49 protein-coding genes (2 of these 49 cut by a window edge) are annotated in these 57,671 nt (G+C 51.4%); 24 read left to right on the forward strand and 25 right to left on the reverse strand.

Annotation, left to right across the window (positions count from 1 at the left end; genetic code table 11):
• The 4 genes from potH to rlmC all read left to right on the forward strand — a co-directional run.
• Window positions 1-86: the end of a putrescine ABC transporter permease PotH gene (potH, locus tag I2D83_RS09330; protein WP_180777000.1), read on the forward strand. It extends 880 nt beyond the left edge of the window; only the last 86 of its 966 coding nucleotides appear in the window; its start codon lies off the left edge, out of view; it ends in the stop codon at window positions 84-86.
• The gene (gene potI, locus I2D83_RS09335) at window positions 83-928 is read left to right on the forward strand and encodes a putrescine ABC transporter permease PotI (protein WP_010277277.1); all 846 of its coding nucleotides are present in this window, start codon (window positions 83-85) and stop codon (window positions 926-928) included. Before potH ends, potI begins: the two co-directional genes overlap by 4 nt.
• Window positions 929-1,119: 191 nt before the next feature.
• Entirely contained in the window at window positions 1,120-1,572 is a 453-nt protein-coding gene (locus I2D83_RS09340; RefSeq protein WP_015839952.1) for a YbjO family protein, read from the forward strand.
• A 127-nt stretch (window positions 1,573-1,699) separates the two neighbouring features.
• Window positions 1,700-2,827: a 23S rRNA (uracil(747)-C(5))-methyltransferase RlmC gene (gene rlmC / locus I2D83_RS09345; protein ID WP_205947984.1), complete on the forward strand. Its 1,128-nt coding sequence runs from the start codon at window positions 1,700-1,702 to the stop codon at window positions 2,825-2,827.
• Between the two features lie 291 nt (window positions 2,828-3,118).
• On the opposite strand, the gene artJ (I2D83_RS09350) is transcribed toward rlmC, so the two are convergent.
• From artJ (I2D83_RS09350) to artP, 5 genes are all read right to left on the reverse strand, one after another.
• A complete protein-coding gene (gene artJ / locus I2D83_RS09350) occupies window positions 3,119-3,850 on the reverse strand; it encodes an arginine ABC transporter substrate-binding protein (RefSeq protein ID WP_181846582.1) in 732 nt (243 codons plus the stop codon).
• Window positions 3,851-4,082: 232 nt separating this feature from the next.
• Window positions 4,083-4,751 (reverse strand): arginine ABC transporter permease ArtM, encoded by a 669-nt coding sequence (artM, locus tag I2D83_RS09355; RefSeq protein WP_015839955.1) that lies wholly within the window; start codon window positions 4,749-4,751, stop codon window positions 4,083-4,085.
• Entirely contained in the window at window positions 4,751-5,467 is a 717-nt protein-coding gene (gene artQ / locus I2D83_RS09360; RefSeq protein WP_205947985.1) for an arginine ABC transporter permease ArtQ, read from the reverse strand. Before artQ ends, artM begins: the two co-directional genes overlap by 1 nt.
• A gap of 11 nt (window positions 5,468-5,478) precedes the next feature.
• Entirely contained in the window at window positions 5,479-6,210 is a 732-nt protein-coding gene (gene artJ / locus I2D83_RS09365) for an arginine ABC transporter substrate-binding protein (protein WP_180776995.1), read from the reverse strand.
• A 20-nt stretch (window positions 6,211-6,230) separates the two neighbouring features.
• Window positions 6,231-6,959 (reverse strand): arginine ABC transporter ATP-binding protein ArtP, encoded by a 729-nt coding sequence (gene artP, locus I2D83_RS09370; protein ID WP_180776994.1) that lies wholly within the window; start codon window positions 6,957-6,959, stop codon window positions 6,231-6,233.
• A 206-nt stretch (window positions 6,960-7,165) separates the two neighbouring features.
• On the opposite strand from artP, the gene I2D83_RS09375 reads away from it, so the two are divergent.
• Entirely contained in the window at window positions 7,166-7,489 is a 324-nt protein-coding gene (locus tag I2D83_RS09375) for a heavy metal-binding domain-containing protein (RefSeq protein WP_205947986.1), read from the forward strand.
• Between the two features lie 68 nt (window positions 7,490-7,557).
• The gene (locus I2D83_RS09380; RefSeq protein ID WP_205947987.1) at window positions 7,558-8,385 is read left to right on the forward strand and encodes an N-acetylmuramoyl-L-alanine amidase; all 828 of its coding nucleotides are present in this window, start codon (window positions 7,558-7,560) and stop codon (window positions 8,383-8,385) included.
• Here the strand turns inward: I2D83_RS09380 and I2D83_RS09385 are convergent.
• From I2D83_RS09385 to I2D83_RS09400, 4 genes are all read right to left on the reverse strand, one after another.
• Window positions 8,382-9,818 carry a DUF2867 domain-containing protein gene (locus I2D83_RS09385; RefSeq protein WP_205947988.1) on the reverse strand — a complete coding sequence of 479 codons (1,437 nt, stop codon included), beginning with the start codon at window positions 9,816-9,818 and terminating at the stop codon, window positions 8,382-8,384. The two genes, I2D83_RS09380 and I2D83_RS09385, sit on opposite strands and share 4 nt — an antisense overlap.
• 172 nt (window positions 9,819-9,990) lie before the next feature.
• Complete coding sequence (hcr, locus tag I2D83_RS09390; protein ID WP_181844295.1) at window positions 9,991-11,034, reverse strand: NADH oxidoreductase; 1,044 nt, start codon at window positions 11,032-11,034, stop codon at window positions 9,991-9,993.
• Window positions 11,035-11,170: 136 nt separating this feature from the next.
• Window positions 11,171-12,823, reverse strand: a complete 1,653-nt coding sequence (hcp, locus tag I2D83_RS09395; protein WP_015839963.1) for a hydroxylamine reductase — start codon at window positions 12,821-12,823, stop codon at window positions 11,171-11,173.
• 189 nt (window positions 12,824-13,012) lie between these two features.
• Complete coding sequence (locus tag I2D83_RS09400) at window positions 13,013-13,912, reverse strand: LysO family transporter (RefSeq protein ID WP_181844610.1); 900 nt, start codon at window positions 13,910-13,912, stop codon at window positions 13,013-13,015.
• Window positions 13,913-14,224: 312 nt separating this feature from the next.
• Here I2D83_RS09400 and I2D83_RS09405 point away from each other — a divergent pair, with 312 nt between their 5' ends.
• On the forward strand, window positions 14,225-15,889 hold the full coding sequence (locus I2D83_RS09405; RefSeq protein WP_205948169.1) for an ATP-dependent endonuclease: 1,665 nt from the start codon (window positions 14,225-14,227) through the stop codon (window positions 15,887-15,889).
• 113 nt (window positions 15,890-16,002) lie between these two features.
• Here the strand turns inward: I2D83_RS09405 and cspD are convergent, their stop codons facing one another.
• Window positions 16,003-16,224 carry a cold shock-like protein CspD gene (cspD, locus tag I2D83_RS09410; protein ID WP_010277240.1) on the reverse strand — a complete coding sequence of 74 codons (222 nt, stop codon included), beginning with the start codon at window positions 16,222-16,224 and terminating at the stop codon, window positions 16,003-16,005.
• Window positions 16,225-16,645: 421 nt separating this feature from the next.
• Between cspD and clpS the strand changes: the two genes are divergently transcribed.
• Together clpS and clpA are read left to right on the forward strand one after the other, a co-directional pair.
• Window positions 16,646-16,966 (forward strand): ATP-dependent Clp protease adapter ClpS, encoded by a 321-nt coding sequence (clpS, locus tag I2D83_RS09415; protein WP_005967385.1) that lies wholly within the window; start codon window positions 16,646-16,648, stop codon window positions 16,964-16,966.
• Between the two features lie 29 nt (window positions 16,967-16,995).
• A complete protein-coding gene (clpA, locus tag I2D83_RS09420; RefSeq protein WP_015839967.1) occupies window positions 16,996-19,269 on the forward strand; it encodes an ATP-dependent Clp protease ATP-binding subunit ClpA in 2,274 nt (757 codons plus the stop codon).
• A 159-nt stretch (window positions 19,270-19,428) separates the two neighbouring features.
• Here clpA and infA read toward each other — a convergent pair whose 3' ends face one another.
• The 5 genes from infA to trxB form a co-directional block, all read right to left on the reverse strand.
• A complete protein-coding gene (gene infA, locus I2D83_RS09425; RefSeq protein ID WP_002211347.1) occupies window positions 19,429-19,647 on the reverse strand; it encodes a translation initiation factor IF-1 in 219 nt (72 codons plus the stop codon).
• A gap of 113 nt (window positions 19,648-19,760) precedes the next feature.
• The gene (gene aat, locus I2D83_RS09430) at window positions 19,761-20,465 is read right to left on the reverse strand and encodes a leucyl/phenylalanyl-tRNA--protein transferase (protein WP_205947989.1); all 705 of its coding nucleotides are present in this window, start codon (window positions 20,463-20,465) and stop codon (window positions 19,761-19,763) included.
• Between the two features lie 34 nt (window positions 20,466-20,499).
• Window positions 20,500-22,221 (reverse strand): heme ABC transporter ATP-binding protein/permease CydC, encoded by a 1,722-nt coding sequence (cydC, locus tag I2D83_RS09435; protein WP_370464017.1) that lies wholly within the window; start codon window positions 22,219-22,221, stop codon window positions 20,500-20,502.
• Between the two features lie 17 nt (window positions 22,222-22,238).
• Complete coding sequence (gene cydD / locus I2D83_RS09440) at window positions 22,239-24,005, reverse strand: heme ABC transporter permease/ATP-binding protein CydD (protein WP_205947991.1); 1,767 nt, start codon at window positions 24,003-24,005, stop codon at window positions 22,239-22,241.
• A 236-nt stretch (window positions 24,006-24,241) separates the two neighbouring features.
• Window positions 24,242-25,204: a thioredoxin-disulfide reductase gene (trxB, locus tag I2D83_RS09445; RefSeq protein ID WP_015839971.1), complete on the reverse strand. Its 963-nt coding sequence runs from the start codon at window positions 25,202-25,204 to the stop codon at window positions 24,242-24,244.
• Window positions 25,205-25,755: 551 nt separating this feature from the next.
• On the opposite strand from trxB, the gene lrp reads away from it, so the two are divergent.
• From lrp to I2D83_RS09475, 6 genes are all read left to right on the forward strand, one after another.
• Window positions 25,756-26,250, forward strand: coding sequence for a leucine-responsive transcriptional regulator Lrp (lrp, locus tag I2D83_RS09450; protein WP_010277211.1), 495 nt, complete (start codon window positions 25,756-25,758; stop codon window positions 26,248-26,250).
• 114 nt (window positions 26,251-26,364) lie between these two features.
• A complete protein-coding gene (locus tag I2D83_RS09455) occupies window positions 26,365-29,835 on the forward strand; it encodes a DNA translocase FtsK 4TM domain-containing protein (protein WP_205947992.1) in 3,471 nt (1,156 codons plus the stop codon).
• Between the two features lie 263 nt (window positions 29,836-30,098).
• Window positions 30,099-30,710, forward strand: coding sequence for an outer membrane lipoprotein periplasmic chaperone LolA (gene lolA, locus I2D83_RS09460; RefSeq protein WP_015839973.1), 612 nt, complete (start codon window positions 30,099-30,101; stop codon window positions 30,708-30,710).
• A gap of 7 nt (window positions 30,711-30,717) precedes the next feature.
• Complete coding sequence (locus I2D83_RS09465; protein ID WP_180776984.1) at window positions 30,718-32,061, forward strand: replication-associated recombination protein A; 1,344 nt, start codon at window positions 30,718-30,720, stop codon at window positions 32,059-32,061.
• A 103-nt stretch (window positions 32,062-32,164) separates the two neighbouring features.
• Window positions 32,165-33,460: a serine--tRNA ligase gene (gene serS, locus I2D83_RS09470; RefSeq protein WP_180776983.1), complete on the forward strand. Its 1,296-nt coding sequence runs from the start codon at window positions 32,165-32,167 to the stop codon at window positions 33,458-33,460.
• Between the two features lie 316 nt (window positions 33,461-33,776).
• Window positions 33,777-34,931: an MFS transporter gene (locus I2D83_RS09475; RefSeq protein WP_015839976.1), complete on the forward strand. Its 1,155-nt coding sequence runs from the start codon at window positions 33,777-33,779 to the stop codon at window positions 34,929-34,931.
• Here the strand turns inward: I2D83_RS09475 and I2D83_RS09480 are convergent.
• On the reverse strand, window positions 34,917-35,858 hold the full coding sequence (locus tag I2D83_RS09480; protein ID WP_015839977.1) for a LysR family transcriptional regulator: 942 nt from the start codon (window positions 35,856-35,858) through the stop codon (window positions 34,917-34,919). The two genes, I2D83_RS09475 and I2D83_RS09480, sit on opposite strands and share 15 nt — an antisense overlap.
• 275 nt (window positions 35,859-36,133) lie before the next feature.
• Here I2D83_RS09480 and I2D83_RS09485 point away from each other — a divergent pair, with 275 nt between their 5' ends.
• The 3 genes from I2D83_RS09485 to I2D83_RS09495 are packed head-to-tail and all read left to right on the forward strand — an operon-like array spanning window position 36,134 to window position 40,164.
• Window positions 36,134-37,438 carry a cytosine permease gene (locus I2D83_RS09485; RefSeq protein ID WP_181844288.1) on the forward strand — a complete coding sequence of 435 codons (1,305 nt, stop codon included), beginning with the start codon at window positions 36,134-36,136 and terminating at the stop codon, window positions 37,436-37,438.
• A 37-nt stretch (window positions 37,439-37,475) separates the two neighbouring features.
• A complete protein-coding gene (locus tag I2D83_RS09490; RefSeq protein ID WP_205947993.1) occupies window positions 37,476-38,585 on the forward strand; it encodes a DUF917 domain-containing protein in 1,110 nt (369 codons plus the stop codon).
• 10 nt (window positions 38,586-38,595) lie between these two features.
• The gene (locus I2D83_RS09495; protein WP_205947994.1) at window positions 38,596-40,164 is read left to right on the forward strand and encodes a hydantoinase/oxoprolinase N-terminal domain-containing protein; all 1,569 of its coding nucleotides are present in this window, start codon (window positions 38,596-38,598) and stop codon (window positions 40,162-40,164) included.
• A gap of 88 nt (window positions 40,165-40,252) precedes the next feature.
• Here the strand turns inward: I2D83_RS09495 and pflA are convergent, their stop codons facing one another.
• From pflA to ycaO, 4 genes are all read right to left on the reverse strand, one after another.
• Entirely contained in the window at window positions 40,253-40,993 is a 741-nt protein-coding gene (gene pflA, locus I2D83_RS09500; RefSeq protein WP_015839981.1) for a pyruvate formate lyase 1-activating protein, read from the reverse strand.
• Between the two features lie 269 nt (window positions 40,994-41,262).
• Entirely contained in the window at window positions 41,263-43,545 is a 2,283-nt protein-coding gene (pflB, locus tag I2D83_RS09505; protein ID WP_015839982.1) for a formate C-acetyltransferase, read from the reverse strand.
• Between the two features lie 57 nt (window positions 43,546-43,602).
• The gene (gene focA / locus I2D83_RS09510; RefSeq protein ID WP_015839983.1) at window positions 43,603-44,463 is read right to left on the reverse strand and encodes a formate transporter FocA; all 861 of its coding nucleotides are present in this window, start codon (window positions 44,461-44,463) and stop codon (window positions 43,603-43,605) included.
• A gap of 452 nt (window positions 44,464-44,915) precedes the next feature.
• Window positions 44,916-46,679 (reverse strand): 30S ribosomal protein S12 methylthiotransferase accessory factor YcaO, encoded by a 1,764-nt coding sequence (gene ycaO, locus I2D83_RS09515; protein ID WP_205947995.1) that lies wholly within the window; start codon window positions 46,677-46,679, stop codon window positions 44,916-44,918.
• A 328-nt stretch (window positions 46,680-47,007) separates the two neighbouring features.
• On the opposite strand from ycaO, the gene serC reads away from it, so the two are divergent.
• The 6 genes from serC to I2D83_RS09545 all read left to right on the forward strand — a co-directional run bounded on the left by serC (window position 47,008) and on the right by I2D83_RS09545 (window position 54,813).
• Window positions 47,008-48,093 (forward strand): 3-phosphoserine/phosphohydroxythreonine transaminase, encoded by a 1,086-nt coding sequence (gene serC, locus I2D83_RS09520; protein ID WP_181828396.1) that lies wholly within the window; start codon window positions 47,008-47,010, stop codon window positions 48,091-48,093.
• 206 nt (window positions 48,094-48,299) lie between these two features.
• Complete coding sequence (aroA, locus tag I2D83_RS09525; protein WP_205947996.1) at window positions 48,300-49,589, forward strand: 3-phosphoshikimate 1-carboxyvinyltransferase; 1,290 nt, start codon at window positions 48,300-48,302, stop codon at window positions 49,587-49,589.
• A 221-nt stretch (window positions 49,590-49,810) separates the two neighbouring features.
• Window positions 49,811-50,488 carry a (d)CMP kinase gene (gene cmk, locus I2D83_RS09530; protein WP_015839987.1) on the forward strand — a complete coding sequence of 226 codons (678 nt, stop codon included), beginning with the start codon at window positions 49,811-49,813 and terminating at the stop codon, window positions 50,486-50,488.
• A 115-nt stretch (window positions 50,489-50,603) separates the two neighbouring features.
• A complete protein-coding gene (rpsA, locus tag I2D83_RS09535; RefSeq protein WP_015839988.1) occupies window positions 50,604-52,277 on the forward strand; it encodes a 30S ribosomal protein S1 in 1,674 nt (557 codons plus the stop codon).
• A gap of 91 nt (window positions 52,278-52,368) precedes the next feature.
• On the forward strand, window positions 52,369-52,653 hold the full coding sequence (gene ihfB / locus I2D83_RS09540) for an integration host factor subunit beta (protein WP_005967571.1): 285 nt from the start codon (window positions 52,369-52,371) through the stop codon (window positions 52,651-52,653).
• Between the two features lie 303 nt (window positions 52,654-52,956).
• Window positions 52,957-54,813: an amidohydrolase gene (locus I2D83_RS09545; RefSeq protein WP_205947997.1), complete on the forward strand. Its 1,857-nt coding sequence runs from the start codon at window positions 52,957-52,959 to the stop codon at window positions 54,811-54,813.
• Between the two features lie 55 nt (window positions 54,814-54,868).
• Here I2D83_RS09545 and hisIE read toward each other — a convergent pair whose 3' ends face one another.
• From hisIE to hisB, 5 genes are all read right to left on the reverse strand, one after another.
• A complete protein-coding gene (gene hisIE, locus I2D83_RS09550) occupies window positions 54,869-55,432 on the reverse strand; it encodes a bifunctional phosphoribosyl-AMP cyclohydrolase/phosphoribosyl-ATP diphosphatase HisIE (RefSeq protein WP_219607029.1) in 564 nt (187 codons plus the stop codon).
• A 62-nt stretch (window positions 55,433-55,494) separates the two neighbouring features.
• Complete coding sequence (gene hisF / locus I2D83_RS09555) at window positions 55,495-56,271, reverse strand: imidazole glycerol phosphate synthase subunit HisF (RefSeq protein ID WP_015839991.1); 777 nt, start codon at window positions 56,269-56,271, stop codon at window positions 55,495-55,497.
• Complete coding sequence (gene hisA, locus I2D83_RS09560) at window positions 56,253-56,990, reverse strand: 1-(5-phosphoribosyl)-5-[(5-phosphoribosylamino)methylideneamino]imidazole-4-carboxamide isomerase (protein ID WP_005967577.1); 738 nt, start codon at window positions 56,988-56,990, stop codon at window positions 56,253-56,255. The genes hisF and hisA overlap by 19 nt, the downstream gene beginning before the upstream one ends.
• Before the next feature lie 6 nt (window positions 56,991-56,996).
• Window positions 56,997-57,587 carry an imidazole glycerol phosphate synthase subunit HisH gene (gene hisH / locus I2D83_RS09565; RefSeq protein WP_015839992.1) on the reverse strand — a complete coding sequence of 197 codons (591 nt, stop codon included), beginning with the start codon at window positions 57,585-57,587 and terminating at the stop codon, window positions 56,997-56,999.
• On the reverse strand, window positions 57,587-57,671 hold the end of the coding sequence (hisB, locus tag I2D83_RS09570) for a bifunctional histidinol-phosphatase/imidazoleglycerol-phosphate dehydratase HisB (RefSeq protein WP_180776973.1). 983 nt of this gene lie beyond the right edge of the window; the window shows 85 of its 1,068 coding nt (coding positions 984-1,068); the start codon falls outside the window, past its right edge — the gene reads right to left on this strand; the stop codon is at window positions 57,587-57,589. The genes hisH and hisB overlap by 1 nt, the downstream gene beginning before the upstream one ends.

The following is a 57,671-nucleotide window of genomic DNA, read 5'->3' on the forward strand; positions in this document are numbered from 1 at the left end:
TTGCCGTCGTTATGTTGCTGCTATTGATTATGCCGATTATCTGGTTCCACAAACATCAGAGCAAAAGTGCGGAGGGTGAGGCGTGAATAATTTACCTGTTGTTCGCTCACCGTGGCGTATTGTGATTTTGGTGCTGTGCTTTACGTTCCTCTATGCGCCGATGCTGATGCTGGTGATCTATTCATTCAACAGCTCCAAGCTGGTTACCGTCTGGGCGGGCTGGTCGGCGCGCTGGTACGTTGAGCTATTCCACAATACGGCGATGATCAGCGCGGTGCTCCTGAGTCTGACGATTGCCGCAGCCTCGGCCACGATGGCCGTGATTCTTGGAACAATCGCCGCCGTGGTGATGGTGCGCTTTGGCCGTTTTCGTGGCTCCAATGGGTTTGCATTCATGCTGACAGCACCGCTGGTTATGCCAGATGTGATTACCGGCCTGTCACTGCTGTTGCTCTTTGTGGCCTTAGGACATGCGATTGGGTGGCCAGCGGAAAGAGGGATGTTAACTATCTGGCTGGCACACGTCACGTTTTGTACCGCGTATGTCACCGTGGTTATTAGTGCTCGTCTGCGTGAGCTTGACCGTTCTATTGAAGAAGCAGCAATGGATCTGGGGGCGAATCCGCTCAAGGTGTTCTTCATTATCACGGTGCCGATGATTGCGCCTGCGCTGCTTTCCGGCTGGCTGCTGGCGTTTACGCTGTCGCTGGACGATCTGGTTATCGCCAGCTTCGTGGCTGGGCCTGGTTCGACGACGTTGCCAATGCTGGTGTTCTCCAGCGTCAGAATGGGCGTTAATCCACAAATTAACGCATTGGCTTCCCTGATATTGTTAGTCGTTGGTATTATTGGTTTTATCGCCTGGTGGTTTATGGCGAGAGCAGAGAAGCAGCGCTATCGCGATATGCAAAAAGCGAGACGCGGCTGATTCGATTTCTCACTGTAATTTGTTAGCCTAGCGAAGATTTCCAGCAACGCCGCCAGAGTATGGGGGCGTTGTTGTTTTATATTCGCGTTAGGTTTTATATCAGCATCCTATTTTATGTGGGTGTTGTATTTGGGGGCGGATAAATGGCCGCATGAAGGGAGAGCGTTGAAATTCTGTACACAAAGAAGGAAATGACACAACGCAAAGTTTATGCCCCGGTACCAGTCATGGTGGCGGGGATTGCGATTATTGCTACTCGTTTTTTGGGGATTTTGCTGCTGGTGTGGGAGCTAGGGCTCAGCGATTTTAGCGGCTGGATTGGCAGCAACGCGGAAGCCTGGGATTCGACGCTGGTGTTACTGTTATCACTTGTTGTCGTTGGCGTTGAGATTCGCTGCGGCTTTGCCGTTTTGGCTGGTGTGAACTGGGGGCGCTGGGGCTATGTGGCCTGTCAGGCCGCGGTGGTGTGTTATCTGTTGCTGGCGTCGTTCAGTGAGTTTATGCCCGCGATATTCCATATTTCAGGAGAGAACAACGCCGCCGTGTTGCATCAGCTCCTGCTGCAAAAGATCCCAGATCTTCTGGTGATTGTTTTACTGTTTCTGCCACGACGCAGTAAGCGTTTTTTTCTGCGCCAGAAATAGACATTTATCGCTCTTGAATCAGTCTGGCTGCTGGCGTTGCCCATGAACAAGCGGAAAGATCGCAGGGTGACGCCATCAGGGTGGTATAATCCTCTCATTCCGTATTATTTTTAATAGTTAGATTTTTATGCATTGTGCCCGCTACAGCACGGGAACCTGTCGTTCCTGCCAATGGCTGGAAAAAGCCTACCCACAGCAACTATCCGATAAGCAACAGCACCTTGAAGGCTTGCTACAGCCACACGCCGTGCAGCGTTGGTTACCGGTGCAGCCTTCTGCGCAGTCTGCGTTTCGTAATAAAGCCAAAATGGTGGTGAGCGGCAGCGTGGAGCGCCCGCTACTGGGGATGCTGCATCGTGATGGAACGGCGGTGGATCTTTGCGACTGCCCGCTTTATCCGTCCAGCTTCGCACCGATTTTCAACGTGCTTAAAGTCTTCATCGCTCGAGCGGGGCTGACGCCTTATAACGTGGCCCGACGCCGTGGGGAGCTGAAATATCTGCTGCTGACGGAAAGTACGCAGCGTGGCACGTTTATGCTGCGTTTTGTTTTACGTTCGGAAACTAAACTGGCGCAGTTGCGTGCCGCATTTCCTTGGCTACAGCAGCAGTTACCACAGCTTGAGGTGATATCCGCCAATATCCAGCCGGTCCATCAGGCGATAATGGAAGGGAAAACGGAAATCATCCTGAGTGAGGCTGCCGCGTTGGCCGAACAGTTCAATCAGGTGCCGCTGTATATCCGCCCGCAAAGTTTTTTCCAGACGAACCCGCAGGTGGCTGCCGCGCTGTATGCGACAGCACGCGACTGGGTTGCAGAGCTGAATATCACCAGCATGTGGGATCTGTTTTGCGGAGTAGGGGGATTTGGTCTGCATTGTGCGTCACCCGAGATGCGTTTGACAGGGATTGAAATCAGCGCAGAGGCGATAGCCTGCGCACGCCGCTCTGCGGAACAGCTTGGGCTGAAACAGGTGGAGTTTCAGGCCTTGGATTCTACACAGTTCGCGACAGGTAAAGCGGAAATGCCCGAGCTGGTGCTAGTCAACCCGCCACGCCGCGGTATCGGCAGCGAACTATGCGCTTACCTGAGCCGTATGGCACCGGACTATATTCTCTATTCCAGCTGTAACGCTGAAAGCATGGCGAAAGACATGACAGAGCTGACGAATTACCGTGCGCTGCGCGTACAACTGTTCGACATGTTCCCGCATACGGCGCACTATGAAGTGCTAACGTTACTGAAACGTGCTTGATAAGCGATGACTGTAATAGAAAATATCTTGGTGGCAATTTACTACGTTATTGTATCCATGTTCGACAGTATGAAAGTTTCGGGCGTGTCAATTCTGGTGCTTTCTATGATTTCATCACACGCCCGACAAGGAGCGCTCAATTGCCGCAGCTCCTTGACCACTGTCTTTCGCGGCGTCCTGCCGCTCACTCGACGGTAACGATCACCTCAGCGCAATTTTTTACGCCTGGACGACAAAAAAGCGGCGTTATATGCATGATTTCATAAGATATCGCACCGCGCAGATGGAACCTTATTGCGGGAACCACTTGTCGTTGATGGCTTTGTACGTGCCGTCCGCTTTGATGGCGTCCAGTGCGTTATTCAGTTTCTCCAGCAGTACTTTGTCATCGGGACGAACGGCGATGCCCAATCCGGTGCCGAAGTATTCCGCGTCAGTCACGTGTTCACCAACCGTCGCCAGTTCAGGGTTCGTCTTAATCCATTCGTTGACGACAGCGGTATCACCGAATACACCGTCGATACGGCCGTTTTTCAGATCCAGTACCGCGTTCTGATAACTGTCATAAGAGACGGTTTGTACTTCCGGGTGCTTGTCGTGCATATATTTCTGGTGCGTCGTACCGTTTTCCATACCAATACGTTTGCCTTTCATCGCCGCAAAATCGCTGAATTTCCCTTTTTGCGCGATAACGACAGCAGAGTTGGCATAGTAAGGCTGCGTGAACGTGACCTGCTTGCTGCGTTCTGGCGTGATGTCCATACCGGAAATCACCGCATCATAGCGACGGAATTTCAGCGCAGGGATCAGGCTGTCAAATGCCTGATTGGTGAACGTACAGGTTGCCTGCATTTGTTTGCACAACGCTTTCGCTAGATCCATATCGAAACCGACGATTTCGTTGTTGGCATCCAGTGATTCAAAGGGCGGGTAGGTGGCTGATGAGGCAAAACGGATGGTGTCTGCCGCGGTGGCGCTGAAGGCGATTCCTGCCAGTAAGGTGGCGAGCACTAATTTTTTCATTACCTACTCCTGTCTGTTTTTCTTATAAAATAGTTACGCGGAAACATTCCAACGTCATGGCGATTACCATGCCATTGATTGAATTTATATGCAATTAAAATGATTAATAAGTCGGTTTGTTGCATGTTTTTACATCAGCAGGCAACGGACTAAGGGGACGGGCAGAGATGGCACGCCATAAAAAAAGCAGGCTGGTAAAGCCTGCTTTCTAAACGGATAAGTGTGATAAGGATTAATTACGGCGTTCAAACACCAGCGCACGACGTTCAACCCAGCGCATCAGTAGCGTCAGTAACCCGTTGACACACAGGTAGATAATCCCGGCGGCACCAAACACCATCACGTCATACGTCCGGCCGTACATCAATTGGCTGTAGCCCATGACTTCCATCAGCGTAATGGTGTAAGCCAGTGACGTACTCTTAAACACCAGCACCACTTCATTTGAATAAGAAGACAGCGCACGCTTAAACGCGAACGGCAGCAAAATGCGTAATGTTTGCCGCTGATTCATCCCCAGTGCCGCACAGGATTGCCACTGTCCGGCAGGAATCGCTTTGACTGCGCCATAGAACAGCTGCGTGGTATAAGCTGCACTATTGAGCGCCAGCGCCACCATCGCACACAGCCACGGTTGCGAAAGCAGGTTCCATAGCCAGGGGATTTGCTGGATAGAAGTAAATTGCCCTGGGCCATAGTAAATCAGGAAGATTTGCACCAGCAGCGGCGTGCCGGTAAACAGCGTAATGTAGCCTTTTGCCAGCATCGAGATGACAGGCGTTTTGAGCGTCAGTACGACGGTCAGCAGCAGCGACAACACCAGCGCCACGACGATAGAGACGGCGGTTAAGGTCAGGCTGGTATGCAGGCCTTTTAATAGCTCAGGTAAATAAGCGAGCATCAGGAAGGTCTCCGCTCAAAACGCGTGGTGCGCAGTTCAATGCGTTTCAGCACATACTGACTTAACAGCGTGATAATCAAATAGATCGCCGCCGCGACAACGTACCAGGTAAAGGGCTCTTGCGTTCGTGTCGCAATGCTTTTGGTTTGCAGCATCAAATCATTAACGCTAATCAGCGAGACCAGCGCGGTATCTTTCAGCAATACCAGCCACTGATTGCCTAATCCTGGCAACGCATGGCGCCACATCTGCGGCATGATCAGACGGAAAAAGATCGCAGATTTACTGAGTCCCAGCGCCTGACCCGATTCCCACTGTCCTTGCGGTACGGCTTTTAGCGCACCGCGCAGCGTTTGGGAAGCATAAGCGGCATACAGCAATGCCAGCGCAATCACGCCACACAGGAAGGGGCTGATTTCAAACATGCCGATATCCAGTTTGACTGGGATCTGCACAATGAAGAGATTCAGGGGGAAACCATCCGCCAGCAGCATCAGCAACTGGGACGATCCGAAATAGATAAACAGCACGACCAGAATTTCTGGCAGGCCGCGCAGCAGCGTCACGACCGCCGTTCCCGTCCAGCTAACGGCTTTCCAGCGAACGGTTTCCCAAACGGCAAACAGCATCGCCAGCACGAGGCCGAGCACCAGTGCACAAACGGCAAGGCCGACGGTCATCCCGGCGGCGCTTGCAAGAGGTTGGAATTCAATCATTGAGCGTCAGATTACTGCTGGAACCATTTTTTGTAGATGGTCTCGTAAGTGCCATCCTGCTTGATTTTGTTGAGCGCATCGTCGAATTTTTTCAGCAGCTCATCGTTGTTCTGGCGCACGGCGATGCCCAGACCGATACCGAAGTAACCTTTATCTGTTACGTTTTGACCAACGGTCGTCAGCGTATCGTTCTGTTTCAGCCATTCGTTAACCACGGCGGTATCACCGAACACGGCATCCAGACGGCCATTTTTCAGATCCAGCACGGCATTCTGGTAGCTGTCGTAAGGCACAGTTTTGATATCGCTATGCTTTTCCATCAGGTATTTCTGATGGGTCGTACCATTCTGTACGCCAACGCGTTTGCCTGTCAGCGCAGCAACATCGGCCACTTTCCCTTTCTGGGCAATAAACTGAGCGGAGTTATCATAGTAAGGCTGAGTGAATGACACCTGTTGCTGACGCTCTGGAGTAATATCCATTCCCGCGATGACGGCTTCGAAGCGACGGAATTTCAGGCCGGGGATCAGGCTGTCGAAAGCCTGATTGCTGAACGTGCAGTTTGCCTGCATTTCTTTGCACAGGGCATTAGCCAGATCGATATCAAAACCCTGAATCTGGTTATTGGCATCGACAAATTCGAACGGAGGGTAGGAGGCTTCGGTCGCGAAACGGATGGTATCCGCGGCGTTAGCAGAGGCGGCGCCTACTGCGAATAAGGCTGCAACAATCAATTTTTTCATTATCATTTTCCTGATAGTAATCAATGTGACAAATAACCAGCGAATTCAGGCGTCTGCGGCTGGGTAAAGTGCGTCGCATCCCCCTGTTCAACGATGCGGCCGTTTTCCATATACACTACCCGGCTGGCCGTTTTACGGGCAAATTCGACTTCGTGGGTCACAATCACCTGCGTGATACCGGTTTGCGCCAATTCACGGATGATGTTGACGACCTGAGCGGTAATTTCTGGATCCAGTGCGGCGGTGGGCTCATCAAATAACAGCACCTGAGGTTCCATCATCAGCGCACGCGCAATCGCAACACGCTGTTGCTGCCCGCCAGACAGATGAAGGGGAAAGCGATCGGCAAAGTCATTGAGGCGCAGACGCGTCAGCAGTTTATCTGCCCGTGCTTTAGCTTCTTCTTTACTCAGTCCCAGCACGCGGCAGGGCGCTTCAATCAGGTTTTGCGCGACGGTCAGATGCGGCCATAAATTGTATTGCTGGAATACCATCCCGACGTTCTGACGCAACTCACGGATCGCGCTATCGGATGGCGTGCGCTGAAAATCAAACTGATTACCGGCGATGGAAAGCGTGCCAGAGCGCGGCATTTCCAACAGATTAAGAACGCGTATCAGCGAGCTCTTTCCTGCTCCGCTGGGGCCAAGAAGAACCAGCGTTTCACCCGCAGGACAATCGAGGGTGATATCAAATAGCGCCTGGTATGTGCCGTAGAAACAGTTAATGCCGTTTAGTTGAATACTCATGCGTAAGAATTGAATAGACATTGATGCGGCGAATGTTAACGTCGGCAGAATAGTTATGCAATCACCGTGGGTTAAAATTTGCCAATAAGCGATTTGTTGGTTAAATAATAGCACAAAATAGTGACTTACGGCTGAGCACGTGCTTTCTCATCGCGATGCCAGCAGAGCCGCGCCCTATATAGCCAATAGCAGTGAAAGGAGACGACATGCAATTATCCACTACGCCGAATCTGGAAGGTTTCACCATTACTGAATATTGTGGCGTCGTGACCGGCGAAGCCATTCTGGGTGCGAACATCTTCCGTGATTTTTTTGCCAGCATTCGCGATGTCGTTGGCGGTCGTTCTGGTGCCTATGAGAAAGAGCTGCGTAAGGCGCGCCAGATCGCGTTCAAAGAGCTACAGGAACAGGCCGCTGATTTAGGGGCGAATGCCGTGGTAGGCATCGATCTTGACTATGAAACTGTCGGGAAGGATGGCAGCATGCTGATGGTGACCGTCAGCGGTACCGCAGTAAAGGTTCGCCGCTAGTGGCTGAAATAGCCGATTAGTGCAGGCAAGAAACGCTGCGGAAAAGATACCTATATAGTGGAATAACGATGTTGAAATGGATGGTCTGCATAGTGCTGGGGTTGTTGACGGGGTGTCAATCGACTTCCTCGTTGCAGGAACAGAATAATTATGTGCTGGAGACGGGATTGCAGTCGCGGGCACAGGAGTCCCGTATTCGCTTTCTGGTGATCCACTACACCGCGGAAGATTTTGCCACCTCGCTGAATATTCTGACGGATGAGCATGTCAGCGCGCATTATCTTGTTCCGGCGCATCCGCCTTTGCAGCGCGGCAAGCCGCTTGCCTGGCAACTGGTACCGGAATCTCAGGCTGCCTGGCATGCGGGTGCCAGTAGTTGGCGCGGGTTCAGTCGGCTAAATAATTCCTCGATTGGTATTGAGATTGAAAACGCGGGCTATCAGCGCACGCTAACGGGCTATACGTGGGAGCCGTTCACCGCCGCGCAGATTCAACTGGTAACTGCGCTTGCCCGTGACATTGTCGCTCGCTACCAGATTGCGCCGCAGAATGTGGTCGCACACAGCGATATTGCCCCGCAGCGGAAACAAGATCCAGGGCCGCTGTTCCCCTGGCAGGCGCTGGCGCAAGCGGGCGTGGGTGCCTGGCCGGACGCGCAGCGGGTGGCGTTTTATTTGCAAGGACGACCAACGACGCAGCCGGTGGATGAAGCGGTTCTGCTGGAAAAGCTAGGGCGCTATGGCTATTCGGTGCAGGATACGATGACGGTGCGTGAGAAGCGGCAGGTGATTGCCGCTTTCCAGATGCATTTCCGACCAACGAACTATCAAGGTCAGCCAGATGCGCAGAGTGAAGCGATTGTCGACGCACTGCTGGAGAAATACGGCAGCCGCTAAACCACTTCCCTCTCTGCCAGTTTCGCAATGCGCGCCGCCATGCCACGGAAGATAAACAGGTGAGCAGGCATCATCAGAAACCAGTAAACCAGCCCGTTGAACCCGGAAGGGTGCCAGCGGGCGCGGACATCCACGGTTCGGTGAGTGCCTTTGTCCGTGATAGTAAAATTGAGTTTACCCAGCCCCGGTGCTTTCATGCCGAATAGCAGTACCAGCTGACGCTGTGGCTTGATCGAGATAACCTTCCAGCCGTCGATTTTGTCGCCCACTTCCAGCGTCGGGCGCTCGGGGCGTCCATAAGTGACGCCGTTACCGCAAAGGTCGTCCAGTCGGGCACGGATGTTCCACAGCGTATTCGCGTAAAAATAGCCTTCTTTGCCACCGACCTGCTGAATGACCTGCCAGAGCGCCTGACTGGAGGCTGTTGTCTCCATCGTATGCCCCGCCTGTTTGGGGTAAAAACCGTAATTTGGTTTCCAGCGCGCGCGAACCTCGGTGTCATCGCCCCAGTCGGCCTGCTGTACGCTCTCCATTTCGCTTTGTAGCGTGAGGCGTACGGCGTCATCAAAGCTCATCAGCGTTTGTGGAATCAACGCCTGTAGCTCATGGCCATCGGCCTGTAAATCGTGTTTTAACCCCTGAATCAAGGCTCGGGCGATGGATGGGGGAACCGATGTCACCAGATGCAAGAACCAGACGGACACCAGATGCGTCGGCATCGGAACGGGAATCAGCACTCTGCGTTTGCCGCTAATCTGAATGAAACGCTCGAACATCGTCTGGTAGCTGATGTATTCAGGGCCTGCGGCATCCATGATGCGATGTTCTGTCGCGGGGTGCTGCACGATGTCGATCAGATAAACCAGCAGGTTTTCCAGCGCAATGGGCGACGATTTAGAACGCACCCAGCGCGGTGGCGTTAGCACTGGCAGGTTATAGACCATATCTCGCATGATCTCGAACGCCGCCGAACCCGCGCCAATAATAATGCCCGCACGCAGTTCCGTGACGGGGATGCCGCTGCTGCGCAGAATATCACCGGTAATCTGGCGTGCCTGCATATGCGGTGAGGTGTCATCCTTCGCCTGAAGCGACCCCAGATAGATAATCTGTTTCACGCGGCTGGAGGCCAGTGCCAGCAGCAGATTCATGGCTGCCATGCGTTCCCTTGCCACGAAGTCAGCGCCGTCGCCCATGCTGTGCACCAGATAATAGAGCGTTTCCGCGCCCCACAGGCCATCAGGCAGGCTTTCTGGCTTGGCGAGGTCAATTTGTTGGCAATCGACGCCCGGCCAATGCCGTGACGCGAGGGACTCGGTATTACGACCGGCAGCGATGATCTGCTTGCCCTGTTTGCTCAATCGTTCGGTTAAATGGCGGCCAATGTAGCCAGTTGCGCCCAGAATCAGGATCGGGGCTGAGGGGGATGTCATGTGCCAGCGGCTCCGCAGCAAAATATAACCATGGCTTACTATAACGGGGAAAAGGCAAAAAGTGAGGAAAAGAGTGGCATTGATACTCGTCTGAAAGCAACGCGTATTTAACATGACCTACCTGCCCGATAGCTCACGCTAGCAGGCAGAAGGGGGTAAAGCGAGGAGCGTATCAGGCCAGAACAGCGTCGCCTTGCAACTGGCAACTACAGGCCAAAACATAGCCCTGTTCAATCTCGGCGGGGGTAAGCGTCATGGTACTGGTCGTGGTGTACTGGCCAGACAGCACGCGGGTTTTACAGCTTCCGCAAACACCGGCGCGGCAGGCAGCGACAACGGGCACCTTATTGGCTTCCAGTGCAGCCAGCAGGCTGATCCCCACCGGAACGCGCAGATTTTTCAGCGGACGGCTGATGGTCAACGTGAGTTGATCGGCATCCTCGTCCACCATGTCATCTGCCGGGCGGAACTGTTCTTTGAAGATGCGGTTTGAGGCAACGCCAAGCTGTTGACTCAGGGTTTCCATCTGGTTCATGTAGGGGGCTGGACCGCAGGTCATCACGGTACGGCTGGCGATATCCGGCACGTGTTCGGCCAGCAGGTCGCCGCTGATACGTCCGGCAAGGAAACCGGGTGCGGCGTCAAACTCTGCCATCAGCGTCAGATGCAGTTGCTGCGGGTAACGCTGCACCAGATCCTGCCATTCGCGAGCGAAGATCACCTGCAACGGATTACGTACGTTGAAAATTACGTGGATATCGGTTTGCGGCTTGTTTGCCAGCAGCCAGCGACACATCGACATAATTGGCGTGACTCCGCAGCCTGCCGCCGCCATCAGGTAGCGATCGCTGACCGCGTTGGCACAGGTAAATTCGCCCTGTGCATCAGACAGCCACAGGTAATCACCGACTTTCAGCGTTTGGGTCAGCCAGCGGGAGCCGATACCGTCGTCCAGCCTTCTTACCGTGAGAGTAATAAAGCGGCTGAGCCCCGGTGAAGAAGAAATCGTATAAGCCCGCAGCGTCTCCGCGCTGTTAGCAATGCTGACCAACGCATATTGACCTGGCTGATACGGATAAAAATCATGATTAACCAGTGAAATCGTCCAGACATCGGGCGTTTCCTGCGTAATGGAATGCACCTGCATGCGGTTAGAACAAAGCGGCGTCGGCCCCGTCTGTGGTACTGGCACTGTCTGTAGTGCGGGCATGGTCATAGTCAATCTCCATAACAAACGGATACGGTGAAGCGTGTAAAAAGGCAGCCCATAAAAATTGGGCTTAGCGTGAGGTGCAGTGCTAACACCTCACGCGGCGTGATGAGGAACGCGCTCCTCCGTCCGCGTTAATTCATCAAGCGGCCAGAATGGTGTTCATGTCCTGTTCAACGGTGGTAATCGCCCGCATACCGAATTTCTCGTTCAGAATGGCGAGCAGGTTGTCCGTCAGGAAACCCGGAGCCGTCGGTCCGGTGTAGATGTTCTTCACGCCGAGGGACAATAGAGTAAGCAGGATGACGATCGCTTTCTGTTCAAACCACGACAGCACCAGACTTAGCGGCAGGTCGTTTACGCCACAGCCCAGTTTTTCTGCCAGTTTGACGGCCAGAATAATGGCGGAGTAGGCATCGTTACATTGGCCGACATCCAGCAGACGCGGCAGGCCTTCCAGCGTACCGAAGTCCAGTTTGTTGAAACGGTATTTACCGCAGGCCAGCGTCATGATCAGGCAGTCCTGTGGAACGTTCAGCGTGAAGTCAGTGAAGTAGCTACGTTCTTCACGGCTACCGTCGCATCCGCCAACCAGGAAGACGTGGCGCAGTTTTTTCTGTGCGACCAGATCGATCACGGTGTCGGCGGCGCTCAGTAGAGTTTCGCGACCAAAGCCGACGGTGATCATGTGTTCGATTTCACTGTACGGGAAGCCAGCCAGACTCTGTGCCTGTTCGATCACTGGACTAAAATCGTCGCCTTCCAGATGGTTCACGCCCGGCCAGCCAACGATGCTGCGCGTCCAGATGCGGTCGCCGTAGTTACCGACGTTTGGATCGATAATGCAGTTAGAGGTCATGACGATTGCGCCAGGGAATTTGGCGAATTCTGTCTGCTGGTTCTGCCAACCGCTGCCGTAGTTGCCCGCCAGATGCTTGAATTTTTTCAGCTCTGGGTAACCGTGTGCAGGCAGCATCTCGCCGTGCGTATAGATGTTGACGCCTGTCCCTTCAGTTTGTTCCAGCAGCATGCGCAGGTCTTTCAGGTCATGGCCGGAAATCAGAATCGCTTTACCTGCAATCGGACGGACGTTAACCGCAGTCGGCTGTGGGTTACCGTAAGCATCGGTTTCGCCACGGTCGAGGATTGCCATGACGTTGAAGTTCATTTTACCGATACCCATGGCGTTGTTCAGCAGGGTATCAACATCGGATGGCTGTGTGCCCAGCCATGCCATGAAAGCATGATATTCGGCATAGATAGCGTCATCATACTGACCAAGAACGTGGGCGTGCTCCATATAGGCCGCCGCGCCTTTCAGGCCATAGAGGTTGAGCATGCGCAAGCCGTGAACATCATCGCCGACGATAGCTTTATCGCTGTCCAGCGCAAAATCCGCCGCCTGTTGCAGTAAGGTTGGAATATCGTTGCCAGCCAGTTGCAGCGCTGCCATTGGGTGATCTACGGTCGCGGTGGCATCGTGCAGACGGCAGCGAACCGCCAGAGACTCACGCAGTGTGATGGCTTCCTGTGCGTAGCCAATAATGCGCTGGGAATCGAAGTTTACGTTGGTCAATGTAGAGAAGAAGGCGCGTGGTGCAAAATTGTCGACATCGTGATCGATGATATCCAGCTCGCGCGCTTTCAGCGCCCAGGCAGAAAGCCCTTGCAGCACAGCGACCAACAGGTCTTGCAGATCGGAGGTTTCTGCGGTTTTGCCGCACATGCCCTGCGCGTAAGAGCAGCCGTTTCCAACAGGGGTACGAATCGTTTGTTCACATTGCACACAAAACATAATGACTTCCTTTTTTTAAGTTGCATTTAAAATGCTTGTTTAAAGCATAGTGTCAGCCGAGGCAGGTAAAAAGGCTTTTTTACTGCAACTTTAGGTAAATTTGATTTAGCGCAATTTTGATGATGGGCAATGAAAATCACTCTCAATCACGGCCCATAAAAGCAGGGAGAAACGACGTCCAGTGTGTACTTATGAGGAAAATAGCGCCATCAGTATCGGTGCGGCGAGGCTTAATAAGAAACCATGTACGATGGCGGCGGGTACGATATCGATACCTGCGCTGCGCTGTAAAACGGGCAGCGTGAAATCCATTGATGTTGCGCCGCAAAGCCCTAATGCAAAGGAACGGTTACGCTGTGCCAGCGCGGGAACGAGCATGATAGCCAGCAGTTCGCGGGTCAGATCGTTGAAAAACGCCGCGCTGCCGATGACGGGCCCAAGCGCGTCGGTCAGCAGAATGCCAGACAGCGAATACCACCCATAGCCTGATGCCATCGCCAGACCGGTTTTCAGCGGCAGCCCCAACACCCACGCAGCCAGCAGTCCGCCGCCCAGCGCGCTGATACCGACGATGAGCGCGATGACCAGACCGCGACGGTTTAATACGATTTGGCGCAGCGTCATCCCACTGTTACGCAGTTGGACGCCCACCAGGAATAACAGAAAAATCAGGGCATATTCGCTGCCTTTGCTGGCATAGGTGAACCCTGACCAGTGCGTTAATCCAAGTAAAAAACCACCGAATACCACGCTGCAAAGTTTGAACGATTCAAGGATCATACGCAGTCGGGAAGGTGGGGTATCGTCTTTGTACTTGCTGCGCCACGCACTGCGCTTTTCCCATAGCCAAAGGGCAACACCGTTGGCCGCGACAATACAGACGGCGAAGACGGCGGTGTAGCGGAAGATCAGTAACAAATTGCTGCTGATATTTTCCAGAAAGGCCAGACTTATTCCCATCAAAAACAGAATAACGTACACCATCCAGCTCAGCAGTTGGTTAATCAACTGTAATGTTTTTTTGGCGCGCAGCGGCACCAGATAGCCAATGATGAGCGGTAATAAAATAATTAATAATCCTGAATACATCACAGAATTGATGTCCTTACGCGAGAAAAACGGCGCTAACCCGTATTTTAGGATGAGCTGGGGCTACCGTAGTCAGACAGTGAGGCTTTTCTTCTTCATTTCTATCCCCGATAGACATCGACACGGCGGAAACACAAACCGTTCATTGACAACATCGTGGGATTCATCGGCTACACTTGGCGGGAAGAAAAACGATAATTTATTAAAATTAAACAAATTATCGGAGTGAGTAAAGCGCTGTCTGGCAGGATGTTCTCTATGATGGGCATTCTGGCAGCAGAAAACCGCAGGCAGCCGCTACAGGAGAGAAGGATGCATCTGGAAAGTATTGAAATCCTGGGATTTCGGGGAATCAATCGTCTGTCGCTGGCGTTGGACGAGAATAACGTACTGATTGGTGAGAACGCCTGGGGGAAATCGAGCCTGCTGGATGCGCTCTCGCTGCTGCTGGCACCGACATTGCCGCTTTATCATTTTGATATGCAGGATTTTCACTTCACTCCGGGGGATGAAAATAGTCGGGAAAAGCATCTTCAGATTATTTTCACGTTTTGTGAAACCGCACCTGGCCACCATTTATCTCCGCGCTACCGTTCGCTTAGCCCTGTTTGGGTGGAAGGCGAGTCATCGCTATACCGCATTTTCTATCGGCTGGAAGGTGAGGTGGACGAAAGCCAGTCGGTTTTTACCTGGCGTAGCTTTCTGGACGCCGACGGGCACCCGATACCGCTGGATGATATTGATGAACTGGCGAGAGAGATTATCCGCCTGCATCCGGTGCTGCGGCTGCGCGACGCGCGTTTTATGCGGCGTCTGCGTTCCGGAACACTGGCGGCGACGTTAGATAACAGTAATGAAAAGCTGGCCCAGCAGTTTGAGCAACTGATGCGCGAGCTGGCGCAAAACCCGCAGAAGCTGACGGATAAAGAGTTGCGGCATGGTCTGGTGGCGATGCGGCAATTACTGGAGCACTATTTTTCCGAGCAGAATGCCACGGGGAACGACCGACGCCACCATCGTCATGCGCGAGCACACAACGGTAAATCGTGGCGGTCGCTGGACAATATCAACCGCCTGATTGCCGATCCAAATAGCCGCAGCCGGCGCATTATCCTGCTGGAGCTATTTTCTACGTTGTTACAGGCGAAAGGGTCGGTAGCGCTGGATCCGCATGCCCGTCCGCTTTTGCTGATTGAAGACCCCGAAACCCGCCTGCACCCGATTATGCTATCCGTCGCCTGGGGGCTTCTGGTGCAGTTGCCGCTCCAAAAAGTCACGACAACGAATTCGGGAGAGCTGCTGTCGCTGGTGCCGATGGAGCACGTGTGCCGTCTGGTGCGGGAATCTTCACGGGTTGCGACATATCGCATTGGTCGTCAGGGCATGAGTGCGGAAGACAGCCGGCGCATTGCGTTTCATATTCGTCTGAATCGACCCGCTTCACTTTTCGCACGCTGCTGGCTGCTGGTGGAGGGGGAAACCGAAGTCTGGATGCTGAATGAACTGGCGCGCCAATGTGGGCACCATTTTGAGGCGGAAGGGGTGAAGGTGATTGAGTTTGCCCAATCCGGGCTCCGGCCATTGCTGAGGTTCGCACGGCGTATGGGGATTGAATGGCATGTGCTGGTCGATGGCGACGACGCGGGGAAAAAGTATGCCGCGACGGCGAAAAGCATGTTAACCGTTCAGGACGAGAGCGAGCGCGATCATCTGACCGTCTTGCCCGCATCGGACATGGAACACTATATGTATCGTGAGGGGTTCAGCCACGTTTATCACCGCACCGCGCAGTTGCCGGAGAAAGTGCCGCTATCGATGCACAAAATCATCATCAAGGCGATTCATCGTTCATCCAAGCCCGATCTGGCGATTGAGGTGGCGATGGAGGCAGCAGCGATGGGCAGCGATGCAATCCCACCGCTTATACGCAGCATGTTCTCCCGCGTCCTGTGGTTGGCCCGCGGACGTGCGGATTAGCGTGATACAGAAATAAAAATGCCGTTCAGTGTGCTGAACGGCATTTGTCGCATTATAGTCATTTTACGGTTTAGCGTAGGTATTCTGAGTAAACGTGTAGGGTGTAGAAGGGATCAGGATGCGGCCTCGGCGACTTGCGGGACGATCAGGCAAGCGTGATTACCTTTCGGCCCTTGATGAACATCAAACCTGACAACCTGTCCGGCTTTCAGAGTCCGGTAGCCATCCATTTGAATGGTTGAGTAGTGCGCGAAAATATCGTCACCACCCCCTTCTGGACAGATAAAACCAAACCCTTTGGCATTATTGAACCATTTAACAGTACCTGTCTCCATGCATTGACATCCTTCGCAAGAGTATTCTTTTCAGTAAGGTGTGGTTATTTGGTTACTACGAATACGAATTGATTAAAACCCCATCAATTCATCCGTACACTTTAGTGAAATCGATCCCGGCGTCAAGCGATCCACCGCGTGGTGTTGAGGGGAGTTTGTCAAAGTTTGATGCAGGTAACGCTATTGATGAACCGACGATCGCGTTGCGTACTCAAGATATCGGTTACAGGCCTTGAATTTTGCTTTCCAGGAACCATTTATTCCCTCAGGTGGTAAAATAAAAAGTAGACGTGATACTGTAAATGTAGAGATACCCGTCATCTTTCAAGTCGCAGGCGCGCATTTCCTGCTTCTCGAATCTATTGGGAATAAACAGACGAATTCGCGCGCCGCGGTATTCGTTACAAGATGTGGATAGAGAATGGGAAACAACAGTACGTGGTCACAATCTGAGAACCTGACCGCCGATAAACAGAAAGAAAAATTGCAGCCGCCATCCATGTACAACGTGGTGTTGAATAATGATGATTACACCCCGATGGAATTTGTTATTGACGTTCTGCAAAAGTTCTTTTCTTATGATATTGAACGTGCCACACAGCTTATGTTAACCGTGCATTATCAGGGGAAAGCGATTTGTGGCGTATTCAGCGCTGAAGTGGCTGAGACCAAGGTCGTACAAGTCAATCGTTATGCCAGAGAAAACGAGCACCCGCTGCTCTGTACGCTGGAAAAAGCCTGAAGTCAGGCGTTTTATTGGGAGAGGTGCCTATGCTCAATCAAGAACTGGAACTCAGTCTCAACATGGCTTTCGCCAGAGCGCGTGAGCACCGACACGAGTTTATGACCGTGGAGCACCTGCTGTTAGCACTGCTCAGTAACCCAGCCGCCCGTGAAGCATTGGAAGCCTGTACGGTAGATTTAGCCGCGCTGCGCCAGGAACTGGAAGCGTTCATTGAGCAGACCACACCAACATTACCGCAAAGTGACGACGAGCGAGAAACTCAGCCTACGCTCAGCTTCCAACGCGTACTCCAACGCGCCGTCTTCCATGTGCAGTCTTCCGGCCGCAGCGAAGTGTCCGGCGCTAACGTTCTGGTCGCGATTTTTAGCGAGCAGGAATCTCAGGCTGCCTACCTGCTGCGCAAGCATGACGTCAGCCGTCTGGATGTGGTGAACTTTATTTCCCACGGCACGCGTAAAGAAGAAACCGATCAGGCGCCGAACCCTGAAAATCCCGTCAATGAAGAACAGGCAGGAGGGGAAGATCGTATGGAAAACTTCACCACCAATCTGAATCAACTGGCTCGCGTTGGCGGTATCGATCCGCTCATTGGCCGGGATAAAGAACTGGAGCGCACGATTCAGGTCTTGTGCCGCCGTCGTAAAAATAACCCGCTGCTGGTCGGCGAATCCGGTGTGGGCAAAACCGCGATTGCTGAAGGGCTGGCCTGGCGTATTGTGCAGGGCGATGTACCGGAAGTGATGGCGGAATGCACGTTGTACTCGCTGGACATCGGTGCGCTGCTGGCAGGCACCAAATACCGCGGTGACTTTGAAAAACGCTTCAAGGCGCTGCTGAAACAGCTCGAACAAGATAAAAACAGTATTCTGTTCATTGATGAAATTCACACGATCATCGGCGCAGGCGCTGCGTCCGGCGGTCAGGTTGATGCCGCTAATCTGATTAAACCGCTGCTTTCCAGCGGCAAGATCCGCGTCATCGGTTCAACCACCTATCAGGAGTTCAGCAATATCTTTGAAAAGGATCGGGCGCTGGCGCGTCGTTTCCAGAAAATTGATATCACTGAACCTAGTGTGGAAGAAACCATACAAATCATTAATGGTCTGAAGCCGAAGTATGAGGCTCACCATGATGTTCGCTATACGTCGAAAGCGATTCGTGCGGCGGTAGAGTTGGCGGTGAAATATATCAACGACCGTCATCTGCCGGATAAGGCGATTGATGTGATCGATGAAGCGGGCGCACGCAGCCGTCTGGTGCCAATCAGCAAACGGAAGAAAACGGTTAATGTGAGTGACATCGAATCTGTTGTCGCCCGTATTGCCCGTATTCCAGAAAAAACCGTCTCCGCCAGCGATCGCGATGTGCTGAAGAACCTCAGCGATCGCCTGAAAATGCTGGTGTTCGGACAGGATAAGGCTATCGAAGCGCTCTCTGAGTCTATCAAGATGAGCCGAGCAGGGCTGGGTCAGGAGCGTAAGCCGGTTGGTTCCTTCCTGTTCGCGGGTCCTACCGGTGTCGGTAAGACGGAAGTGACGTTACAACTGGCGAAAGCGCTGGATATTGAACTGCTGCGCTTTGATATGTCTGAATACATGGAGCGCCACACGGTCAGTCGCCTGATTGGTGCGCCTCCGGGCTATGTGGGCTACGATCAGGGCGGCCTGCTGACGGATGCCGTGATTAAGCATCCTCATGCGGTGCTGCTGCTGGATGAAATTGAGAAAGCGCATCCGGACGTCTTTAACCTGCTGTTGCAGGTGATGGATAACGGTACGCTGACGGACAACAATGGCCGTAAAGCGGATTTCCGTAATGTCATTGTCGTCATGACCACCAACGCGGGCGTGCGGGAAACACAGCGTAAATCCATCGGTATCATCCATCAGGACAATAGCAGCGATGCGATGGAAGAGATCAAGAAGGTATTTACGCCGGAATTCCGTAACCGTCTGGATGGCATTATCTGGTTCAACCATCTGTCGACTGACGTCATTCAGCAGGTTGTCGACAAATTTATCGTAGAACTTCAGGCGCAACTGGATGCGAAAGGCGTGTCGCTGGAAGTCAGTGATGAAGCGCGTAACTGGCTGGCAGAAAAAGGCTACGACAAAGCGATGGGTGCCCGACCGATGGCGCGCGTAATGCAGGAAAGCCTCAAGAAACCTCTGGCCAACGAGCTGCTGTTTGGTTCACTGGTAGATGGTGGTTCTGTCACGGTAGAACTGGATAAAGAGACGCAGCAGTTGACCTACGGCTTCAAGAGTGCGCAGAAGCGGAAAGCGGAAAGCGTTAATTAATCAATATCGTTTGATACCTAAAAGGGATGCTGAGGCATCCCTTTTTTACATCCCTTTGCCAGACTCTCTCCCAAAAACAAAAGCCCTTGCCATGAAGGGAAGGGCTGGGGAGGGTGTCACATCCTCGTATATCGCTGTTATCAGCGATGGGCGAACCGGTTAACGGCTGCGGAAGACAATGCGGCCTTTACTCAGGTCGTACGGGGTTAACTCTACAGTGACTTTGTCACCCGTCAGGATGCGGATATAGTTTTTACGCATTTTACCGGAGATATGAGCGGTAACCACGTGCCCGTTTTCCAATTCAACGCGGAACATGGTGTTGGGCAGCGTATCAAGCACGGTGCCTTGCATTTCAATATTGTCTTCTTTGGCCATCGAATCCTCTAGGTCTAACTACCTTTATTTTTTAACCGCAAGATAATGCCGAAAAACCGCCATTATGTAAAGAAGCGTTCACGTTTGGGGGATTATTTACCCGCTTTTCTCTGTCATAGCGTCGGTTCGGCGAGCTGTTGGGGGCGCCAGCAGCCGTCGTCGACGGTGAGATCCTGCCACTGAGAAAGCTGTTGCAGGAAGCTATCGCGAGAGATTTCACTTACGCCCAGCGACGCGGTATGGGCGTTTAACACCTGACAATCAATTAAATGACCACCGTGGCGAATAAAATGTTGTTGAAACGCCAGCAGCGCGTATTTTGACGCATTATCCGTACGGCTGAACATCGATTCACCGCAAAATAATCTTCCTTGTTCAACGCCATATAGCCCACCAACCAGTTTGTCATCCTGCCATACTTCGACAGAGTGTGCCTTGCCGGCCAAATGAAGCTGGCGATAGGCTGAGATAATCTCCGACGTAATCCAGGTGCCGTCATGGTGCTCGTGCGCACAGGCGTGAATGACGTCATCAAACGCCTGATTCAGCGTGGCGTGAAACGTATGGCGCTTCAGAAACTTTTTCATACTGCGGCTGACATGGAGTTCATCAGGAAACAGCACTGCACGCGGATTCGGAGACCACCATAAAATAGGCTCACCGGGAGAGAACCAGGGGAAAATTCCCTGTCGGTAAGCCGCTTTTAACCGGGCAACGGAGAGATCGCCGCCAACGGCCAGCAGGCCGTTGGGGTCATCCAATGCATGATTCGGGTCAGGAAACTGAAGCGATTGAGACGATAGTTGGTATAGACGCATGTTTTTCAAACGTTGTGTTTCAACTGAGTTTGCCTTAAACGTGTTGGCGGAATTGCCAATAACGCCCTTTTTGTGCCATTAGCGCCTGATGGCTGCCCTGTTCGATCACCTTGCCATCGTCCAGAATACAGATGCGATCCATTGATTCTAAACCGTATAACCGGTGAGTGATGACGATCAGCGTCTTATCAGCACAATGTTGGCGTAGCAGTTGCAGAATACGTTTTTCAGTCTCTGCATCCAACCCTTCAGTCGGTTCATCCAACAAAACAAGCGGCGCGTCGTGCAATAAGGCACGTGCTAAAGCGATACGGCGCTGCTCACCGCCGGAGAGTTGGCGACCGCCTTCTCCCAGCCAGGCATTCAGCCCTTCATTTTCCAGCAATTTTTCCAACCCGACCTGCTGTAATACCTCGGCCAGTTTTTCGTCCCGCGCCGTTGGTGCGGCCAGCAGCAGGTTATCACGCAGCGTTGCGCTAAAAATATGCACACGCTGTGGGACCACGCTCATCATTGCACGGAGGTCGGTTTCCCGCCAATCGTCAAGGGCGTGGCCATTCAGCCTAATGTCTCCGTATTCACAATTCCATGCCCGAGTCAGCAGTTGCAATAGCGTCGATTTCCCGCACCCGGTACGCCCCAGCAGCGCCAGATGTTCGCCCGGTTTAATGGAAAGAGAAATGTTTTGCAGCACGGGCTGTGGCTGACCGGGGTAAGTGAACCCCACATGTGAGAGGTCGAGTGCGGCCTCGCGTGACGTTTCTGGCCCGCGCTCAGGGAAAGTGACGTCAACGGGCTGGCGAATGATTTGATCGACTCGGGCGGCGGAAGCAATCACTTGCCCCATATGCTGGAAAGCCACCGTGACCGGAGCCAACGCTTCGAAGGCGGCAAGCGCGGCAAACACGAACAGTGCAATCAAGGCACCGGGCTGTGGATTACCGCCTACGCCATCTGCCGCTAGCCACAGAATCAGGGTAACGGTCAGCCCGCTGCATAGAATCATCACCGCCTGAGACAGGCCAGTAAGATTGGCCTGCTGACGTTGGCGGCGCAGCCAGTTAATCTCCACCAGCGCCAACTGCTGACGGACGCGATCGAGCGCACCGAAGACAGTCAACTCTGCCTGACCTTGCAACCAGGTCGTTAGCTGAAGGCGGTATTGTGCCCGCAGCGCGGTCAGATCCTGCCCGATGCCATTTCCTGCCCGATAAAATAGAACCGGCAGGCACAGCAGCAGTACCAGCATGATAGTGCCAAGCGTCAACGCCAATGTGGCGTCAATGAAGCTCAGGCCGTAACAGACAATAAGAATGACGGCGAAGGCGCTGATGATGGGGGAAATCACGCGCAGATAGAGGTGGTCTAGCGTATCCACGTCCGCCACAAGCCGGTTTAGCAATTCAGCCTGGCGAAATTGTGCCAGCCCACCCGGAGAGAGCGGCAGAATGCGAGAAAAGGTGAAAACACGTAAGCGCAGCAGAACGCGGAATGTGGCATCGTGGCTGACTAGCCTTTCGAAATAGCGCCCAGCTGTGCGCGCAATCGCCGCACCCCGCACGCCTGCGGCAGGCAACATATAGTTGAAGGTGAGCAGCCCGACGATTCCTGCCAATGCGGCCCCCGCAAGAAACCAGCCGGAGAGGGCAAGCAGGCCGATACTGGCAAGCAGGGTTGCAATAGCCAGCACGACACCAAGACTTAAGCGCCAGATGTGCTGGCGGTAGAGCGCCAGAAACGGTTTTAATACCTGCATCGTTTTTCTCTGAGCCATTACAGGGCCTCCTGTCGTTGTGCCAGCAGCGTCGCAAAGGGGCCTGCTTCGGCTCGGAGTGTTTGATAATCACCTTGTTGGACTAGCTGACCGCCGTCCATTACCCAAATTGCATCATATTCGGTGATATCGGCGAGCTGGTGCGTCACTAGCAGCGTGGTCTGGTGACGTGCCGCGTCGTTTAACGCCGTCATAACCAGCTCTTCGCTGTGGGCATCCAAACTGGCTGATGGTTCATCTAGCAGCAATAAGTTGCAAGGGTGGATAAGCGCACGGGCAACGGCAACGCGCTGTGCCTGACCGACGGATAAGCGCGCTGCGCCGTCACCGATCGTGGTTTCCAGCCCTTGTGGGAGCTGTGGTAAGAATTCCTGCACATAGGCGCGCTCAATTGCCCGCTGTAGCTCCACAATGCTGGCCTGCGGGTTACCCAGCAGAATATTGCTGCGCAGCGTCTGTTCCGGTAAATGGGGATTTTGCCCAACCCAGCTTAACTGCTTACGCCATGATTCTGGCGTTAGCGTGTTCAGGGCCTGACCGTTGACGGTTAATGAGCCGCGATAGGGCAGGAACCCCAGCAGGGCATTAAGCAGCGAGCTTTTTCCTGCGCCGCTGAGGCCGACCAGCGCGATACGCTCGCCTGCGCGAATATCGAACGTCAACGGTTGAGTGAGCGGTGTGCCATTGGGCGCGAGGACGACCAAATCTTCCGCTCGAATGGCGATGGCGGTATCACTGCTGAATGTTTGGGTGCCAAAGCCTACCGTTTCACCTTCCTCGGCTAAAAAGGTCACCAGCGATTCCGCTGCGCCGATAGCCTGAGCCTTGGCATGATAGAACGTGCCCAGATCGCGTAAAGGCTGAAAAAACTCCGGCGCCAGAATCAGCACGAGAAAACCGGCGAAGAGTGTCACCCCCATACCGTAATGGCCGAAATCCAGTTCTCCGAGATAAGAGAAACCGAAATAGACGGCGACAACAGCGATTGAAATGGAAGCAAAAAACTCCAGTACGCCCGAGGAAAGAAATGCCATGCGCAGCACTTCCATCGTGCGACTGCGAAAATCTTCGGACGCGTGGCGGATTTGTTCGGTTTCAGCCTCGCCTCGATGGAACAGGCGTAGTGTCTCCATCCCGCGTAGGCGATCGAGGAAATGTCCGCTCAGGCGTGCCAACGCCAGAAAGTTACGTCGGTTGGCATCCGCCGCACCCATACCGACCAGCGCCATAAAAAGCGGAATGAGCGGGGCGGTGAGAAACAGAATCAAGCCCGCAGCCCAATTGAGTGGGAAGATCGTGATTAAAATAAGCAACGGGATCAGCGCGGCAAGATACATTTGCGGCAGGTAGCGGGCGTAATAATCCTGCATATCATCAACCTGCTCAAGAATCATCGTTGCCCAACTGCCCGCAGGTTTGCCTTGTACCCAGGCAGGGCCAAGCTGTTGCAATCGATCCAGTACCAGCTTACGAATTTGCTGTCGAACGGCTTGCCCGCATAGAAAACCAACGCGCTCGCGTAACACGCTGTTAAGCGCACGCAGAACAAATGTGGCGATCAGAAGAAGAAAAGGGGAGAGCAGAGATTCACGGGGAGCATGCTCGATGATCAAGGCATGAAGCAACGTCGCTAACAGCCAGGCTTGTGCCACGATTAATGCACCGCTCAGGAACCCAAGCAGCAGTGAAATGCGTAGCCAACGTTGCGCCAGCTTACTCTGCTGCTTCAGCCAGGCGGTCAGTTCTTGCTGTCTGGTTTTTTTCATCAGGCACCAGTTCGTTATATTGCAGAAATGGACTTAACAGAAAATAACTCTTATGTAACTGTTAGTTAACAAAATTATCTTCTATCATGCAGAATGACGCCATGTTACCGCGACAGGGGCGCGCTGCAAACGAAAAGGAGAAGGGAAATGGGGGAGGCGATCAATTTTTGTGTTGCGGAAGGCAAATCGGTAGGAAGAAAACGGAACGGCAGATGCCGCTCCGTTTCAGTGTCGTATTACTTATTGACGGTCAGTCCGTCCAGATAACGTTCGGCATCCAGCGCTGCCATACAACCGGTACCTGCAGAGGTAATGGCCTGACGGTAGATGTGGTCCATGACGTCACCTGCAGCAAAGACACCAGGAATGCTGGTTTGCGTCGCATTGCCGTGAATGCCGGATTGTACTTTGATATAACCGTTTTCCAGTTCCAACTGACCGCCGAACACGGCCGTATTTGGACTGTGGCCGATAGCGATAAATACGCCAGCCAGTTCCAGCTCTTCCGCTGCATCGCTTTGCGTATCGCGGATACGAACACCGGTCACACCCATATCATCACCCAGCACTTCATCCAACGTACGGTTGGTATGCAGGATGATGTTGCCGTTTTTAACTTTGTCCATCAGTCGGTCAATCAGAATCTTCTCTGAACGGAACGTCTCGCGGCGGTGGATTAAATGCACTTCTGCCGCGATGTTAGACAGATACAGCGCTTCTTCGACGGCAGTGTTCCCGCCACCCACCACGGCAACTTTCTGATTACGGTAGAAGAATCCGTCACAGGTTGCACAGGCGGAAACGCCCTTGCCTTTAAATGCCTCTTCGGACGGCAGGCCAAGGTAGCGAGCCGATGCGCCAGTGGCGATGATCAGCGCGTCACAGGTGTACTCGTCGCTATCACCGAATAAACGGAAGGGACGGTTTTGCAAATCAACACGTTCAATATGATCGAAGATCACTTCGGTATTGAACTTGGTTGCATGCGCGTGCATGCGTTCCATTAACAGTGGGCCTGTTAAATCATCGGCGTCGCCCGGCCAGTTTTCTACTTCGGTCGTGGTCGTTAGCTGACCGCCTTTTTCCATACCAGTGATTAATACTGGCTGTAAGTTCGCCCGTGCGGCATAAACTGCGGCAGTATAGCCAGCGGGGCCTGAACCCAGAATCAATAACTTGTGATGTTTAACGGTACCCATGCTTTCCTCATTTCATGACGGTGGATAATGTCCATATGAACAGTCTCTACCACGGACAATGAGAATGATTGTAAGGAAATTACAGGAGTAAAAAAAGTATGCAGAAAAGTTGCTGGCTATTTGTTTAATCGTTAATGACGATGGTGACGACAAATAGCTGAAAAATCAGCCACATTCATAAGTAAAATGATTGAAGTCATCTCGGTGAGTGGCTCTGGCTTATCCAATCTGGCAGTTTCTTCTGATTTTCGTTGTTTTGCTTTGACAATCGGCTGTGCATTTGCGAAAACATCTGGGTAAGAGGAAATTTTTTGTATGTGAACAGTTAAAAGCTCGGCTTTTTATTCGTTTTTGCGCAGGTAGTAGGCCTTTGGGCCACGGATATGACGTGATGGTCTTTTTCGCGGGTGAGCAATACGTGGGGCGAGAACGAGAAGTTAATGACTTTTGATATACAAAATAGGCAGCGTGTCTTCTTTAAGGGTAGCTCTGATACATGAGGTCTATCGGGGTAAAGCGGGTGCAGGGAAAAGTGAAGAGAGACAATAATAATGGTAGACACTAAAAAACGGCCAGGAAAAGATCTCGATCGTATTGATCGTAACATCCTGAACGAATTGCAAAAAGATGGGCGTATTTCCAATGTCGAGCTGTCCAAACGTGTTGGTCTGTCGCCAACGCCTTGTCTGGAGCGCGTGCGTCGTCTGGAAAGACAGGGTTTCATTAACGGCTATACAGCGCTGCTAAACCCACATTATCTGGATGCGTCACTGCTGGTTTTTGTTGAAATAACGCTAAACCGCGGCGCGCCTGATGTGTTTGAACAGTTCAATGCTGCGGTGCAGAAGCTGGAAGAAATTCAGGAATGTCATCTGGTTTCGGGTGATTTTGACTACCTGTTGAAAACGCGCGTGCCGGACATGTCTGCTTACCGTAAGCTCCTGGGGGAAACGCTGCTGCGTTTGCCGGGCGTAAACGACACCCGTACTTACGTGGTGATGGAAGAAGTGAAGCAAAGCAACCGTCTGGTTATTAAGACGCGATAAACGTGTGGGTGCAAAACCCGATAAATTCAGCTACACTCCTGTGAATTTATACAGTCCCAGCGCCGGGTTTTCTCGGCGCTTTGTCATAAACCTTACAGGCCCCTGGAGAGACTCTTGAGCCAGGAATATACAGAAGATAAAGACGTTTCCCTGAAAAAGCTCAGTGGTACACGTCGTTTGCTTGAAGCGATTTTAATCGTTGTGGCACTTTTTGCGGTTTATCTCAGTGTCGCACTACTCAGTTTCAGCCCTTCCGATCCCAGTTGGTCACAGACTGCATGGCATGAACCGATTCACAACCTTGGTGGTGTAGCAGGTGCATGGCTGGCGGATACGCTGTTCTTTATTTTTGGTGTGCTGGCCTACGCCATTCCGCCGATTATGTTATCTCTGTGCTGGGCTGCTTTCCGCCAGCGTGATAACCATCAGTCTATTGACTACTTTACCTTTTCACTTCGCCTGATTGGGACATTGGCGCTGATCCTGACCTCTTGTGGTCTGGCTGCGTTGAATATTGACGATCTCTACTATTTTGCTTCCGGTGGTGTTTTGGGAAGCCTGTTGAGTAGCTCAATGATCCCGCGTTTCAACAGTATGGGCGCGACGCTGATTCTGCTGTGCGTGTGGGGAGCCGGGTTAACGCTGTTTACCGGTTGGTCATGGCTGACGATCGCTGAAAAAATTGGTGCTGGCGTGTTGAGCTGTCTGACATTTATGTCAAACCGTTCACGTCGCGATGAAGACTACCGCGAAGAAAACGATCGTGAAGAAGATGAACGCGATGTGCTTAACCTGCGCCACGATGAAGCGTCGGGCGAGGCGATAACGCAACAGCGTGATGACGATGATGTTCTGTTTTCTGCACCTTCCGTGGCCGATATCGTAAACGATACGGCGGCAGAGAATAAGATCGAAGCGTCATCATCTTCAACTGAAAACGCGTCGGCTGCTACTCCACCGGCTTTCTCAGCAGAAATGCCTGCGGCAGGGGCAACATTCCCCGAACTGGCAGCGCCAGACTCGCCATTGTCTGATTCCGCGCCTGCTACTGTGCCACCTGTTGCCTCATCAACGGTTGATGCGGCACCATCGCTGAATCCGCCGCTGTATTCGTTTGAAATTCCTGAAACACCCGCAGCGATGCCAGAGATCGCAACGTCGCCCGAACTCCATAGCAGTGCGTATACGCCTTACGGCAATAGTTACGGAGAGAGTGTCGTACCGCCGATCGTAACAGCACCGGTGGTTCAACCCTTTGCTGAACCGCCACAGCCTGCACGCGATACGGATTTCAACGCGAACAACACCTTTATGCCTGCGTTCAGCGCTGATGGGGATGATAACCCGCAAATTAAACGCGGCGTCGGTCCAGAACTGCCGCGCCCCAATCCGGTGCGCATTCCTACCCGCCGTGAACTGGCGTCGTACGGAATTAAACTGCCGTCGCAGCGGCTGGCTGAAGAACAAGCAAGGCTGCAGGCGCAGAATGAGAGTACGGAAACGGAATTGACGAATGATATCTATCAGGAAGAAACACCTGATGACATCGCCCGTCAGGAAGCGGCACTACAGCAGGAGTATCTGAATCAGCAGCGCCAGCGTTATGGCGATGAATATCCGTTACAGGAAGAGGATGAAGACGCGCTTCTACAAGCACAGTTAGCCAGAGATTTCGCTGCACAGCAGCAGTCCCGCTATGATGCTAATGCACCACAGTACGATGAGGAGAGGCCTGCTCCGACAGCATCGCCTGCGGTCAGTGAACCTGTTCAGCCGACGCCTGTGGCATCGCATAACGCTTTTTCATTCTCGCCGTTTAGCGCGGAGAATGAGCGCGAGCCTGAGCCGCAGACGTTCAGTGAGCCGACGTATACGCAGCCATCTTATCGTGCCGAACCCGATCTTCCACCGATGCACGCTGGTGACGATGACGACGATAATGAGCGCAACCCGCTGACGTTTGGTCAGCCAACGCAACCGTCTTCAGTGTCGGTAGACGCTGCGCAACAGGAAAGACCAGCCGCGCCAACGCATCATCCGGCAATGGAGGGTCTGATTCATCCATTCCTGATGCGTAATGAACAGCCGTTGCAGAAGCCGACTACACCGCTGCCAACGCTGGATTTATTGACTCCGCCGCCAGCCAGTGAAGCGCCTGTTGATAATTTCGCGTTGGAGCAGACGGCGCGACTAATTGAAGCGCGCCTGGCTGATTTTCGGGTTAAAGCGGATGTGGTCGATCATTCTCCAGGTCCGGTGATTACGCGGTTTGAATTGGATCTGGCGCCGGGCGTAAAAGCGGCGCGTATCTCGAATCTGTCGCGCGATTTGGCACGTTCACTGTCGGTTGTCGCCGTGCGTATTGTTGAAGTGATTCCAGGCAAACCGTATGTCGGTCTGGAACTGCCGAATGCGCATCGTCAGACGGTTTATCTGCGTGAGGTGTTGGATTGCGACAAATTCCGCGATAACCCATCGCCGCTGTCAATTGTGCTGGGTAAAGATATTGCCGGTGAGCCCGTTGTTGCCGATTTGGCGAAAATGCCGCACCTGCTGGTTGCTGGTACGACAGGCTCGGGTAAATCGGTCGGCGTCAACGCTATGATCATCAGTATGCTGTATAAAGCCACGCCGGAAGACGTGCGTTTTATTATGATCGACCCGAAAATGCTGGAACTCTCGGTGTACGAAGGCATTCCGCATTTGTTGACGGAAGTCGTGACCGACATGAAGGATGCGGCAAATGCGTTGCGCTGGTGCGTCGGTGAAATGGAACGACGCTATAAGCTGATGTCGGCGCTTGGCGTGCGTAATCTGGCCGGATACAACGAACGGGTGATGACGGCAAACGCGATGGGACGCCCGATCCCCGATCCGTTCTGGAAGCCGGGTGACAGTATGGATATGACGCCGCCAGTCCTGGAAAAACTGCCGTATATTGTGGTTATGGTCGATGAATTTGCTGACCTGATGATGGCGGTGGGTAAGAAAGTTGAAGAACTGATTGCCCGACTGGCGCAAAAAGCGCGAGCTGCCGGTATTCATCTGGTTCTGGCGACGCAGCGTCCTTCGGTTGATGTTATTACCGGATTGATCAAAGCAAATATTCCGACGCGTATTGCGTTTACCGTGTCCAGCAAGATCGACTCACGAACTATCCTCGATCAAGGCGGCGCGGAGTCGCTACTGGGGATGGGGGATATGCTGTATATGGCGCCTAACTCCTCGATACCTGTCCGCGTTCATGGCGCTTTCGTCCGCGACGAGGAAGTTCACGCCGTCGTTCAGGACTGGAAAGCGCGGGGTCGTCCTCAATATATTGATAATATTGTCAGCGGTGGCGATGATGCTGAAGGTGGAAGCCTCGGCCTTGATGGCGATGAAGAGCTCGATCCGCTGTTCGATCAGGCGGTAGAGTTTGTGGTCGATAAGCGTCGTGCATCCATTTCCGGTGTGCAGCGCCAGTTCCGTATCGGCTATAACCGCGCTGCGCGAATCGTTGAGCAAATGGAAGCGCAGGGCATCGTCAGCTCTCCTGGGCACAATGGCAACCGCGAGGTATTGGCTCCGCCATCCATGGAATAGCGCGTAGTATTGATTGACTTCACTCCATTATAAGGGCTGCGCGTGCAGCCCTTATGCAAAGAAGCGTAAAAGCGGTAATAAGCAGATAATTCACCTATCACCGTCCGAGTGGGTTCAGATAACATAGTTATATAGGTAACGTGGATCTACCGATAACGTAGATCGACAAATAACACTGTTCCACAAATAACATCGACGCCATGTGAAGCATCTGTCTTCACTTGTGAAGGTGGTTATATCAGGACACTCAAAGGATTATGCGTATGAAAAAGTGGTTAGCCATCAGTTGCCTGATTGCAGGTATGACCTCAACTGCTGTCTATGCGGACGCGGCAAAAGATTTGCAGGGTCGCCTCAATAAAGTAAACAGTTTCCATGCAAACTTCAGCCAGAAAGTCACCAGTGCCGATGGCGCAGCGGTGCAGGAAGGGGAAGGCGAACTGTGGCTGAAGCGTCCTAACCTATTTAACTGGAAAACCACATCGCCTGATGAGAGTACATTGATTTCTGACGGTAAAACACTTTGGTTTTACAACCCGTTTGTCGAACAAGTCACGGCAACCTGGCTGAAGGATGCCACAGGGAATACGCCGTTCATTCTGATAACGCGTAACGATGCCAGCGACTGGAATAAGTACGATGTGCGCCAGAAAGGCGATGATTTTGAGCTTACGCCGAAATCTGCGAGCGGCAATCTGAAACAGTTCGCGATTAATGTGACGACTAACGGCACGATCAAGCAGTTTACCGCGACGGAACAAGATGGGCAGCGGAGCACCTATGTGCTGAAGAACCAGCAAAATGCCGCTGTTGATGCCGCGCAATTCACGTTCACACCGCCGAAAGGCGTCACGCTGGATGACCAGCGTCAGTGAGGCCAGAGTGAGTAACCTGTCCCTGGATTTTTCCCATAACGAATTTCAACCTCTGGCCGCGCGTATGCGGCCTGCGACGTTGGCACAGTATATCGGCCAACAGCATTTGTTAGGCGCCGGTAAGCCTTTGCCACGCGCAATTGAGGCGGGGCAACTGCACTCTATGATTCTCTGGGGACCGCCAGGCACGGGGAAAACCACGCTGGCAGAATTGATTGGGCATTACGGACAGGCTGATGTAGAACGCATTTCTGCCGTGACGTCCGGTATTAAAGAAATTCGTGAAGCGATTGAACGTGCACGACAAAACCGCAATGCCGGGCGTCGTACCATTTTGTTTGTCGATGAAGTCCATCGTTTCAACAAAAGTCAGCAGGATGCGTTTTTGCCACATATCGAAGATGGCACGATCACCTTCATCGGGGCAACAACAGAAAATCCCTCTTTTGAGCTTAATTCCGCGTTGTTATCGCGCGCCCGCGTCTATTTGCTGAAGGCGCTGACGGCGGAAGATATCGAACAGGTATTGCAGCAGGCGATGAGCGACAGCGAACGGGGATACGGCGGACAGAATATTGTCCTACCTGCCGACACCGCACGTATGCTGGCCGAATTGGTCAATGGCGATGCCAGACGTGCGTTGAATAGTCTGGAAATGATGGCAGATATGGCGGAAATTGACGCGCAGGGTATGCGTGTCCTGACGCCAGCGCTCCTCAATGAAATTGCGGGCGAGCGTAGTGCCCGTTTTGATAACAAGGGTGATCGCTATTACGACCTGATTTCAGCGCTGCATAAATCGGTAAGAGGCTCTGCGCCAGATGCGGCGCTTTATTGGTATGCCAGAATTATCACCGCTGGCGGTGACCCGCTGTATGTCGCCCGGCGATTGCTGGCGATCGCATCGGAAGATGTCGGTAATGCTGACCCGCGAGCGATGCAGGTGGCGATCTCTGCATGGGATTGTTTTACTCGCGTTGGTCCGGCGGAAGGGGAGCGTGCTATCGCTCAGGCGATAGTTTATCTGGCCTGTGCTCCCAAAAGTAACGCCGTCTATAGCGCTTTCAAAGCGGCGATGCAGGATGCGCGCGAGAAGCCAGACTATGATGTTCCCGAACATTTGCGCAATGCACCGACCCGATTGATGAAAGAAATGGGGCTCGGAGCAGAGTATCGGTACGCACACAACGAACCCAATGCCTATGCGGCTGGCGAGATCTACTTTCCGCCAGAAATGGCGGAAACGCACTATTACACGCCGACCTCGCGCGGCCTTGAAGGCAAAATTGGTGAAAAGCTCGCCTGGCTTGCCGCTCAGGATCAAAATAGCCCGACAAAACGCTACCGTTGAACTAAGCGTTGCGGTAAGGTTATTGCGGTATTTTCTGAAACCGGCCGCGTAGCGCGCCGTGTACGCCACCATTTCATTTGATAATCATAAGCACAGGATTAGCATGCTCGATCCCAATTTACTGCGTAATGAGCTAGACGCAGTCGCCGAAAAGTTACTGGCTCGCAGAGGCTTTAAGCTGGATGTTGAGACCCTGCGTAAGCAGGAAGAACGTCGTAAAGTATTGCAGGTAGAAACCGAAAACCTGCAGGCAGAGCGTAACTCCCGATCGAAAGAGATTGGTGCAGCGAAAGCACGCGGTGAAGATATCGAGCCTTTGCGTCGTGAAGTTAACACATTAGGCGAAAAACTGGATGCCGCGAAAGCCGAGCTGGATCAGTTGCAGAATGAAATTCGCGATCTGGCGTTAACCATTCCAAACCTGCCGGACGACTCCGTCCCGCTTGGCAAGGATGACACGCAGAACCAGGAAGTGACCCGCTGGGGTGAACCGCGTAAATATGATTTCCCGGTACGCGACCATGTTGAGCTCGGTGAAATGGCTGCCGGACTGGATTTTGCCGCTGCGGTAAAATTAACTGGTGCGCGTTTTGTTGTGATGAAAGGACAGATCGCTCGCCTGCATCGCGCACTTTCCCAGTTCATGCTGGATTTACATACGCAGCAACACGGTTATCAGGAAGCGTATGTGCCTTATCTGGTAAACCATGCCACGTTATACGGTACGGGTCAGTTGCCTAAATTTGGCGAGGACCTGTTCCACACTAACCCGTTAAGCGAAGAAGCAGAAAGCAGCCAATATGCGCTGATTCCGACGGCTGAAGTTCCGCTGACCAACCTGGTACGTGACGAGATTCTTGATGAAGAATCTTTGCCACTGAAGATGACTGCACATACGCCTTGCTTCCGTTCTGAAGCGGGGTCGTATGGTCGCGATACGCGTGGTTTGATTCGTATGCACCAGTTTGACAAGGTTGAGCTGGTACAAATCGTCCGTCCTGAAGATTCTATGCAGGCGCTGGAAGAGCTGACAACCCATGCTGAAACGGTGCTGCAACTGCTGAAATTGCCTTATCGTAAGGTCTTACTGTGTACCGGCGACATGGGCTTTGGTTCGACTAAAACCTACGATCTGGAAGTCTGGCTGCCCGCGCAGGATACGTACCGTGAAATCTCCTCTTGCTCAAACATGTGGGATTTTCAGGCGCGTCGTATGCAGGCTCGCTGCCGCAGCAAGTCCGACAAGAAGACCCGTTTGGTTCACACGTTGAACGGTTCTGGTCTGGCAGTTGGCCGTACTCTGGTGGCAGTTCTGGAAAACTACCAACAGGCCGATGGCCGTATTGAGATTCCTGAAGTGCTGCGTCCGTATATGGGCGGGCTGGAATTTATTGGCTAATTTTCAGTTATCTGCATAAAGCGCCTAAGGGCGCTTTTTTTACGTCTTGTGTTCGGTAATATTTTTTCATCGTAAAAAGAGTTCCTCTGCTTCAAACCGTTCGTGTGACTTAATTTTAACGCTAAAACTGACTTAAAATCAGTCGGGTAGCTTCTGTGTGTTTTTAAGCATGGCGGCCTGCCTATGGGAGTTGATGAATTCTTTCAATCCATAATGTGGGAAAGGACTTTTAGCACTTTTTGCCCGGATTGACTTTTATATGCGCAGTGGCATGATGCGCTCACTCTTCTCCGGTTGTTTGGTTATCCACTTCGCTATGTCTGCTTATTCCCGCCCAGTGCTGCTATTGCTCTGCGGACTCTTGCTGCTGACAGTTTGTATCGCAGTATTAAATACTCTGGTACCACTTTGGCTAAGTTATCAATCGCTTCCTGTTTGGCAGGTCGGCCTCGTTGGCTCGTGCTATTTCGGCGGCAATCTGGTTGGAACGCTATTAGCCGGTAAATTAATCAAACTTTACGGATTTAACCGCAGCTATTATTTCGCTGCTTTATTATTTGGCATCGCGATTTTTGGCCTCGGCATTTCTGCGGATATCGGCAGTTGGCTATTCTGGCGCTTTCTTGCTGGGATCGGCTGTGCATTAATCTGGGTTGTGGTGGAAAGCGCCTTGTTGTGTAGCGGAACGCCGACGCAACGAGGGCAACTGCTGGCTGCGTATATGATTGCCTATTACCTCGGTAGCGTGATTGGACAACTCCTGCTTGGTGTATTACCGACAGCATTGCTGAGCGTGCTGCCGTGGATGGTCGCACTGGTTATTCTGGCAATATTACCACTGCTGTTTACTCGTCTTCCTACACCGCCAGAACAGCAAGAAAAGTCTGTTAGTCTGTGGAAAATGCTGACGTATCGCAGCGCGCGTTTAGGCGTACACGGCTGTATTATTTCCGGTGCAATTTTAGGATCGCTGTATGGCCTGATGCCGCTATATCTCTCTCATCAGGGAATGAATGACGCACAGGTTGGATACTGGATGGCCCTGCTAATTAGCTCAGGGATTATTGGTCAATGGCCTATTGGACGTATGGCCGATCGATATGGCCGGCTGTTAGTTTTGCGGGTATTAGTCTTTGTTGTCATTATTGGCTGTGTAGCCATGTTAAGCATCAGTCACTATGCCATGGCGCCGTCGCTTTTCCTGCTGGGATGCGCAGGCTTTACGCTGTATCCCGTTGCTATGTCGTGGGCATGTGAAAAAGTGCGTCCTGATGAGCTGGTGGCGATGAATCAGGCTTTGCTCCTCAGCTACACGCTTGGCAGTCTTTGCGGGCCAAGCGTTGCTGCGGTATTGATGCAGAGCTACTCCGATCGCTTGCTGTTTGTATTGATTGCTGCTGTTGCCATGATCTACCTGATGATGTTGCTCAGAAAAGCCGATCATCATCCAACGCCATTAGCTGCAGCTTGAGGTAGAGACATCAAGGCCAGCCAGCGAGCTTTGTCCCGCTTCCACCATGTTGTTCCACAGCGCTTCAGCGACTGGGCTAAGGCGCTGTTTTGCATTTCGCACCAGATAAAATATGCTGGTTAGTTTTAAACGGTCTGGTGAAATTGCGGTGAGTTTCCCTTTCTCAACCCAAGGAGCAGCATAGTGATCGGGAAGAAAACCAATATGGGTGCCCGCCAGCAGCAGCAGCAAACTTGCTTCTACATTCCATGCTGTATCCTGCAAACCTTTCTTTGCAACAGGCCCTAACTGTTTACTAATTTCGTGTAGTGCATGCCCACCGATGAGCAGTCTGTTAGGGTTAAGTGTGCCCTCGTGCCACTCTCTTTCTATGCGTTCCCCGTGTTCAGACGCACAATAAAAATGGCTTTTTTCAACGAAAACAGGCTGGAAATGGATATCTATTGGAACATCATCTGGTAAGACGCTCAGAATGATATCAAGGTGACCATTTTTTAGGCGTTCCATTAATGGTGTATAATCACCAATCTCTAGTTCCACTGCAACATCAGGGCTTTGGTCGTACAATTTGCCAATAGCGTTAGAAATGACTTTGTCTGGGTGAGTCACGGTATTATCCAGACAACCAATCCGAGCTTTACCAATAAGCTGATGTTTTATACTTGCCAATCGATTAGCAAAATCGTCCAACGTAGCGATGACAGATTTAGCTTCCTGATAGACCACTTCACCTTCGGTTGTTAAGGCAAAACCACCGCGCCCACGCTCGCACAAAACGAGTCCAAGTGTATCCTCAAGGCGAGATAGGTAGTGACTTAACACGGGTTGGCTTAGGCCTGTTGCGTCTTGCGCGTTGGTAATTCCTTGTTTTTCAACAATTTTACAGAAAAGCTTTAACCAGCGGATCTCCAGTTTATCTAAGCGCATAGCATTTCCTTCGCACACATTACATATCTGAATGTTAACATCAAAATATATCTGTATTAATCGATATGAAACCCATTTATCTTGTCGTTACGCCACATACATTGATGTGGTTGCCACAAAAAAGCGTGGTTTTATGTGTCACATCAGGGTCTCTCATAAGCACAATGGTGTTGTTAGCTTGCTGACGACACCATTGTTCTATACGCCGTCAGGCAACCTCTATAAAATATCACAACGATACAATAATTATTTGCTGCTTATTTAATGGAGGTAATATGTCTCAAGGGAATGCTGTACCTGGAAAAGAACAACAGGGGCGGCAAATCTATGATTACGAATACGAACCTGTCCCTGCTGAAGCGAGAAAAAGCTGGTATGTTATTGCTTTAATATGGCTGGCAATGGGGATTGATATCTCAGGTTTATTCCTTGGTGCTTTCTTAAGCGGAGGATTGCCTTTCTCCCAAGCTGTTAGCGCCACGCTTATCGGTTCTGCCTTTTTAGGTGTATTGGCCGCATTATGCGCGAACGTCGGTTATGGCTGTGGGTTATCAACAACGCTACTAAGTATCTCCGTTTTTGGACGCTTTGGCGGAAAGCTTATTGGTATTTTCTCTGCTGTATCATTGGTTGGTTGGTTTGCTTTTCAACTCGATTTTTTTGGCGTAATGCTGCAAAAAGCACTGTTACATTATCAAATTGAACCAGGTCGTTTTCTTATTTTGGTTTTTGGCATGGTGCTGATGACTTCTACGGCTATTTGGGGTGTCAGAGCATTGGGTAAACTGAGTGTATTCAGCGTGCCACTCATGTTGATATTGATAATTACAGGCCTGGTTTTAGCGGCGAATAACCACCCCGAAATACCCCTCCCGATAATTAAAGCGCCGATTAGTATGGGAAGCGCTATCTCTTATGTTGTTTCTATCTGGATAGTCTCTGCCGTGATGTCCCCGGATATAGCTCGCTATGCTAAAACACGTAAAGATGCGTTACTTGGTGCGGGATTGGGGTTCTTTTTAGGTAATAGCTCAACAATATTAGTTGCGCTTATTCTGACTCATCTTGTCGGTACAGAAGATTTAGTTGAAGTGTTTTTCAGTATTGGTTTGGGGATGTCTGCAATTGTGGTGCTTATTTTTGCCCAGTGGACAACAAATAGTACCAACCTTGTCTCCGCATCATTGGGGCTATCCGTTGTTATTCGAGCACTATCACGGCCGGTATTGGTTGTGCTAATGGCTATTGCCGGGTTGCTGTTAGCGTATAACGGTATGATTAATAATTTTACCCAATTCTTGTCGCTGCTCGGTGTCCTGATTTCCCCTATCGCAGGTGTTTATCTCGTCGAATATTATTTTATTAAGTCCTCACGTTTGCAGAAAAATGTATCAGAGGCTTCATTCTTGAATGTGGCGGCGGCTATATCTTGGTCACTTGGTAGTCTTGTGAGCCTGTTAACTTCCCCAGATTTTTTTGATTTATTTACGATAAGTTCGATCTCTGCTCTGGATGGCGTCATTGTAAGTATGGTGATTTATATCGGCATACATAAAATTTTCCCTCAATTGGCAGATTAAACGTGTTACGCAGATAACATGAGACCTTGGGTAAAATATGTCTCGTTATATTAATGTACAAACCATTGATGATATAGCACTAGGGGCCGCGGTTCTCGGTACTGGAGGCGGCGGCGACCCGTATGTAGGTTCTTTGATGGCAAAACACGCATTAAAAAATGCGGTCAAGGTTCCTGTATTCGATTTAGATGAAATTAAAGACGATGAGCTGTTTGTTCCCTGTAGCATGATAGGTGCAACGACGGTAGTTGTAGAAAAAATTATGTCAGCTAGCCAGTTTGTTCTGGCGTTTGACGCGATGGAAACGGCGCTTCAGCGACCTATCACTGCAACATTTCCCATCGAAGTTGGCGGTATTAATTCGCTCATACCGTTTGTTGTTGCGGCTGCAAAAGGAGTACCTGTCGTTGATTGTGATGCGATGGGTAGGGCTTTTCCCGAAGCGCAGATGGTGACCTTTTTTCTTGATAATTTACGCTCTGCGCCAAATACGTTAGCGGATGAAAAGGGAAACACGGTTACCTTAAATCCTATTGATGGCATGTGGTCTGAGCGTTTGGCCAGAGTGATTGCGGAACAAATGGGGGCCGCCTGTGCCATGTGTGATTACCCATTGCACGGTAGCCAACTTAAGCGTAGTGCCATCAAAGGTACACTCACACTGGCGCAGAATATTGGAAGAACGTTGCGTCAGGCACACCAATCGGGAAGCCATCCCGTGCAATCCTTACTAACCATACTGAATGGCTACGTTATTGCATCAGGCAAGGTTGTTGATGTTGATCGTCGCACCATTGGAGGGCTTGCCCGGGGCAAAGTAGTTCTGGATGGCATGGGGAGCGATAAAGGTGAGTCGTTTACGGTGCTTTTCCAGAATGAGCTATTGCTTGCTTACCGTTCGTCACAGGTGGCAAATCCTACGCAGGATAATCTGCTGGCTGTTGTGCCTGATTTAATCTCCATAGTAGACAGTGAAACCGGACGTCCAATTATTACGGAACATTTACGTTATGGGCAGCGAGTCGATGTTATTGCCTATCCGTGCAATGACAAGTGGCGAACGCCAAAAGGGATTGACGTTGCGGGGCCGGAGTATTTCGGTTATCCGGTGCAGTATGTGCCGATAGAACAGCTTGCAAATCGCTGAGGCTTTCCCGATGTTACATAAAAATGATTACCGACTCGGGATTGATGTCGGCGGCACCAACACGGATGCGGCAATTTTAGATGCGGATCTGCGCTGTATTGCGACGGCCAAATTTCCTACCAGTCTGGATATTTATAGCGGTATCGAACGGGTGATTGCTGAAGTATTGTCGCAGTCAGGTATCGAGCCGCAGCATATTCGCTATGCGATGTTGGGCACAACACAATGTACCAATGCGATTGTTGAGCGGAAAGGGCTGGATCGCGTTGGTTTATTACGCCTGAGCCTGCCAAGCAGCGATAGCGTCCCACCGCTATTTGGTTGGGACGATGAATGGCAAAGGACATTAGGCGAGCATTTCTACCAAATTCATGGTGGCTATGAATTTGATGGCCGAGAGATTCATCCCATATTGCGGGATGAAGTCTTGGCGGCGTGTGACAGGATGCGCGGTCATGTGGATAGCGTGGCAATTTGTGGCGTATTCTCACCCGTAAACAATAAGCAGGAACAGCAGGTTGCCCAGTGGGTGAATGCAGCACTGCCTGATGTTTCCGTGTCGTTATCCCACCGGATAGGCAGCACCGGATTACTGGAAAGGGAAAACGCGACAATCCTGAATGCGTCGTTGCAAAGCACGGCAAACCGGTTTGTTAGTGGCTTTACGCAAGCGCTAATCCGACATGGTATTAAAGCTACACCGTTCTTCGGGCAAAACGACGGCACATTGATGTCCGAAAGTATGGTGAAGCAATATCCCATTCTGACGATGGCCTGTGGGCCAACGAATTCGATTCGCGGAGCGTGCCACCTTTCCGGGCTGGATAATGCACTGATTATTGATGTCGGTGGCACGACGACAGATATTGGCGTGTTGGTGAATGGCTTCCCGCGTGAGTCGGCTATCGCTGTTGAAGTGGGCGATGTACGAACGAATTTTAGAATGCCGGATATTATTTCTATCGGCATTGGCGGGGGAACCTGTGTGCGGCAGTCTCAGGATGGGAAACTCACGCTTGGACCTGACAGCGTCGGTTATCGCCTTCTTGAACAGGGTGTCAGCTTTGGTGGGGAGACGTTAACGCTCAGCGATATTATGCTGCAGCTCCATCGCGAGCGATGGACATCCGATCTTCCTCGCCCGCTTCCTGAGCTAGATAACGTACTTTGTCAGCAGGCTTATCGTCAGATGATTGATAAAGTGGAAAGTGCTATCGATCGGATCAAATCGTCCAGCGCGGCTATTCCGGCGGTGCTTGTTGGTGGCGGTAGTATTTTACTGCCTGACGTTTTATCGGGTATCAGTCAGGTCATGCGCCCGTTGAATTTTGATGCGGCAAATGCGGTAGGTGTAGCCTTAGGAAAGGTTGGCGCACAGATTGAGCGCGTAGTGAAAATGCCGGATAACGATCGTGAGAAGATAAAAAGCGAGCTGCAGCAACAAACGGTTTGTCTTGCAGAAGAAACGGGTGCGATGCCGGGCAGCGTTGAAATCATCGACTATCAGGAAATTCCGTTGGCGTATCTGCCAGGGAATGCGGTACAGGTGAAAATCAAGGCAGCAGGAAATCTGGCTTAGTGCAGCGCTTAACGTTGTAAGGATATCTCTTTGCTACAATGAAAATAGCGCGCCATGAGCGCGCTATTTTTTCAGGAACGATCAGAGATTAGTACATGACCTTGTGACCGTAGCTTTCAAGAATCGATTTAATACGATCCATGGTATCGGCCTTCGGTGGTTTAACACCGTCTAACTTGTACTCTTCACCCATTGCGATCCACTTGTGTTTGCCAAGTTCATGGTAGGGGAGAAGCTCAATTTTCTCGATGTTCGTCATATCCTTGGTGAACTCACCCAGCTTGTGTGCGGACGCATCATCATCAGACCAGCCGGGGACGACCACATAACGTATCCAGGTACGCTGGTTGCGCTTTGCCAGATAACGTGCGAAATCCAGAGTACGGTGGTTCGATACGCCCACTAAATTCTGGTGTATGTCATCGTTCATTTGTTTCAGATCGAGCATCACTAAGTCACTGACGTCCAGTAACTCGTCAATGACGGGGTCATAGCGGCGTACAAACCCGTTGGTATCCAGACAGGTGTTGATACCTTCTGCCTTGCAGGCGCGGAACCAGTCGCGTACGAATTCGGCCTGAAGAATGGCCTCGCCGCCGGATGCTGTGACGCCGCCGCCAGATGCATTCATAAAGTGGCGGTAGGTCACGACTTCTTTCATAAGTTCTTCCACCGTCACTTCCTTGCCGCCGTGCGTATCCCAGGTATCACGGTTATGGCAATACAGGCAGCGCATCAGGCAGCCCTGGAAGAAGATGATGAAACGGATGCCTGGGCCATCGACAGTGCCGCAGGATTCAAAGGAGTGGATGCGACCGATTACTGACATTGCGAGGTTTTCTCCAAATTTGACCGAACAATAGCGGTCTTTATGAGCGCAGTCATAAGAAAGCAGGTGTTAATCTGGCAGGGATTGCTGACAGAAAAACACCGTAGGACAGATGCTGCGTCGAATCTGTTTTACGAGCCATCCACATGGTGAGAGCAATATAGCGGGCTGGCAAAACAGGCTAACAACCTGAACGACAATCTGGGGTGAGAAAAAGGCCCCACTGATGTGGAGCCTTTATTTTACGCCTTTTCAGACAGTCATGGAAATTACATTGACTGAGTGAAAGTACGGGTGATGACGTCTTGCTGTTGTTCTTTCGTCAGTGAGTTGAAACGCACTGCGTAGCCAGATACACGGATAGTCAGCTGCGGATATTTCTCTGGGTTTTCCATCGCATCAAGCAGCATTTCACGGTTCATGACGTTAACGTTCAGGTGCTGACCGCCTTCGATGCTGGCTTCGTGGTGGAAATAACCATCCATCAGGCCGGCAAGGTTAGCTTTACGCACGTTGTCGTCTTTACCTAACGCGTTCGGTACGATGGAGAAGGTATAAGAAATACCATCTTTCGCGTAAGCAAACGGCAGTTTGGCAACAGAAGTCAGAGAAGCAACAGCACCTTTCTGGTCACGACCGTGCATTGGGTTCGCACCAGGTCCGAACGGTGCACCTGCGCGACGGCCGTCTGGGGTGTTACCTGTTTTCTTACCATATACCACGTTAGAGGTGATGGTCAGAACAGACTGCGTTGGGGTTGCGCCACGGTAGGTAGCCAGTTTCTGAATTTTCTTCATGAAACGTTCAACCAGGTCACAAGCCAGTTCATCTACGCGAGCGTCGTTGTTACCGAATTGCGGATATTCGCCTTCGATATCAAAGTCGATAGCCAGACCATCTTCATCACGAACCGGTTTAACTTTGGCATATTTGATGGCTGACAAGGAGTCAGCAGCAACAGACAGACCAGCGATACCACATGCCATAGTACGGAACACGTCACGGTCATGCAGTGCCATCAGCGACGCTTCGTAGCTGTATTTGTCATGCATGTAGTGGATGATGTTCAGCGCGGTGACATACTGTTTCGCCAACCAGTCCATGAAGTGATCCATGCGATCCATCACTTCGTCGAAGTTCAGAACGTCGCCTTTGATTGGTTCTGATTTCGGACCAACCTGCATTTTCAGTTTTTCGTCCACACCGCCGTTAATAGCGTATAGCATGGTTTTCGCCAGGTTTGCACGGGCACCGAAGAACTGCATTTGTTTACCAACGATCATTGGGCTTACGCAACAAGCAATCGCGTAGTCATCGTTGTTAAAGTCAGGACGCATCAGATCGTCATTCTCGTATTGCAGAGAAGAGGTATCGATGGAGACTTTAGCGGCATAGTTTTTGAAGTTCTGTGGCAGTTTTTCAGACCACAGGATGGTCATGTTCGGCTCTGGAGACGGCCCCATGGTGTACAGGGTGTTCAGGAAGCGGAAGCTGGTTTTACTTACCAGCGTACGGCCATCCAGACCCATACCAGCCAGAGATTCAGTTGCCCAGATTGGGTCACCAGAGAACAGCTCATCATACTCAGGAGTACGCAGGAAACGCACCATACGCAGTTTCATGACCAGGTGGTCAATCATTTCCTGAGCTTCTTCTTCAGTGATTTTGCCAGCTTTCAGATCGCGCTCAAGGTAGATATCCAGGAAGGTGGACACACGTCCGAAGGACATGGCTGCACCATTCTGTGATTTCACCGCAGCCAGGTAGCCGAAGTAAGTCCACTGAACCGCTTCCTGAGCCGTTGTCGCTGGGCCAGAAATATCACAGCCATATTTAGCTGCCATTTCTTTAATTTGGCTCAGGGCATGGTGCTGATCGGCAATTTCTTCACGCAGACGGATTGTTGCTTCCAGATCTTCGCCGTTTTCCAGTTTGGTTTGCAGAGAAGTGAACTGAGCAAACTTGTCTTTCATCAGGTAGTCGATACCGTACAGCGCAACGCGACGGTAGTCACCGATGATACGGCCACGGCCGTAAGCATCTGGCAGACCAGTCAGAACGCCAGATTTACGGCAACGCAGGATGTCTGGGGTGTAAACATCGAACACGCCCTGGTTGTGCGTTTTGCGGTATTCAGTGAAGATTTTTTTCAGTTGAGGATCCAGTTCACGGCCGTAAACTTTGCATGAACCTTCAACCATTTTGATGCCGCCGAACGGAATCAACGCACGTTTCAGCGGAGCGTCAGTCTGCAAACCAACGACTTTTTCCAGACCTTTGTTGATGTATCCCGCGTCGTGAGACGTGATAGTTGCGGCAACATTGGTATCAAAATCAACAGGGGCGTGAGTGCGGTTTTCCTGCTTGATGCCTTCCATGACGCTGTCCCACAGGGCAGAAGTCGCTTTGGTTGCACCAGCCAGGAAAGACTCATCACCTTCATACGGTGTGTAGTTTTTCTGGATAAAGTCACGAACATTGACGTTATCCTGCCATTCACCTTTGCTAAAGCCTTGCCATGCATTGGCCAATTTTTCATTCAGCTCGGTCATTTTACACCTACCTTTGATATGGATTTCTTAAAACCCGACGTTGCGGCCGATTGCACCTTAGTGGTGCTTGTCTCCACCGCGCAAATAAATTACCCAGTATGTTAAACCGACCAGGACGCCACCGCCGATGATATTCCCCAGGGTTACAGGGATCAGATTATCGGTAATGAAGTGGCTAACGGTTAAATGTTCAAACTGAGACGGCACCATTCCGATAGCATTCCAGAATTCCGGTCCCGCAAAGTTTTTGATGACGATGCCCATGGGAATCATGAACATGTTAGCGATACTGTGCTCAAAGCCGCTGGCAACGAACATGGCAACAGGCAGAATCATGGCAAACATTTTGTCGGTAAGCGTACGGCCGGAATAGCTCATCCACACAGCCAGACATACCATCAGATTAGCCAGAATCCCCAGACACAGTGCTTCAACAAACGTATGTTCCAGTTTGTGTTCAGCCGTTTGTAGGACGTTGAGACCCCACGCACCGTTTGCGACCATGTGCTCTCCCGAGAACCAGATAAGCCCAACGAAGAAAAGCGCGCCAATCAGGTTGCCGACATAGACATTTGCCCAATTATAGGCTAGTTGCTTCCAGGTAATACGTCCACTGGCTTTGGCTATCACGATGAGAACGGTTGAGGTAAACAAGTCTGCACCGCAGACGACAACCAACATGAGGCCAAGGGAGAAACAAATACCACCGATCAATTTCGCGATACCGAAAGGGATCGTTGCGGTTCCTGTGGTGGCAGTAATATAAAAAACGAAGGCGATCGAAATAAATACACCCGCGGTTATCGCCAAATAAAACGTCGTACACGGTTGTTTGGTAGCTTTATAAACTCCGGCGTCTTCAGCAACTTTTGCCATTGCAGCCGGGAGTAATAGAGTAAAGGGGTTGTCAGCTTTCACACTAACTCTCTCTTAAAAATTATCAGCATTGAGATACTAACAAAGCAGTATACGGTAAAATTTGACGTGGATCATATTGCAAGAAATTAACAAGGTGGTGAGGAGGGGGGGGGTGCCCTGTTTTTATGGTTAATTTGTTGAATTTTATGATAAAAAAATATTTTAAATTTTGCAAAAAGAGTTGAATGGCATACGTTAAACCTACCGATTTAGCGTTAATAAAAATCATGTTTTGTAGAATTTCAGTACCACCTTGTCGACGTAATTTAATTAAAAATTCACCATTCAATAACAATGTTCTGATTATGCATTACGAATAATAAATATGACTCTGTGGATAATAAAAATAGCCCTTTAAAATAAAGGGCTATTTGGGGTTGCTACAGGCAGATTGCTATTTGCAATAGCGCGTCCATCAATATAAGACGTACGCTGGCTGCATCAGTCGGCCATTATTTTGCCTGCCAGTAACGGCGTTTAGCCTGTTGCAGCTTCTCATAGGCAGCCAGCAGCGACTGGTGTGCAGGTAAAGTGGTAAAGGTGTCATCCACGGCAAACAAGCCGTAGAAGCAGGCTTCGCCAGCAACGGCGGCGCTGGCGGCATCGACTGTTTCACTGCCGTACATTTTGGTAAAGGCGTCGTAATATTCTGCCGGGTTGCGCTCAGGCTCCTGAGCCAGTAACAGCAGGGTCTGAAGGCAACGGTAATAATTGCTGCGCCGCGCCGTAAAGACGGAGTCGTTGAAGTCCTGCGTCCACTCTGTCCAGCTTAGCGCCTGATCCAGATCGCCGCCGGCCAGTGCCAGCATCGCTTTCAATTCGCCAACGCGCAGAGTAAACCAGCCATTATCTTTACCGGTGGCAATGCCGAGCAGTTCGCGTACGCGGGTGAAGTCGTCCAGTCCTTCATCATCCAGTTGTTGCAACAGCGCCAGATAGTCTTCTTTTTCCCATTTGCTATCAGGCAGCGCCAGCAGCGTGTCACGCAGGTGAGCGCCCATGCTGTTGTTGGCCAATAACAGATCGTCAGCAGGGTAGATGTCTGACATTCCCGGCACGATGATGCGGCAGGCATAAACCGACAGATGCTCATAATCGGCAATGTAAACTTCTTTATCTTCCTGCTTGAAGATCGCCATTAGCGTGGCGAATTCTTCTTCCGTCGACCCTTTAAAGCTCCAGTCGGCAAATTCATAATCTGCTTCTTTCTTGAACATATCCCAGGAGATCAGACCGCTGGAATCGATAAAGTGGGTTTCCAGATTAGCGTGTTCGGCCACTTCTTCATCATCGAATGTCGGCGGGGTGAACACATCCAGATCTTTCAGTCCGCGACCTTGCAGCAGCTCGGTGACGGTACGCTCCAGCGCCACGCCGAAATCCGGGTGCGCGCCGAAGGAGGCAAAGCAGGTGCCGTTAGCTGGGTTAAACAGAACCACGCAGATAACCGGATATTTCCCGCCCAGTGAGGCATCGTAAGAGAAAATTGGGAAGCCTTCTTTCTCCAGTGTCGCAATGGCTTCGACCACGCCAGGGTAGCGGTTCAGCACCGCTTGCGGGATTTCCGGCAGGCTGATGGACTCGGCAATGATGCGGTTTTTGATGCTGCGTTCGAACACTTCGGACAGTCCTTGAACGCGGGCTTCGTTAGCGGTGTTCCCGGCGGACATGCCGTTAGAAACGTACAAGTTGCCGATGATATTCATCGGAATATAAACGGTTTGCTGATCGGACTGACGAGTAAACGGTAGTGCGCAAATGCCTCTGTCGGCATTGCCAGATTGCAGGTCGATGAGATCACTGGCGCTCAGTTCCAGCTCAGGATCATAAAATTTGTGCAGGCGTGCATCCAGAATGCCTTCTGGCAAGGTGTCATCTTCTGGAATTGGGAACCATTTTTCATTCGGGTAGTGAACGAAATCGCCGTTGGCGATGGTCTTGCCGAGATAGAAATCAGCGAAGAAATAGTTAGTAGACAGACGTTCGAAATATTCCCCTAACGCAGAGGCTAATGCTGCTTTCTTACTGGCGCCTTTGCCATTAGTGAAGCAGAGCGGGCAATCGCGGTCTCGAATATGGACAGACCAGACGTTTGGCACCGGGTTCAGCCATGACGCTTCTTCGATGTTAAACCCCAGGTCTTGGAGCTGTTGTTGAAAACGGGCGATGGAATCTTCCAGGGCGGCGTCTTTGCCTGGGATAAACGTTTGAGTCATGGTGTTCACTCTTATCGAGATTAGCGGAAGCGGCATGATACGGATTTTTCTGCCCAGACTCTATTTATTCATAACAGATTGGTAACGATGAAAAAGAACAGACTCCGTAACGTGCCGTTTTGCATAATGAAAGCGCAATAAGCGTTGCAGCCGCGATGGACGAGTGATAAAACCGATAGCAGGGTAAAAGTAATGTGGTTATGGCGGTCATTCCGTTATAACTACTATCTCGTAACAGCGGTATTTTTATAACCGACAGGTTTATAAAAATGGTATTTGTAACAACGGTGATAAAACAGCCGCTATTTTTCAGGTGTGGTGAGGGGAAATGACTCAGATTTTTAATTTTAGCGCCGGTCCAGCAATGCTGCCGGTTGAAGTACTGCGTCGTGCTGAACAGGAATTGTGTAATTGGAATGGCCTGGGTACATCGGTCATGGAAATCAGCCATCGCAGTAAAGAGTTTATGCAGGTTGCCGCTGAATCCGAACAAAATCTGCGTGATTTGCTGAAAATCCCCTCCAACTACAAAGTGCTTTTTTGCCACGGCGGTGCTCGCGCACAATTTGCGGCAGTGCCATTAAATCTCTTGGGTGAGCGCTCAACGGCGGACTATATCGATGGCGGATATTGGGCGCACAGTGCGGTCAATGAAGCAGAAAAGTACTGTACGCCTAATGTGATTGACGTGAAAACGCGCGTAGACGGCCTGCGTGGCGTTAAGCCGATGCGTGAATGGCAATTGTCTGATGACGCGGCATTTGTGCATTACTGCCCGAATGAAACCATTGACGGTATTGCGATCGAAGAAGAGCCTGATTTTGGCGATAAAATTGTGGTCGCCGACTATTCTTCCAGCATCCTGTCTCGTCGTATTGACGTCAGCCGCTACGGTGTGATCTACGCCGGTGCACAGAAAAATATCGGTCCTGCGGGTCTGACGTTGGTTATCGTACGTGACGATCTGCTGGGCAAAGCGCGCCGTGAACTGCCATCGATTCTGGATTATCAGATTCTGGCGGACAATGACTCCATGTTTAACACGCCGCCGACCTTTGCCTGGTATCTGTCCGGTATGGTCTTCAAATGGCTGAAAGAGCATGGCGGTCTGGCTGAAATGGAAAAACGCAATCAAGAGAAAGCCGACCTGCTGTATAGCGCCATTGACGGTAATGATTTCTATCACAATGACGTCGCGGTAGCGAACCGTTCTCGCATGAACGTGCCGTTCCTGCTGGCAGATGCCGCGCTCGATAAAGTCTTCCTGGAAGAGTCCGTTGCGGCGGGCTTGCATGCGCTGAAAGGCCATCGCGTAGTGGGGGGCATGCGTGCTTCCATCTACAACGCCATGCCGTTGGAAGGCGTAAAAGCGCTGACTGAATTTATGGCTGACTTCGCACGTCGCCACGGTTAATTAATTCGACCTCGCTATACCCTAAATAATTCGAGTTTCAGGCAGGCGGCAAGAGAAGGCATCCCGATGAGCTTACTCAAGTAAGTGATTCGGGTGACTAAACGTAGCCAACGCACATGCAACTTGAAGTATGACGGGTATATACATTTTTATAAACCCCGGGCTTGCCGGGGTTTTTATGTCCACGTTGAAAGAATAGGCTTTACATGCAGGAATCCCTGACCCTACAACCCATTAAACTGATTAACGGTACCCTTAACCTTCCAGGATCAAAAAGCGTCTCTAACCGCGCGCTTTTACTGGCTGCGTTGTCCGAAGGAAAGACTCGCCTGACTAACCTGTTAGACAGTGACGATGTCCGCCATATGCTGACTGCTTTAACGGCGCTGGGTGTGGAATATCATCTGTCATCCGATCGGACCGTGTGTGAGATTACCGGTCTGGGTGGTGCGTTTACGGCATCGCAACCGCTGGAACTGTTTTTAGGAAATGCCGGTACGGCGATGCGTCCACTGGCCGCGGCCTTATGTCTGACGGATGGCGATATTGTGCTGACGGGTGAGCCCCGTATGAAAGAGCGTCCAATCGGGCATCTGGTCGACGCCCTGCGTCAGGGCGGGGCAAAAATTGACTATCTGGAGCAGGAAAACTATCCACCGCTTCGTCTGCATGGCGGTTTTCAGGGCGGCGAAATCAGCGTAGATGGTAGCGTATCCAGCCAGTTCCTGACGGCACTGTTGATGACCGCGCCTCTGGCCGCGCAGGATACGCAAATCAGCATTCAGGGCGATCTGGTTTCTAAACCGTATATCGATATTACGCTGCATATGATGAAAGCGTTTGGGATTGAAGTACGTAATGAGAACTACCAACGCTTTTTTGTCGCCGGGCGCCAGCAGTACCGCTCACCGGGTGATTATCTGGTGGAAGGCGATGCGTCATCGGCTTCTTACTTTCTGGCAGCTGCGGCGATCAAGGGCGGCGTTGTGCGCGTGACCGGTGTTGGCCGTAATAGCGTACAGGGTGATATCCGCTTCGCCGATGTTCTGGAAAGAATGGGGGCGACCGTGCGCTGGGGTGAGGATTATATTGAATGCGAACGCGGCGAACTGCACGCAATCGACATGGATATGAACCACATCCCAGATGCTGCGATGACTATCGCAACGGCGGCGCTTTTCGCACAGGGCGGCACGACTACGCTGCGTAATATCTATAACTGGCGTGTGAAAGAGACGGATCGTCTGGCTGCCATGGCGATTGAGCTGCGTAAAGTGGGGGCGGAAGTGGAAGAGGGTAATGACTACATTCGCATTACACCACCAGCCAAGCTGAAAGTGGCAGAAATCGGGACATACAACGATCATCGTATGGCGATGTGTTTCTCGCTGGTGGCGCTGTCGGACACACCGGTCACGATTCTCGATCCGAAATGTACCGCCAAAACCTTCCCCGACTACTTTGAACAGCTGGCGCGCCTCAGCGAACTGGCTTGATTCCTCTCTAAGGCACGGTCTCCGTGCCTTTTTTCTTGCTCTGCTTCCCTCAAACAGCGCTCTGTTTTCTTCCTGAATTGCGCACTGCATTCAGAGAATGCCTTATTTTTCCCACCATTCCGGCATTGGGGTAACCTTTCTCTGCATTGATGCGTATAATGAGGCTCCGTGATGCCATAAAACGGCATAAGCGGAACTTCCCAGTATTAAAGGAGAGAGAAATGACGGTGATGGCACCGGTAGTTACGGTTGACGGACCGAGCGGCGCAGGCAAAGGTACCTTGTGTAAGGCATTGGCTGAAGCTTTACAGTGGAATCTGCTGGACTCGGGAGCTATCTATCGTGTTTTGGCTCTGGCAGCGTTACACCACCATGTCGATATCAGTTCCGAAGATGCACTGGTCCCGCTGGCCTCTCATCTTGATGTGCGCTTTGTTGCCGAAGGTGGGCAGTTAAAAGTCATTCTGGAAGGCGAAGACGTTAGCCACGAAATTCGTACCGAAGCGGTAGGTAATACGGCTTCTCAGGCTGCGGCGTTTCCTCGTGTTCGTGAAGCCTTGTTACGTCGGCAGCGCGCTTTCCGTGAGGCTCCGGGGTTGATTGCCGATGGCCGTGATATGGGTACGGTGGTCTTTCCTGATGCGCCTGTGAAGATTTTCCTCGATGCCAGCGCGGAAGAACGCGCACAACGTCGCATGCTACAGTTGCAGGGGAAGGGCTTTAATGTTAACTTTGAACGTCTTTTGTCTGAGATAAAAGAACGGGATGAGCGCGATCGCAACCGCCCCGTTGCACCGTTAGTACCTGCTGCCGATGCGTTGGTGCTGGATTCAACGGAAATGACAATTGATGAAGTGATAGCGCGCGCGTTGGCTTATGCCCGCGAAATTTTAGCGTAATCACAGAACACAGAATTTTTACCTCGCTGTAAGGATGCACAGCGGGGCATGTTAAACAACCCCATCGAGCAGGATGCCAGATGGACGTTAAATTGAAACCCTTAAGATTATCAACATGACTGAATCTTTTGCTCAACTCTTTGAAGAATCCCTGAAAGAAATCGAAACCCGTCCTGGTTCCATCGTACGCGGTGTTGTTGTTGCTATTGACAAAGATGTCGTACTGGTTGACGCCGGTCTGAAATCTGAATCTGCCATTCCGGTAGAGCAATTCAAGAACGCACAAGGCGAACTGGAAATTCAGGTTGGTGATGAAGTTGACGTTGCTCTGGACGCTATCGAAGATGGCTTCGGTGAAACGCTGCTTTCTCGCGAAAAAGCTAAACGTCATGAAGCATGGCTGACGCTGGAAAAAGCCTACGAAGAAGCTGCAACTGTTACCGGTATTATCAACGGTAAAGTTAAAGGCGGTTTCACTGTTGAGCTGAACGGCATTCGTGCGTTCCTGCCAGGTTCTCTGGTAGACGTTCGTCCGGTTCGCGACACGCTGCATCTGGAAGGCAAAGAGCTTGAGTTCAAAGTTATCAAGCTGGATCAGAAACGCAACAACGTTGTTGTTTCCCGCCGTGCAGTTATCGAATCTGAAAACAGCGCTGAGCGCGATCAACTGCTGGAAAACCTGCAGGAAGGCATGGAAGTTAAAGGTATCGTTAAGAACCTTACTGACTACGGTGCATTCGTTGATCTGGGCGGCGTTGATGGCCTGCTGCATATCACTGATATGGCTTGGAAACGTGTTAAACACCCAAGCGAAATCGTCAATGTGGGCGACGAAATCACTGTTAAAGTGCTGAAGTTCGACCGCGAGCGTACTCGTGTATCTCTGGGCCTGAAACAACTGGGCGAAGATCCATGGGTTGCTATCGCTAAACGTTACCCAGAAAGCACGCGTCTGACTGGCCGCGTGACCAACCTGACTGACTACGGCTGCTTCGTTGAAATCGAAGAAGGCGTTGAAGGCCTGGTACACGTTTCCGAAATGGATTGGACCAACAAAAACATCCACCCATCCAAAGTTGTTAACGTTGGTGATGTAGTGGAAGTTATGGTTCTGGATATCGACGAAGAACGTCGTCGTATCTCTCTGGGCCTGAAACAGTGCAAATCTAACCCATGGCAGTTGTTCGCAGAAACCCACAACAAGGGCGACCGCGTTGAAGGTAAAATCAAGTCTATCACTGACTTCGGTATCTTCATCGGTCTGGACGGCGGCATCGATGGTCTGGTGCACCTGTCCGACATCTCCTGGAACGTGGCTGGCGAAGAAGCCGTTCGCGAATACAAGAAAGGTGATGAAATCGCCGCTGTTGTTCTGCAGGTTGACGCAGAGCGCGAGCGTATCTCCCTGGGCGTGAAACAACTGGCTGAAGATCCGTTCAATAACTACCTGTCTGTTAACAAGAAAGGTGCTATTGTTACTGGTAAAGTTACAGCAGTTGACGCCAAAGGTGCTACAGTTGAATTAGCAGATGGCGTAGAAGGCTACCTGCGTGCTTCTGAAGCCTCTCGCGACCGCGTTGAAGACGCGACACTGGTTCTGAACGTTGGCGACAGCGTTGAAGCGAAATACACCGGTGTTGATCGTAAAAACCGCGTTGTTAGCCTGTCTGTTCGTGCGAAAGACGAAGCTGACGAGAAAGATGCAATCGCAACTGTCAACAACAAGCCTGAAGAAAGCAATTTCTCCAACGCAATGGCAGAAGCGTTCAAAGCAGCTAAAGGCGAGTAATCACAACGGTAGAATGAGCAACGTAAGTTGCTCATTCTTGTAACGGTAGTCAGTTATCCTGGTTATTGATAGCCACGCATTTGGAGGAGCTATGACCAAGTCTGAACTTATTGAAAGGCTTGCTGGACAGCAATCTCATATCCCGGCCAAAGTGGTTGAGGATGCAGTGAAAGAAATGCTCGAACAAATGGCTTCTACGTTAGCCGAAGGCGATCGTATAGAAATCCGTGGGTTTGGCAGCTTTTCACTTCACTACCGTGCACCGCGTGTAGGTCGTAATCCGAAAACGGGTGATAAAGTTGAGCTGGAAGGTAAGTATGTCCCTCACTTTAAACCGGGCAAGGAACTCCGCGACCGCGCTAACATTTATGGTTAATCGTTAGCCATAAATACCAGCCTTATAAAAGCACCCTATATTGGGTGCTTTTTTATGTTTATCGTTCTTCTTCTTTCCGAACGACTGCACGACTGATGATGTGACCGACTGGCCGTTCAGAAAAACACCACGCTATATGCCTCTTTTTTTCCTGCCATTCCATAGGTTAAGTGACCGCCCGCACACGAAATATGAATTTTTTGATTTTCAACCGTTTGGACGTTGAAGTTTTGAAGGTTGTTACCTATTTTTCATTCGGAACATTAACATTTCTAATACGTTATCTCTAAATAAGGAAAGTGTATGAGTGAAGCGTGTGGTCATTCCGGCGGCATAAGCTGTTCCTGTTGCAGTCCTCTGTGGAAATCATTTCTTCCTAAAACGTCAATTGATATCCCGGAAGAAGAAAATAGTCTGTTTACCGAAACGAAATTATTCCGCTCTGCGCCAAATAAAGATGGTAGTCCTGGAAAAGCGATTCTGACGCTAGAGGATGGGCTGGACGTGGCGGTTGAAGCGATGGGGATTCATGATGGACTCGTGGTTGCAACGGGTTCATACCAAGATGTGAAGGCCAAAATGCCGAAAAACACACCTGAGCACCTATTATCAGGTAAGCAAGCACTGTTGCCAGGCCTGATTGAACCGCATGTACATATCATTAATACGGCGATGTTATCTGCTATCGGCAATGACGTTAGCCCATTTGAAGAACAGATATTACGCAAAGATTATAATAGAGATTGGGTGACATCCAGCCTGGCTACGAAGGTGGCGGCAAAGTCGGATTCGGACTGGCTTATTGGCTTTGGTGCAGACCCTTCCTTGTTTATTGGTGGAGAGAAGGAATTCAATGCCACCATTCTTGATGAACATGTGACGGATAAACGACCCGTTTTTGTCATCAATGCCTCAATGCACATTGCCTATATCAATACCTGTGCCATTAAACTCGTCAAAACTAAAGGCGTTGATGCTCCATCGGACGGCATTCTGAACGAAATCAAGGGTATAAAGCCTGTTGTGGACGTCATTACCAGTAGTTACTCCCAAACAGAATTGGCGGCGAAGTTAGTTGCCGCAGTGCATCATTTGTTTGGTGTGGCGAGTCAGCGCGGTGTGACTTATATGCTTGATGCGGGCGTTGAACCCAAAAGCGAGCAGTCTGCTTTTGATCAAGTGAGCTTGCTGGATAAATGGGCGCATCTGCCGGGCTGCCCGGTGCGGATTGGTGGCGCGCTGCTCGTGACGAGTGATGGTGATTTCAAGAGTCACGTGGTCGATTCTTACTCCCCAGGCTACGGTGATGAACATTTTCACTTACCGTATATCAAGATTATTTCGGATGGCTCTAATCAAGGGCTGACGGGGTATCAGTCCAAGCCGTATTGTTGTAACAGCCGCTATGAAAAAACGCCGAGTGAAACAAATGCTGGTGCTTTCAACTTCGATCCTCTCACGGACATCAATACGTTGGTGAGTAGCGTTGTGCAACATAAATGGCCGTTGATGATTCATACGAATGGCGATGAGGCCATTAGTCTGACATTAGCGTCATTTCAAGAGGCTGGCGTGACATCTGATACCTATGAACAGCGCCGCGATCGTCTGGAACATGCATCCCTGCTGAGTGATGAGCATCTGTCTGAAATGGTGTCATGTGGTATTTCGCCGAGTTTCTTGATTGGTCATGTGGGGTATTGGGGCTGGGCATTTCAGCAAACTATATTGGGAGAAGGTCGGGCTAATCACCTCGATCGCTGCCAGACCGCACTTAATGACGGGATGAGGATTACGTTACACAGCGATAACGGTGTTACACCGCTTGGTCCGCTGCGCATGATGGAACAGGCTATTTCACGGGTGATGGAAGGTGCACCTCAACAGGCGACTCCTGCTGTGCTGTGTGAGCAAGAACGGATTTCCCGTTTCGCTGCGCTTAAAGCCACAACCTATGATGCTGCCTGGCAATGTCATGCAGATCAGTGGGTCGGTTCGCTCGTCGCAGGTAAATGTGCTGATTTTGTTATTTTGGCGGATTCTCCGCTGACCTATGACTCAGCAGACAAGAATAATCCGGTTAAAGATATGCGTGATATCCCGGTTCTGGAAACCTGGAAAGGGGGACGTAAAGTGTATTCAGGAACGGGTCATTCTTAACGTCGCATCATGCTAAAGCCCCGCGTTATCATTGACCGATAACGCGGGGAAAGGTTTACTTATTGTGACGCTCTTTCAGACGATTGATGATGGTCGCCAGATCCAAATCTTGATCCTGCAACAGCACCAGCAAGTGGTACATTAAATCTGCGGCTTCGTTGGTCAGTTCTTCGCGGTCATGCACCGTTGCTGCTAATGCGGTTTCCAGTCCTTCCTCACCCACTTTCTGCGCAATACGCTTGGTGCCGCTGGCATACAGGCGTGCGGTATACGAGCTATCTGGATCGGCGTGCTTACGCTCGGCCAGCAACTGTTCCAACTGATAGAGGAACGTCCAGTCGCTGGCAGCAGGCGAGAAGCAGCTGCTGGTGCCCAGATGACAGGTTGGCCCGATTGGGTTAACCAGAATCAGCAGCGTATCGTTATCGCAGTCTGGCGTAATAGAGACGACATTCAGGAAATGTCCCGAAGATTCACCTTTGGTCCACAACCGCTGTTTGGTACGCGAGAAAAACGTGACTTTTCCGCTTTTCTCTGTGGCCTGCAAGGCATCCTGATTCATGTAGCCCAGCATCAATACTTCACCGGATACCGCGTGTTGCACGACAACCGGCAGCATGCCGTCCGTTTTTTCCCAATCGAGTTGGTTCAGTTGTTTGTCGTTTAAAAAGCACTCTTCGCTTAACACACTCGAATCTCCACACCCTGTTGCTTAAGATATTGTTTCAGCTCGCCAATATTAATAATTTGCTTGTGAAACACCGATGCTGCCAGCGCGCCATCTACATGAGCGGTTTGGAATGCATCCAGAAAATGTTCCATGGTGCCTGCGCCGCCGGAAGCAATAAGCGGAACATTGCAGACATCACGCACCAGATTGAGCTGGTGTAAATCATAGCCGTTGCGCACACCGTCCTGATTCATCATGTTCAGCACAATCTCACCCGCGCCGCGCTTTTGCACTTCTTCTACCCAGTCCAGCGTTTCCCAGGTGGTAACCTTGGTACGTGCTTCATCGCCTGTGTATTGATTAACGTGGTAGCGACCTGTCGTGGCATCGTGCCAGGTATCAATCCCGACGACGATGCACTGCACGCCATAACGATCGGCCAGTCGCGTAATCAGCTCTGGATCGGCCAACGCCGGTGAGTTGATGGAAATTTTATCCGCGCCGAAAGAGAGGATTTGACCTGCTTCTTCCACGCTTTTAATACCGCCTGCCACGCAAAAGGGAATATCGATAACTTCGGCAACGCGGGATACCCAACTTTTATCGACCACTCGGCCATCGGAAGAGGCGGTAATATCATAAAACACGAGCTCATCAGCACCTTCCTGCGCGTAGCGCTGCGCCAGCGGCACGATGTCACCGATGATTTCGTGATTGCGGAACTGCACACCTTTGACGACCTGACCGTTACGCACGTCCAGACAAGGGATTATCCGTTTTGCCAGCATGAAATAGCCTCCGCGACGTTAAATTTACCTTCCAGCAGCGCACGACCCACGATCACGCCTTGCACACCGCTGCCGCGCAAATTGGCGATATCTGTCAGGTTACCTATACCACCGGATGCCTGAAAGGCAATCTGCGGGTAGCGCTGGCTGATTTCACGATAGAGCTCGACGTTGGAGCCGCTCAACGTACCGTCACGGGAAATGTCAGTACACAGTACATGCTTCAGACCGAACGGCAGATATTGCTCGACGACCTGCTCAAGCGTGGCGTCAGAATTTTCCTGCCAGCCGCTGATGGCGACGAACTTTGTGCCGTTGGCGTCAATACGCACGTCCAGCGCCAGCACCAGCGCTTCTGCGCCGTAGCGGGTGAACCATTGCTGAACCAATTCCGGCTGTTTCACGGCGGTGGAACCGATAACGACACGGCTGGCGCCAGCTTTTAATAACGCTTCCACGTCCTGTTCGGTGCGAATGCCGCCGCCGATCTGAACCGGTACGCTAACGCCAGCCAACAGCGTGGTTAATAGCGGAATCTGGCGGGCAGAAGGATCTTTTGCACCGGTCAAATCCACCAAGTGCAGCACGCCAGCCCCTTGCTGCTGGTAATCCTGCAGGCGGGGAAGCGGGTCGCTGCCGTACTGGCGCTGTTGGCCATAATCACCCTGATGCAGACGGACAACCTGTCCATCAATCAGATCTAATGCGGGAATAATCATGACGCTCTACATCTCCAGAAAGTTTTTCAGCAGTTGCGCACCCGCAGCACCGGAGCGCTCTGGGTGGAATTGCACGCCAAAGAAATTATCTTTTTCCAGCGCGGCAGTGAACGCTTCGCCGTAGTTGGCTTGGGCAATCGTGTTTTCGCAGACTGGCATGGCGTAGCTGTGAACGAAATAGAAATAGGCACCGTCATCGATATCGCGGAATAAACGGTGTCCGGCCTTCGGAATCACCTGATTCCAGCCCATGTGTGGTAGCGGCAAGCCGTGGTCAACCATCTTTTGCACTGGCGAATCGACAATCCCCAGCGTGGGGATACCACCATTTTCGTCGCTGTGTGTCCCCAGCAATTGCATGCCGAGGCAAATACCGAGAACTGGTTGAGTACAGGCTTTGATCAGTGCGATCAGTTCACGCTCTTCCAGTTGGTTCATCGCCGCCTGCGCGGTGCCAACGCCCGGCAGAAACAGCTTATCTGCCTGCAGGACTATCTCGGCCTCGCGACTGACTACGGGGGTATACCCCAATCGCTGAACGGCATAGGTTACCGAAGAGAGGTTGGCGCAGCCGGTATCAAGAATGACGACCTTCATCAGAGCACTCCTTTCGAGCTCGGCAGCGTATCACCCTCGACGCGAATTGCCTGGCGCAGCGTGCGTCCGAAGACTTTAAACAGG

Origin of the sequence: Pectobacterium aroidearum, assembly GCF_015689195.1 — a bacterium.
GTDB classification, from domain to species: domain Bacteria; phylum Pseudomonadota; class Gammaproteobacteria; order Enterobacterales; family Enterobacteriaceae; genus Pectobacterium; species Pectobacterium aroidearum.

What these genes read in the sequence shown, in the direction of transcription:
- lrp (WP_010277211.1), top strand. Translation starts at nt 25,756, where the DNA reads ATGGTAGACACTAAAAAACGGCCAGGAAAAGATCTCGATCGTATTGAT.
- hisA (WP_005967577.1), bottom strand. Translation starts at nt 56,990, where the DNA reads ATGATTATTCCCGCATTAGATCTGATTGATGGACAGGTTGTCCGTCTG.
- pflB (WP_015839982.1), bottom strand. Translation starts at nt 43,545, where the DNA reads ATGACCGAGCTGAATGAAAAATTGGCCAATGCATGGCAAGGCTTTAGC.
- artM (WP_015839955.1), bottom strand. Translation starts at nt 4,751, where the DNA reads ATGCTCGCTTATTTACCTGAGCTATTAAAAGGCCTGCATACCAGCCTG.
- I2D83_RS09545 (WP_205947997.1), top strand. Translation starts at nt 52,957, where the DNA reads ATGAGTGAAGCGTGTGGTCATTCCGGCGGCATAAGCTGTTCCTGTTGC.
- I2D83_RS09490 (WP_205947993.1), top strand. Translation starts at nt 37,476, where the DNA reads ATGTCTCGTTATATTAATGTACAAACCATTGATGATATAGCACTAGGG.
- I2D83_RS09340 (WP_015839952.1), top strand. Translation starts at nt 1,120, where the DNA reads ATGACACAACGCAAAGTTTATGCCCCGGTACCAGTCATGGTGGCGGGG.
- artJ (WP_181846582.1), bottom strand. Translation starts at nt 3,850, where the DNA reads ATGAAAAAATTAGTGCTCGCCACCTTACTGGCAGGAATCGCCTTCAGC.
- I2D83_RS09485 (WP_181844288.1), top strand. Translation starts at nt 36,134, where the DNA reads ATGTCTCAAGGGAATGCTGTACCTGGAAAAGAACAACAGGGGCGGCAA.
- trxB (WP_015839971.1), bottom strand. Translation starts at nt 25,204, where the DNA reads ATGGGTACCGTTAAACATCACAAGTTATTGATTCTGGGTTCAGGCCCC.
- cydD (WP_205947991.1), bottom strand. Translation starts at nt 24,005, where the DNA reads ATGAAAAAAACCAGACAGCAAGAACTGACCGCCTGGCTGAAGCAGCAG.
- I2D83_RS09475 (WP_015839976.1), top strand. Translation starts at nt 33,777, where the DNA reads ATGTCTGCTTATTCCCGCCCAGTGCTGCTATTGCTCTGCGGACTCTTG.
- hisIE (WP_219607029.1), bottom strand. Translation starts at nt 55,432, where the DNA reads ATGCTGCCGGTTGTCGTGCAACACGCGGTATCCGGTGAAGTATTGATG.
- aroA (WP_205947996.1), top strand. Translation starts at nt 48,300, where the DNA reads ATGCAGGAATCCCTGACCCTACAACCCATTAAACTGATTAACGGTACC.
- artQ (WP_205947985.1), bottom strand. Translation starts at nt 5,467, where the DNA reads ATGATTGAATTCCAACCTCTTGCAAGCGCCGCCGGGATGACCGTCGGC.
- hisH (WP_015839992.1), bottom strand. Translation starts at nt 57,587, where the DNA reads ATGAAGGTCGTCATTCTTGATACCGGCTGCGCCAACCTCTCTTCGGTA.
- I2D83_RS09405 (WP_205948169.1), top strand. Translation starts at nt 14,225, where the DNA reads ATGCATCTGGAAAGTATTGAAATCCTGGGATTTCGGGGAATCAATCGT.
- aat (WP_205947989.1), bottom strand. Translation starts at nt 20,465, where the DNA reads ATGCGTCTATACCAACTATCGTCTCAATCGCTTCAGTTTCCTGACCCG.
- rlmC (WP_205947984.1), top strand. Translation starts at nt 1,700, where the DNA reads ATGCATTGTGCCCGCTACAGCACGGGAACCTGTCGTTCCTGCCAATGG.
- ycaO (WP_205947995.1), bottom strand. Translation starts at nt 46,679, where the DNA reads ATGACTCAAACGTTTATCCCAGGCAAAGACGCCGCCCTGGAAGATTCC.
- ihfB (WP_005967571.1), top strand. Translation starts at nt 52,369, where the DNA reads ATGACCAAGTCTGAACTTATTGAAAGGCTTGCTGGACAGCAATCTCAT.
- infA (WP_002211347.1), bottom strand. Translation starts at nt 19,647, where the DNA reads ATGGCCAAAGAAGACAATATTGAAATGCAAGGCACCGTGCTTGATACG.
- cmk (WP_015839987.1), top strand. Translation starts at nt 49,811, where the DNA reads ATGACGGTGATGGCACCGGTAGTTACGGTTGACGGACCGAGCGGCGCA.
- hcp (WP_015839963.1), bottom strand. Translation starts at nt 12,823, where the DNA reads ATGTTTTGTGTGCAATGTGAACAAACGATTCGTACCCCTGTTGGAAAC.
- I2D83_RS09375 (WP_205947986.1), top strand. Translation starts at nt 7,166, where the DNA reads ATGCAATTATCCACTACGCCGAATCTGGAAGGTTTCACCATTACTGAA.
- clpA (WP_015839967.1), top strand. Translation starts at nt 16,996, where the DNA reads ATGCTCAATCAAGAACTGGAACTCAGTCTCAACATGGCTTTCGCCAGA.
- artJ (WP_180776995.1), bottom strand. Translation starts at nt 6,210, where the DNA reads ATGAAAAAATTGATTGTTGCAGCCTTATTCGCAGTAGGCGCCGCCTCT.
- cydC (WP_370464017.1), bottom strand. Translation starts at nt 22,221, where the DNA reads ATGCAGGTATTAAAACCGTTTCTGGCGCTCTACCGCCAGCACATCTGG.
- lolA (WP_015839973.1), top strand. Translation starts at nt 30,099, where the DNA reads ATGAAAAAGTGGTTAGCCATCAGTTGCCTGATTGCAGGTATGACCTCA.
- pflA (WP_015839981.1), bottom strand. Translation starts at nt 40,993, where the DNA reads ATGTCAGTAATCGGTCGCATCCACTCCTTTGAATCCTGCGGCACTGTC.
- I2D83_RS09480 (WP_015839977.1), bottom strand. Translation starts at nt 35,858, where the DNA reads ATGCGCTTAGATAAACTGGAGATCCGCTGGTTAAAGCTTTTCTGTAAA.
- rpsA (WP_015839988.1), top strand. Translation starts at nt 50,604, where the DNA reads ATGACTGAATCTTTTGCTCAACTCTTTGAAGAATCCCTGAAAGAAATC.
- I2D83_RS09380 (WP_205947987.1), top strand. Translation starts at nt 7,558, where the DNA reads ATGTTGAAATGGATGGTCTGCATAGTGCTGGGGTTGTTGACGGGGTGT.
- serS (WP_180776983.1), top strand. Translation starts at nt 32,165, where the DNA reads ATGCTCGATCCCAATTTACTGCGTAATGAGCTAGACGCAGTCGCCGAA.
- I2D83_RS09400 (WP_181844610.1), bottom strand. Translation starts at nt 13,912, where the DNA reads ATGTATTCAGGATTATTAATTATTTTATTACCGCTCATCATTGGCTAT.
- hcr (WP_181844295.1), bottom strand. Translation starts at nt 11,034, where the DNA reads ATGACCATGCCCGCACTACAGACAGTGCCAGTACCACAGACGGGGCCG.
- artP (WP_180776994.1), bottom strand. Translation starts at nt 6,959, where the DNA reads ATGAGTATTCAACTAAACGGCATTAACTGTTTCTACGGCACATACCAG.
- cspD (WP_010277240.1), bottom strand. Translation starts at nt 16,224, where the DNA reads ATGGAGACAGGTACTGTTAAATGGTTCAATAATGCCAAAGGGTTTGGT.
- I2D83_RS09385 (WP_205947988.1), bottom strand. Translation starts at nt 9,818, where the DNA reads ATGACATCCCCCTCAGCCCCGATCCTGATTCTGGGCGCAACTGGCTAC.
- hisF (WP_015839991.1), bottom strand. Translation starts at nt 56,271, where the DNA reads ATGCTGGCAAAACGGATAATCCCTTGTCTGGACGTGCGTAACGGTCAG.
- serC (WP_181828396.1), top strand. Translation starts at nt 47,008, where the DNA reads ATGACTCAGATTTTTAATTTTAGCGCCGGTCCAGCAATGCTGCCGGTT.
- I2D83_RS09495 (WP_205947994.1), top strand. Translation starts at nt 38,596, where the DNA reads ATGTTACATAAAAATGATTACCGACTCGGGATTGATGTCGGCGGCACC.
- clpS (WP_005967385.1), top strand. Translation starts at nt 16,646, where the DNA reads ATGGGAAACAACAGTACGTGGTCACAATCTGAGAACCTGACCGCCGAT.